Origin of the sequence: Pseudomonas sp. 2995-1, assembly GCF_002742505.1 — a bacterium.
Lineage (GTDB): Bacteria > Pseudomonadota > Gammaproteobacteria > Pseudomonadales > Pseudomonadaceae > Aquipseudomonas > Aquipseudomonas sivasensis.
The window spans coordinates 1-56491 of record NZ_LJSA01000490.1; the positions used below are offsets into that span (position 1 = coordinate 1).

Genomic DNA, 56491 nt, shown 5'->3' on the forward strand with positions numbered 1-56491 from the left:
AACACCATGGCCATCGGCGGCAACCCGGAAGCGGCGTTGCTGGCAGGGGTGAACGTTGACCGCACCAAGATCCTGATTTTCGCCGTGCACGGCCTGATCGGCGCGTTGGCCGGGGTGATCCTCGCCTCGCGCATGACCTCAGGCCAGCCGATGATCGGGCAGGGTTTTGAGCTGACGGTGATCTCGGCCTGCGTACTGGGTGGGGTGTCGTTGAGTGGTGGGATTGGCATGATCCGCCATGTGATCGCGGGGGTGTTGATCCTGGCGATCATCGAGAACGCGATGAACCTGAAGAACATCGACACGTTTTATCAATACGTAATCCGCGGCTCGATCCTGCTACTGGCGGTGGTCATTGACCGCATGAAACAGCGCTGATCCAGACCCTATGAAAGCCGAATGTGGGAGGGGGCTTGCTCCCGATAGCGGAGTGTCAGCCTGCACATTTGTCTCTGACACACCGCCATCGGGAGCAAGCCCCCTCCCACAGTTTTAATCGGTGGAAAATTTGAATACGGTGTTCTGGTTGTAAGTTTGTATTGGGTTCATCAATGCGTGATCTGCGGTTTGATCCTGCTACTGGCGGTGGTCATCGACCGCATGAAACAACGCTGATCCAAACTCTATAAAGGCCAAATGTGGGAGGGGGCTTGCCCCCGATAGCAGTGGGTCAGGTAATGAATATGTAGCTGACACTCCGCCATCGGGAGCAAGCCCCCTCCCACAGTTTTAATCGGCGGAGAATTTGAACACGGTGTTCTGGTTGTAAGTTTGTATTGGGTTCATCAATGCGTGATCTGCGGTTTGATCCTGCTACTGGCGGGGGGCATCGACCGCATGAAACAACGCTGATCCAAACCCTATGAAAGCCAAATGTGGGAGGGGGCTTGCTCCCGATAGCGGAGTGTCAGTTTGCACATTTGTCTCTGACACACCGCCATCGGGGGCAAGCCCCTCCCACCTATAGATCTCAACTGTATTGACGGGCGGTATTTGCCATAATGCCCGCGCTTTCATACTTATAGGCCCGATATGCAGGAAAACGCCCACACCCCCGTCAAAGACGCCGCCCCCACCGGCACCCAGACCCTGCTGCGTGGCTTGGGCGTGGTGCAGGCAGTGGCGGCCGGTGCGCGGGATCTGAAAGAGATCGCCAAGCGCATCGGCACCACCCGCAGCACCACCCACCGCCTGGCCAGTTGCCTGGTGGATGAGCGTTACCTGCGCGTAGTGCCGCAAGTCGGTTACCTGCTGGGGCCAAAGTTGATTGAACTGGGCTTCCAGGCACGGGAAGAGCTGCCATTGGTGACCCTGGCGGTGCCGTATCTGGACGAGTTGTCCGCGCTGACCGGTGACACCATCCACCTGGCGATTCGCGAATTTGACGACGTGCTGTACCTGCACAAGAACCCCGGCCGCAATGGCCCGGAAATGCGTTCACGGGTCGGCCATCGCATGCCGTTGGCGCGCACGGGCGTAGGCAAGGCAATGCTGCTGGATGACACGGTGCAAGAGTGGCAACGCTTGTACGAAACCAGCCTGCCGGCGGGAGGAAAGAACTTGCAGTGGCCGCAGCACCCGGAGCAATCCTGGGCACAGTTCGAGCAGCGTATGCATGAATATGTGGTGGGCGGTTATGCGTTCGATCTGGAAGACAACGAACCGTCGATCCGCTGCGTGGCGGCGCCGGTGCGCGATGCGAGCCGGCGAATCGTCGCCGGCATCAGCATCGCCAGTACCGTGCCTTATATGCCGCTGGAGAAAATGGCCGAGCTGATCCCTGTCATCAAACAAGTCGCAGCGCGGCTTTCAGCGGAGTTGGGCGCGAAGGTCTGATCAGACCTTCAGGGTCGCCATGTCGATGACAAAGCGGTACTTCACATCACCGGCGATCATGCGGGCATAGGCCTCGTTGATCTGGCGGATGTCGAGCATTTCGATGTCGCAGGTGATGCCATGCTCGGCGCAGAAATCCAGGACTTCCTGGGTTTCGGCAATGCCACCGATCAGCGAACCGGCCAGTACCTTACGGCCCAACACCAGTTTGGCTGCATTCACCGGCGGGTCCACTGGCTCGATCAAACCGACCAGGATGTGCACGCCGTCAAAGCGCAGCACGTCGAGGTAGGGGTTGAGGTCGTGCTGAACGGGGATGGTGTCCAGCAAGAAATCAAAGTGCCCGGCAGCAGCTTTCATCTGCTCGGCGTCGGTGGACACGATCACGTGGTCGGCGCCCTGGCGACGGCCTTCTTCAGCCTTGCTCGCGGAGCGGGTGAACAGCGTGACTTCCGCGCCCATGGCCTTGGCGAACTTGATGCCCATATGGCCCAGACCGCCCATGCCCAGGATCCCGACTTTATCGCCGGCCTTTACGCCGTAGTGCTTGAGCGGCGAGTAAGTGGTAATGCCGGCGCACAGGATCGGCGCGGCGCTGGCCAGGTCGAGCTTGGCCGGAATCTTCACCACAAAGTGCTCGCTGACCACGATGCTGTCGGAGTAGCCGCCCATGGTGTTGCTGCCATCCACACGATCCGGCGTGGCGTAGGTCATGGTCGGGCCTTCGAGGCAGTATTGCTCCAGGTCCGATTTGCACGCTTCACAGTGACGGCACGAATCGACCATGCAGCCTACGCCGACGAGGTCGCCGACTTTATGCGCGGTAACGCTGGCGCCGACGGCAGTGACCTTGCCGACAATTTCGTGACCGGGCATCAGCGGGTACACAGCGATGCCCCATTCGTTGCGCGCCTGGTGGATGTCGGAGTGGCAGACGCCGCAGTACATAATCTCGATCGCCACGTCATCGGCGCGCGGGCTGCGGCGTTCAAACGACATGGGGGCGAGGGGAGTGGTGGCCGACTGGGCGGCATAACCGATGGCGGTATACATGGTGAAACCTCGCAAAAAGCAGTGACAAGTGAGGCGGGCCATTCTCCCCATCGACCGTCGAGGCGACCATGGCGATTGCTCCGAGTCTCATGCCTATTCGTCCGGGAGTGCCCCTTGTTTGGATTTATGTGCCGCCAGACCTGCGATGATGCTCTCATCCCTTTTTCGCGAAGTTTTTTGCCATGTTGTTGACCCGCCATCTCGACGCCAACGCCACGTTGGTTTCCCTGATTGAGGGGCTCACGCCCTGTGACGGTTTTTCCCCTACCCATCTGCCCGGTGTGAAGGTGCTGCGCGCCAGTTGCGACGTGGCGCGCGGCCCGCAGATCTATGAGCCGAGCCTGATGTTCGTTGCCCAAGGCAGCAAACTCGCTTATCTGGGGCCGCGGACCCTGGAGTATGGCGCTGGGCATTACTTGATCCAGGCGATGCCCGTGCCGTTCGAGTGCGAGACATTCGCCATGGCGCCCGGAGCACCGCTGTTGGGTGTGTCGGTGGGTATCGACCGTGTGGTGTTGGGGGAGTTGGTGATGGCCATGGGCATGCAGGCTGGGCCGCCACCGACCCCGCAAACCCTTGAGTCGATGAGTTCGGTGGTGCTGGATGACGCCATGCGCGGTTGCGTCGAACGGCTGTTGCAGTGCCTGCACGATCCGCTGGAAAGCCGGATCATGGGTCCAGCGCGGGTGCGCGAATTGTTGTTCACCGCGCTGCGCGGGCCGCAGGCGGATGTGCTGCGTGCGTTGGTAGAGCAACAGGGGCAATTCTCGCGGATTGCCACGTCGTTGAGTCACCTGCATGCCCATTTCGCCGAGCCGCTCAATATCGAGACGTTAGCCGGGTATGCGCACATGAGTGCGTCGACCTTCCATGAGCACTTCAAGCGCTGCACCTTGCTGTCGCCGGTGCAGTACCTCAAGCGTCTGCGCCTGCTCAAGGCCCAGCAATTGCTGCTGGTGGAAGGCATGGGCGTGGCCCAGGCGGCGCACAACGTGGGTTACCAGAGCACGTCGCAGTTCAGTCGCGAATACAAGCGCTACTTCGAGCGCAACCCGGGGGAAGAGCGCGCGGCTTAGTAGTAACGTCGCGGGTCAGAATCGATCAGGCTGGCCAACTTGGTCAGGGCGAAGCGCAGCTCGTCCTGACTGGTGGGCGACATCAGTACCAGCCGTACACTGCGCGTCACCCCGGAACGTTCGGCCTGGAACTGAGTGCCACTGAGCACCAGCACCCCATTGGCCCGCGCCAGCATGGTGAATTCGTCGCTGGTCCAGGGCTCGGGCAGCGTCAGCCAGACATGGTAGGAGTACGGCTGGGTCTTGAGTTCGTAATTGGCGAAGATCTCCTGGGCAATCGCTTGGCGCCCGGCGGCTTCGTTGCGCTGGATACGAATCAGTTTTTTGTCCAGGCCTTCGGTGACGACATTGCTGGCCAGTTGCGCAGTCAGTGGCGACGGCATCCACACGCTGCTGCGGACCATCGACGTCAAGCGTGACAGTAGTTTTGGCGGGCTGTACAGGTAGCCGATGCGCAGCGCAGGCATCACCGACTTCGACAGGCTGGTCAGGTACACCGAACGGTCCGGGGCGAACGCCGACAGCGGTTTGATTGACGGGTCGGTGGCGAGAAAACCGTAGATGTCATCGTCGAGGATGATGAAGTCGAACTCTTCGGCCAGCGCCGCGATTTGCGCCCGACGCTTTTGCGACATGATCGCCGCCGTCGGGTTCTGGCAGGTTGCCACGCAGACCAGCATCGCCGGTTTTTCGCGCTGGCACAGTTCGCGCAGTGCCTCGGGGATGATGCCTTCGTCATCCATCGGCACGCCCCGCAGACGGCGCTCCAGGCCGTGGGCCAGGGAAATGATGCCGGGGTAGCAAAGCGCTTCGCAGAGCACCAGGTCGCCGGCGTTGGTCAGGGCGCTCATGGCCACCATCAAGCCATGCTGGGCCCCGGCGGTAATGATCACTTGCTGCCACTGCGCATCGGGCAACGAATGCCGCAACCACTGTGCACCCGCCTCGCGATGAGCCGGGTGGCCGCCATCGGGTGCGTAGTCCAGGGCGCGCGCGAAATCGGTGCTCTTGGCCATGCTCACCAATGCATCGCGCAGCCAGTATTCCAGGGTTTCGCTGTAGGGCTTGATGATCGACAGATCGAGCAGTTCGGACTGCCCAAGATTCAAGGGTACGGACGCGCTGTTACTCGCCGGCAGTTCCAGCTGCTTTTGATTGAGCACATACGTGCCGCGCCCCACTTCACCCTGCACCAGGCGACGCCGCTGGGCTTCGCTGTATGCGCGGCTGATGGTGCCCGGCGTGACATTCAGCGTCGTGGCCAGCTCCCGCAGGGTCGGCAGGCGATCGCCTTCGTTCAATACGCCGTTGCCGATATCGCGTGCCAACGCATCGGCAATCGACAAATACATCGGCTGGCCGAATTCGCTTAGCTGGGGAACCCACATGAATGATCACTGCCCATCGTAGAAATGATGAATATCCGAGCATATCACATGGAGGTTAGGCAACTAATAAATCGATACAATTGGCGAATTGATTCGATTGATCCCGTGATTGAATCGATATTGATCGCTAGGTTCAGATATTTTTTGGTTTTTTAATCGCCTTATAAATCAAATAATTAAATGCGTAACGGCGCAAAAACAGGCACGTATAGCAAAAAAACATCCCGTAACAACCTCGCCAGCTATTGAATCAACTCAATTTCTTCAAATACACTCATCTCGAATCGAAGCAATCGACTCAATCTTCCCCTGTTCACTGCCCGGCCCCGCCGCGCCAAGTCGAGACATCATGGACACACTCAGAAAGGATCTATCCCTGTCAGCCGTCATCGCGGGCTTTATTGCCGTGATCATTTCTTATGCCGGCCCTTTGATCATCGTGTTTCAGGCGGCCAAGGAAGCGCACCTGCCCAATGACGTGGTGTCTTCGTGGATCTGGGCGATTTCCATCGGCAGCGGCATCACTGGCCTGTTCCTCAGCTGGCGCCTACGGGTTCCGGTGATTACCGCGTGGTCCACACCTGGCGCGGCATTGCTCGTCTCGATGCTGCCGACGGTGACGCTGCCACAGGCCATCGGTGCCTATGTGGTCGCGTCGGTGATCATTGCCGTGGTGGGGTTGTCCGGCGCATTCGACAAGTTGATGAGTCGACTGCCCAAGGCCATCGCCGCTGCCATGCTTGCCGGCATTCTGTTCCGCTTCGGCGCCGAGCTGTTTACCTCGATCAAGCTGCAACCCGCGCTGGTACTGTCGATGATCGCGGCCTACCTGATCTTCAAACGCCTGTCGCCGCGCTACGCAATTCTTTCGGTGTTGATTATCGGCTGTGCAGTCGCCGCCTCGTTTGGAGAGTTGAACAGCACGGCAATTACCATCGCCGTGGCGCACCCGGTGTTTATCGCGCCGGAGTGGAGTTGGCACGCCATCATCAACATCGGCCTGCCGCTGGCGCTGGTGACGCTGACCGGGCAGTACGTGCCGGGCATGGCAGTGTTGCGCACTTCGGGCTACAACACCCCGGCGCGCTCGATCATTTCGGTGACGGCGATCGGTTCGGTGCTGATGGCACCGTTCGGTTCCCACGGCTTCAACCTCGCCGCGATCACCGCTGCCATTTGCACCGGCCGCGAAGCCCACGAGGACCGCGACAAACGCTACATCGCCGGGATCGCCTGCGGGGTGTTCTACATCCTGATGGGCACCTTCGGCGCGACCCTGGCTTCGGTGTTTTCCGCCTTGCCTAAAGAGTTGATTGCGTCTCTCGCCGGGTTGGCCCTGTTCGGTGCGATCAGCGCCGGGCTGACCGGTGCCATGGCCGACGAGAAGCAACGGGAAGCCGCGTTGATCACCTTCCTGGTCACCGCCTCGGGCATGAGTTTCCTCGGCTTGGCCGCGGCGTTCTGGGGCTTGATCTTTGGTCTCGTCGCCCACTTCGTGCTGACCTACACCCGAGAAAGCAAGGCCATCGCGATGGCTGAGGGCAGCCGTCCATGACCGCCCGTTACGATTTCATAGTGGTGGGCGGTGGCATCGCTGGCGTGTCGGCGGCGTATGAGCTGGCGGCCCACGGCAGCGTTTGCCTGCTGGAGCAGGAGCAGCAACTGGCCTATCACACCACTGGCCGTTCGGCGGCGATCTCCATGGAAAGCTACGGCAACCAGCAGATCCGCTCGCTGACCTGCGCTTCCCGAGGCTTTTTCGAGAACCCGCCCGAAGGCCTGGCCGAACACCCGCTGTGGTCGCCGCGCGGTGCCTTGATCGTGGCGCAAGCGCAGCGGGTGGACAAACTGGCTGCGCGGTTCACCGCGGTGCTCGGGCAAGTGCCCACGGCAAAGTTCCTCGACGACAAACAGGTGCTCGAACTGGTGCCCTACCTGGCCGAAGGCGCCTGGAGCGCAGGCATCTATGAGCCCAGCGCGTTCGACCTGGATGTGCACGGCATTCATGGCGCCTACCTCGGCGGCCTGCGGGGGCGCGGCGGTGTGGTCAAGCGCGAAGCCGAAGTGGTGCGCGGCGAACACCGCAACGATCACTGGACCTTGCACACCGCTGACGGCCAACGGTTGGAGGCGGCGATCGTGGTCAACGCCGCCGGTGCCTGGGCTGATGAGTTTGCCCAGCGTTGCGGGGTGCCCAAGGTTGGTGTGCGGCCGCTGCGCCGCACGGTGCTGGCGGTGGATCCGCAGTGCGACGTGCACCACACGCCGTACCTGGGCACGGTGGACGAAGACATTTTCATCAAGCCGGAAGCCGGGCGCCTGATCGTCTCGCCCTGCGATGAAAACCCGTCGCTGCCCTGTGACGCGCTGCCTGACGAGCTGGACCTGGCGATCACCATGGACCGTCTGCAAAGCACTACGCGCCTTCGTCCACGCTCGATCATCAACAAGTGGGCAGGCCTGCGTACCTTTGTTGCCGACCGGTCCCCGGTGCTCGGCCAGGATCCGCAACACGAGAGCTTTATCTGGCTAGCCGCCCTCGGTGGCTACGGCATTCAAGCCGCGCCAGCCATTGCCCGGCTGTGCAGTCACGCGGCGTTGGGCATCGCCATGCCGACCGATCTGGCGGCGCTGCAACTCAACTACCAGCATTTCTCCCCGGCGCGTTGCCGCGACGAGGCGTTTTCCAGCCTGGCCGTCAAACAGGTTGCCGATTTGCACTAACCCTCCACCCACTTCACAAGGAACGTCACCATGCAGACCAACGCTCAACACCAGTCCGTCGCCAAGCCTTTCCTGGGCGAAGAAAACGTGATCTTCACCGACAAGGCGCCGCTGCCCCTGGGCACGTATTCCCAAGGGATCAAGGTCAGTCACGGGCAAACCATCTACCTGTCGGCACAGACTCCCGTCTCGGCGCTGAACAACGAGGTGCTGGCCAAGGACTTCGAAGGCCAGTTGCGTCAGACCCTGGACAATCTGCAGCAAATGGCCGAGGCCGCAGGCGGCACTTTGGCGAACGTGGTCAAGGTCACGGCGTTCATCACGGACTTGAGCGAGTTCCCGACCCTCAACCGGGTGATGGAGGAGTACTTCACCCAGCCATACCCGGCGCGCACCACTGCCGGGGCCAGCGCCCTGGCGCGCAATACCCTGGTCGCCATCGACGCCATCATGGTGGTCTGAAGCCCACTCTCTGCGTGCAGTGCCCGTCGGTCCGGGGCAGTGGACCGACGTCGGCAGAAAAAGCACCCGCACCGCGTATTTTCAGGGGGTTGGTCATGAAACATTCGTACAGCGAGTATGTGTTGCAGTGCCTGGTCTGCGATCGCAGCTACCAGCCGCATGAGGTCAGCTACTACTGCCCTCATTGCAAAACCGACGGTGCCCTCGATGCGCTTTACGATTATTCGACGCTCAAGCGCCAATGGTCCAGGGACACCCTGGTCCATGATCACGCCCGAGGCATGTGGCGTTATGACCGGCTGATGCCATTGCGTTCGACGCAGTTCATCCCGCCGCTGCTGGTGGGGAACACGCCGCTGTATTCGCGCCCGGAACTGCTAGGTAGGGGCGCGCGGATCAAGGTCTATATCAAAGATGAATCGCGCCAGCCCACCGGCTCGCTGAAAGACCGCGCCAGCGCCCTGGCGGTGGCCCATGCCATGCAGTCCGGTGCACGCACTGTGGCGGTGGCCAGTACCGGCAACGCCGCCTCGGCCCTGGCCGGGATGAGTGCAAGCCTTGGCCTGCATAACGTGATTTACCTGCCCAAAAGTGCGCCCCGCGAGAAGCTCGCTCAGATGCAAGGCTATGGCGCCGAGATTGTACTGGTCGATGGCCAGTACGACGAAGCCTTCGAACAATGCCTCAACGCCTGTGAAACCCACGGTTGGTACAACCGCACCACCGGGATCAACTCGTACATGAGCGAAGGCAAGAAAACCGTGGCCTTCGAGATGTGCGAGCAGCTCAACTGGCAGGTGCCGGATCTGGTGTTCGTGCCGGTCGGTAATGGCTGCATTCTGGGCTCGGTCTACAAGGGGTTCTTCGACCTGCTGCAAATGGGCTGGATCGAGCGTATTCCACGGCTAATCGGCGTCCAGGCCGAGCACAGCAACTTTATGTACCGGGCCTGGCGCAGTGACCGGCCGATGCAGCAGATTGAACGCATTGCCCCCACCAGCCTGGCCAGCAGCATCAATGTGGCCTTGCCGCGCGACCGTCTCAAAGCCATGCGCGCCGTGACGGCCAGCGGCGGCGAGTTCATTTGCGTCAGCGATCCGAGCATTGTCGCGGCGGCTTCCCGCTTGGCCGCCAGCACCGGTGTGTTTCCCGAGGCCGGCGCGGCGAGTGCCTTCGCCGGGCTGCTCAAGTACGCCGAAGCACACCCCGACACCCCGCAGACCGCCGTGATCCTGATCACCGGCAGCGGTTTGAAAGACACCTCCATTTTTCTCTCCAACTCGACCAGGGGCCAGACACGGGTGCAATCCCAGCCCCTGGCCGACCTGCTGACCTAGGAATCCCACCATGAGCCTGCAAAATTTCGACCCCGCCATTGCCCGCCTGATCGACCGTGAACGCAATCGTCAGGAAACCCACCTGGAGCTGATCGCTTCAGAAAACTATGTGAGCGACGAAGTGCTCCAGGCCCAGGGCTCGGTGCTCACCAACAAGTACGCTGAAGGTTATCCGGGCAAGCGGTATTACGGTGGTTGCAAGGTCGTCGACGAGATCGAAAACCTGGCCATCGAACGCGCCCGCAAACTGTTCAATTGTGAATACGTCAACGTTCAGCCGCACTCCGGGTCGCAGGCCAATCAGGCGGTGTTTCTCGCGGTGCTGGAACCCGGCGATACCATTCTGGGGATGTCCCTGGCTCATGGTGGTCACCTGACCCATGGCGCATCGGTGAATTTCTCGGGCAAGTTCTACCAGGCGTTTTCCTACGGCCTGGACCCTGACACCGAGACCCTGGACTACGCCGAAATGGAAGCCCTGGCCCGGCAGCACAAACCGAAGATGATCATCGCCGGGGCCTCCGCCTATTCGCGCACCCTGGACTTCCAGCGCTTTCGCAAGATCTGCGATGAGGTAGGCGCCTACTTGATGGTGGACATGGCGCATTACGCCGGTTTGATCGCGGCGGGCGTGTACCCGTCGCCGGTCGGCATTGCCGACTTCATCACCTCGACCACTCATAAAACCCTGCGTGGCCCGCGCGGCGGCTTGATCCTGGCCAAGGCGCAATACGCGGCGTTGCTCGATAAGACGATTTTTCCGGTCTACCAGGGCGGCCCGCTCATGCATGTCATCGCAGCCAAGGCTGTGGCGTTCAACGAGGCGCTTAGTGATGGGTTCAAGCATTACCAGCAACGGGTGATCGACAACGCCCGCACCATGGCCGACGTCCTCACTCGCCGTGGTTTGCGTGTGGTGTCGGGAGGCACCGATTGCCATATGTTCCTGCTTGATCTGCGCGCGATGAACATCACTGGCAAGGATGCCGAAGCGTTGCTGGAGAGTGCGCACATCACCTTGAACAAGAATGCGATTCCCAACGACCCGCAAAAACCGGCGATCACCAGCGGCATTCGCATCGGTACGCCGGCGCTGACCACCCGGGGCTTTGGGGAGGCGGAGTGTGCTGAAGTGGCAAACCTGATCGCCGACCTGCTGGAGCAGCCGAACAACGCGACACTGCTGGAGAACACCCGGCGCCGGGTGATGCATCTGTGCGAGTGCTTTCCGGTTTATCTGCTGAGCTGACGCAAACAAAAAAGCCAACGCTTTTGGGCGTTGGCTTTTTGTGTTTCAGGCAATCGTCTTACATGTTCGGGTAAGTCGGTCCACCTGCGCCTTCCGGCGTGACCCACGTGATGTTCTGCGAAGGGTCCTTGATGTCACAGGTCTTGCAGTGCACGCAGTTCTGGGCGTTGATCTGGAAGCGCTTCTCGCCGTCTTCCTTGGTGATCACTTCATACACACCGGCCGGGCAGTAGCGCTGTGCCGGTTCATCGTAGAGCGGCAGGTTGGTGCCGATCGGGATGCTCGGGTCTTTCAACTTCAAGTGGCACGGCTGCTCTTCTTCATGGTTGGTACCAGAGATGAACACCGAACTCAGCTTATCGAAGCTCAGCTTGCCGTCTGGCTTAGGGTAGTCAATCTTCGTGCTGTCTTTGGCCAGCTTCAGGCAGGCGTAGTCCGGCTTGGTGTCGTGCAAGGTGAACGGCATCTTGCCGCCGAGGATGTTCTGGTCGAACCAGTTGAAGCCCGCACCGAGGATCGGGCCGAACTTGTGCATCGCCGGGCCGAAGTTGCGGGTGGCGAACAGTTCTTCGTAGAGCCAGCTGGCTTTGAAGCTGTCGACGTAATTGGTCAGTTCATCACCGCCTTCGGACTCTGCCAGCAGGCGCTCGGCCACGGCGTCGGCAGCGAGCATGCCGGACTTCATGGCGGTGTGGCTGCCTTTGATCTTGGCCACGTTCATGGTGCCCAGGTCGCAGCCGATCAGAGCGCCGCCCTTGAAGACCATTTTCGGCAACGAGTTGATGCCGCCCTTGGCCAGGGCGCGAGCGCCGTAGCTGATGCGCTTGCCGCCTTCCAGGTACTGTGCGAGCACCGGGTGATGCTTGAGGCGCTGGAACTCATCGAACGGCGACAGGAAAGCGTTGCTGTAGGACAGGTCGACGATCAGGCCCACGACCACCTGGTTGTTTTCCAGGTGATAAAGGAAGGAGCCGCCAGTGTTCTCGTTGCTCATGATGTCCAGCGGCCAACCGGCGGTGTGGACCACCAGGCCTGGCTGGTGCTTGGCCGGGTCGATTTCCCAGATTTCCTTGAGACCAATGCCGTAGTGCTGGGCGTCGGCGTCGCTGTCCAGGTTGAAGCGCTGGATCAACTGCTTGCCGATATGCCCGCGGCAGCCTTCGGCGAACAACGTGTACTTGCCACGCAGTTCCATGCCTGGGGTGTACACGCCTTCTTTAGGATTGCCTTCGCGGTCGACGCCGAGGTCACCGGTGATGATCCCGCGCACCACGCCGTTCTCGTCGAACAGTGCTTCCTGGGCGGCGAAACCTGGGTAGACTTCCACGCCCAGATTCTCGGCCTGCTGGGCGAGCCAGCGGCACAGGTTGCCGAGGGAGATGATGTAGTTGCCTTCGTTGTGCATGGTCTTGGGCACGAAGAAGTCAGGCACTTTGGTGGAAGCTTCGGGGCTGCGCAGTACATAGATGTCATCGCGCACCACGGGTGTGTTGAGCGGGGCGCCGAGTTCTTTCCAGTCCGGGAACAGTTCGTTCAGGGCCCGTGGTTCAAACACAGCACCGGAGAGGATGTGTGCGCCGACTTCGGAGCCTTTCTCGACCACGCAGACGCTGATTTCCTTACCGGCTTCGGCGGCCTTCTGCTTCAGTCGGCAGGCGGCGGACAGGCCAGCCGGGCCAGCGCCGACGATGACCACGTCGAATTCCATGTATTCGCGTTCCACAGGCTATCTCCTACTCAAGGCTCAACAGGCTTTTTTTCTAATGGGTGGAGGTTCGGTGTCGTCTTGCGGCAACGGCAAGACCCACCTTTCTCTCTAGGTGGCGCATTATATATAGACCACTGTCAGCGTCCAATACAAACGTTTGTTTGAATTGCCCGCAGGCTAGGAAAATCAAAGCAACGCGGCTTATGACTGGCCATTTTGCCGTATTGACCAGAATAGGCGTTCCGGTCAATATACGGTCGGTTTTGCGCTTACCGTAGGCAGACAGCAGGTTTCAAGAGCACGTCCAAAAGCGAAACAGGTGACGCACGCCTAAACACCGGCGCGCAGTTTACACGCCGCGATAAAGAATGACCTCTCAGTCACCACTGACGAACGGTCGTCATTTCCCGTGAGCAAGGTCATTTGCCCAGGTTTTTGGAGGTGCCCTTGTGTGCCGATGAGCATCAACCGCCAGGTTCGCCTAGGCGACTTTCTTTTCACCGGAGAGTAACGAGGAATCCATGAAGGTTCTTGTAGCTGTCAAACGCGTTGTCGATTACAACGTGAAAGTTCGCGTCAAGGCGGACAATTCCGGCGTCGATCTTGCTAACGTCAAGATGTCGATGAACCCTTTCTGTGAAATCGCTGTGGAAGAAGCCGTACGCCTGAAAGAGAAAGGCGTAGCGACTGAAATCGTCGTGGTTTCCATCGGTCCTACCACTGCTCAAGAGCAGCTGCGTACCGCCCTGGCACTGGGCGCTGACCGCGCTATCCTGGTCGAATCCGCTGAAGACCTGACCTCCCTGGCCGTTGCCAAGCTGCTCAAGGCTGTTGTCGACAAGGAACAGCCTCAGCTGGTGATCCTCGGCAAACAGGCCATCGACAGCGACAACAACCAGACTGGCCAGATGTTGGCTGCACTGACCGGTTACGGCCAGGGCACCTTCGCCTCGAAAGTCGAAGTAAGCGGCGACAGCGTTGCCGTGACCCGCGAAATCGACGGCGGCGCACAAACGGTTTCCCTGAAACTGCCGGCCATCGTCACCACCGACCTGCGTTTGAACGAGCCGCGCTACGCGTCCCTGCCAAACATCATGAAAGCCAAGAAGAAGCCTCTCGAAGTGCTGACTCCGGACGCTTTGGGCGTTTCCACCGCCTCCACCAACAAGACCGTCAAAGTCGAAGCGCCGGCTGCACGCAGCGCGGGCATCAAGGTCAAGTCGGTGGCTGAACTGGTCGAGAAACTGAAAAACGAAGCGAAGGTAATCTAACCATGACTATCTTGGTAATCGCAGAACACGACAACAAAGTGCTGGCCCCGGCCACGCTGAACACTGTTGCTGCTGCCGCCAAAATCGGTGGCGACATCCACGTGCTGGTAGCAGGCCAAGGCGCTGGCGCCGTGGCTGAAGCCGCTGCCAAAGTGGCTGGCGTGAGCAAAGTACTGCTGGCCGATAACGCCGCCTACGCTCACCAGCTGCCGGAAAACGTCGCTCCACTGGTTGCAGAGCTGGGCGCTGGCTACAGCCATATCCTGGCTGCCGCTACCTCCAACGGCAAAAACATCCTGCCACGCGTTGCCGCGCAGTTGGACGTTGACCAGATCTCCGAGATCATCTCGGTTGAAAGCGCCGATACCTTCAAGCGCCCGATCTACGCCGGTAACGCCATTGCCACCGTGCAATCGACTGCTGCCGTCAAAGTCATCACCGTGCGTGCCACCGGTTTCGATCCGGTTGCTGCTGATGGTGGTTCGGCTGCCGTTGAAGCCGTCTCCGCTGCCCACGACGCTGGCACTTCCAGCTTTGTTGGCGAAGAGCTGGCCAAGTCGGACCGTCCTGAGCTGACCGCTGCCAAGATCGTCGTATCCGGCGGTCGTGGCATGCAGAACGGTGACAACTTCAAGCACCTGTACGCCCTGGCCGACAAGCTGGGCGCTGCGGTTGGCGCTTCCCGCGCCGCCGTCGACGCAGGTTTCGTACCCAACGACATGCAGGTCGGCCAGACCGGCAAGATCGTGGCGCCACAGCTGTACATTGCCGTCGGTATCTCCGGCGCGATCCAGCACTTGGCCGGTATGAAAGACTCCAAAGTGATCGTTGCGATCAACAAGGACGAAGAAGCACCGATCTTCCAGGTGGCTGATTACGGCCTGGTGGCGGACTTGTTCGAAGCCGTACCTGAGTTGGAGAAGCTGGTCTAATCCAGCCGCTTCACTTATAAAGAGCCCGGTCTTGCGACCGGGCTTTTTTTTGTCCGGCCTTTTTGAATATCGGAGAAACCGCCATGGAACTGCGTCCCTGGGCACTATTGCTGGGCCTGTCGCTGCTGCCGAGCCTGACCTTGGCCGCTGGCAAATGTGAGCGCCTGGTGATCACCGGCAGCCCTGACGCACCGCCCTTGTTATGGCGCGACCCCCAAGACCCCACGCACCTGATCGGCGCCACCGCCGACGTGCTCCAGCAAGTGGCAAAGGACCTAGGGTTGAAGATCGACCTGCTTTACGGCGGCAAGCGTTCCCAGGCCTTGGATGAGGTGCGCAGCGGCCGTATGGATATATTCGCCGATACGCCGCTAAACCTCGGCGAGCTGGAAAATCTTGATTACATCCACCCGGCGTTGGTGCAGACCGATTATCTCGTCTGGACGCGCAAAGACTCGGCACTGGTCTACACCACAGCTGCCGACCTGCACGGGCACAAGGGTGCAGTATCGGAGCGTTCCCGTTTTAGTGCCGGATTCGAAACCTTCGCCGGTGAGCAACTGACCTTACAGCGCCTGCCGACGTTGACTCCGGCGTTCCAGAAACTGCTGCTGGGGGAGGTGGAGTACGTGCTGGCGGGACGTTATTCCGCAATGGCCATGGCTCAGACACTGGGCATGAGCAACGACCTGATCGCCCGCGATGTTCCGATCGATCAGCCGGGGCTGTACCTGGCGATTTCCCACAACTCGGCCTGCAATGATCCGTGGTTGCGCGGACAGCTCACCAAAAAGATGACAGAATTGCCCGGGTCTGGTGTGACGGAAGCCGCGCTGCAGCGCAATCTGGAGCGTTGGAAAGCGCAATTGCAACAACCCGTCGGCACCCCAACAAAGTAGGGATTTTCAGTGACTCTTCGACCTTTTTTCGCGGCCCTCGCCGTTGTCGCTCTGGCGGGATGTGCGGCCGATCCTGCGCCGAATGAACAAATTCGCCTCACCCAGCAAGCCCTGGAGCAAGCCAACGCGGTGGGCGCCAGCGCCGATGAATCCCCTGAACTGAAGCTGGCCGAAGACAAATTCGCCCAGGCCAAGGCCGAAATGGCCGACCAATCCTACAAAGACGCGCGCATGCAGGCCGAACAGGCCGAGTTGGACGCGCGCCTGGCCGAAGCCCAAGTGCTGACTCGCAAGAGCCAGGAACAACTGAACGTGCTTAACACCCGCATCACGCGCCTGCGCAAGCAATTGCAGTTAGGGGAAGCCCAATGAGTCGGATGATCCGTGGAGTGGGTTTTACCGTGCTGCTGGGCAGTGCGGTGCTGGGCGGTTGCGCCAGTCACCCGAATGGCGAGCAAGCCTTGCAACAGGCTGGCAGCGACTTCCAGAAGGTCAAGGAAGACGCCAACGTGCTGCGCATCGCGCCTAAAGACGTGATTCGCGCCGGTGAATCCTTGGCGCGGGCTGACCGCTTGTCCAGCTATTGGGGCAGCGGCGCCGACGTGGTGCATTACGCCTACCTGAGCCAGCGCTACAGTGCCATCGCCCGTGAACACACCGAGCAGGCACTCAACGAGGAACGTGCCGCCAAGCTCGAACTGGAACGCCAACGCCTGCAACTGGCCCTGCGTGAAAGCAAGCTGATCAGCGTGCAGCAACAGGGCAAATGGCTGGAAGAACAGATAGCCAGCCTGACCACCACCCAGACCGATCGTGGCCTGGTGATGACCTTGGGCGATGTGCTGTTCGATACCGGCGAAGCGGAGTTGAAGAACTCGGCCAACCGCACCGTGCTGAAAATCGTGCAGTTCCTGCAATTGAACCCCAAGCGCGTAGTGCGCATTGAGGGTTACGCCGACAACACCGGCGGCCAGCAGGAAAACCTCAAACTGTCCCGTGACCGCGCGCAATCGGTGGCCGATGTGTTGGTGGATCTGGGAATCGATGAAAAGCGTATCCAGGTCGAAGGCTATGGTGACCAATACCCGGTGGAAGCCAACGCCTCCGAACGAGGTCGCGCGCAGAACCGTCGGGTCGAGATTGTGTTTTCCGACGAGAAAGGCCAACTGGGCGCCGCTCGCTAAAGGCTTGCCCCGATCAAAACTGTGGGAGGGGACTTGCCCCGATGACGGAATATCAGTCACCGAAAAAGCTGACTGAACTACCGCTATCGGGAGCCAGACCCTCCCACAGTTTTTTCGTATAAACCTGAAAATTCTATCCGCCACCCTTACAGTTTTTACTGTCACTCCCGCGCGCGCTCGACTATTGTGGCAACTGTCCCCGTACACTTTCAAACTGTGCCGGTATGTTTCACACAAAAATAAAATACCCGTGAAATCGAGTGCTGCGTCATGACCAATCTGTTGCTTTACCAACGTATCGCCCAGCAACTGGCTGAGGACATCCGACGCGGTGTCTATCAACCGGGTGAGCGCGTGCCCTCGGTGCGCAAGATGAGCTCCCAGCTCAATGTGAGCCACGCCACGGTATTGCAGGCTTACGCCAACCTGGAAGACCAGGGGCTGATCCGGGCGCGGCCGCAGTCCGGCTACTACGTGCACCAGACGCCTGCGCTCACGGCGCCGACACCGGATATCGCACGGGTCGAGCGCCCGGGGTTGGTTACGCGCAGCAGCATCATTCAGCAGGTTTTGGGCGAATCGCGCCGCGAAGGCGTGTTCCCGCTGGGCGCCGCCGTGCCGAGTGTCGACTACTTGCCGGTGCGGGCGCTCCACCAGCAGTTGGCCAAGGTCACGCGGTTCCAGAGCCCGCGCGCGTTCAGTTATATGTTCAGCCCAGGTTTCGAGCCGCTGCGCCGCCAAGTGGCGATCCGCATGCGCGATGCGGGCGTTGTGGTGGATCCGTCCGAAGTAGTCATCACCCACGGTTGTGTCGATGCATTGCAGATGTCTTTGCGCGTGCTGACGCGTCCCGGCGACTTGATCGCGGCTGAATCACCGACGTATTACGGCTTGCTGCAACTGGCCGACTTGCTGGGCCTTAAAGTCATTGAGATCCCCAGTGATCCGTCCACCGGCATGAGCCTGGAGGCCTTGCAACTGGCGGCCAACCAATGGTCGATCAAGGCCCTGGTGCTGACCACGCGCCTGAGCAACCCCTTGGGCGGCACCATGCCCGAGGAGCGGCAGAAACAGTTGCTGCGCCTGGCCTCGGATTTCGATATCCAGATTGTCGAGGACGATATCTACGGCGAGTTGATGTTCGAAATCGGTCGCACCAAGGCCCTCAAGGCCTACGACCGCCTGGACCGGGTGATCTATTGCTCAAGCTTCTCCAAGACGTTGTCGCCGGGTGTGCGTATCGGCTGGATGATCGCCGGTAAGTACCAGCAGGAAATTCAGCGCCTGCAAATGTTCAGCACCCACTCGGCGTGCAGCGTCACTCAGATGGGCGTGGCGGCGTACCTGGAGAACGGCGGCTACGACCGGCATCTGCGCTACATCCGCCAGGAATACCGCAAGAATCTCAGCGCCTTCCAACTGGCAGTGCAGCAGTATTTTCCCGAAGGCACCCAGATGACCCGTCCGACCGGCGGTTTTATCCTGTGGGTCAGTTTGCCCGGACGCGTCAATACCCAGGAACTGCACGTGCGCGCCCTGCAACAGGGCATCAGCATCGCGCCGGGGTTGATCTTCAGTAACACCGAGCAGTTCAACCACTGTATTCGCCTTAACTGCGGCACCCCGTGGAACCGCGAGGCAGAGCGGGCGCTGATGACGTTGGGGATGCTGGCCAGCCAGTTGTGTCAGGAAACCGCGGCAGGATTTTGAGGCGCTGAAAGGGGACAACTCCGATAGCTGGCTAATCACCGCCCTTGTCATGGCGCGCACAACAAGCGAGCATATGGCCCTCTGCCGTTAATGCTGTAGGCGATATGACCTCGATTGTTCGTGCTGTTTTGGTGATTGGCCTGTTAAGCCTGTGCAACGTCAGCACAGTGCTGGCGGCGGCACCTGTGACTGAAAACAAGCCTGCTGCCACTACCGAGCAGAACGCTCCGGCAAAGAAGCCAAGCCCCGCCAAGCAAGCCTCCGTTACGAAGAAACAAGCCGCCACGGCGAAAAAGCGTGCAGCGAAGGCGAAAAAGTCCAAGTCAGCCCAGGAAGTGGCACAGACCAAGCTGCCACCGGCACAGTTGGATCTGTCGCTGCCGTCGGACATGGTCAGGCACCTGCAGCCCCTCGGCACCATGCCCAAGCCCCAGAGCGTGCCGTTGCTGCCGCCGATGTTTGGCGAAAAGCCCACCGACAACAGTGCCTTCCAGATCAATGGCCGTCTGCTCAGCAATGAGATGAAGCTACAACTGCGGAACGAAGAGCGCCGTGACGTGGAGGGTGCAGCGCTGGAATTCGAGTTCAAGCAATAAACGTTTCCCATCGACGTGACGCAGGCCAATGACCATCTGTCGCAGACTGGTCAGTCATGTTTTTTTTATGCGAAAAACCCCTGTTAGACCATTTTAAAACGGCTGTTTAAGGGCGTACTCTAGCCCGGCCATCCCTATTGAGTCGTCGAGGACCTGCTGGTCATGAATTGCCGTGAAGGCTGTGGCGCTTGCTGCATCGCTCCCTCCATCAGTTCGCCATTACCCGGAATGCCCCATGGCAAACCGGCGGGCGAACGCTGCCTGCACCTGTCGGTCGAACAGCTGTGCCAACTGTTCGGCCAACCGGAACGCCCGGCGGTGTGCAGTGATTTCAAGGCGGATATCGATGTCTGCGGCACCGACCAAGCTGACGCGATCCGGTTGATCGGCTGGTGGGAGCAAATGACGGCGGCTTGATGGGCTTTACTATCGGAACTTCAACAATAAGGAATACAACAATGGGTTCGCTGAAACGAATGGCTGTGCTGTGCGGGTTTACGGTGTTGTTCGCTGCCACTGCCCAGGCTGAGGATTGGCAAGTCGCCAAGGATGAGGACGGTATCAAGATTTCCCTGAGCGAAATCGCCGGCTCCAAGTACAAGGCGTATCGCGGTGTGACCGTGATCAAGGCCCCCGTGGCCAAGATCCAGGCCCTGCAGGAAGATGTGGCAGGCGCCTGTTCATGGATTCATGAGTGTAAATCCCAGAAGTTGGTGGACAGGAAAGGCGATGAGGCCTGGACCTACACCCAGTTCAAGGCGCCGTTCCCGGTGACCGATCGCGATTCGTATATCCATGTCACCACCACCAAGGACGCCGATGGCAGCGTGACCCGCAAGTTGCAGGGCGTGCCTACCTACAAGCCTGAAGAGAAAGGTTACGTGCGTGTTGCCCAGGTTGAGGGTTTCTGGAAGCTGGTGCCTAAAGGCGCCAATGAAACCGAAGTCACTTATCAGGTTCACACCGAGCCAGGCGGCAGCGTGCCTTCGTGGTTGGCGAACAAGTTTGTGGTGGACGCGCCGTTCAACACTTTGAAAGCCTTGAAAGAACACGCTGAAAAATAAGTGCAGTTGATCAGGTGTCTCCGGACTTGAGCGGAACGTTTTCCGAGCCCTCAAGGTCCAGATAGTTGTAAGCCCAAACACGGGTTTTATCGAGGAGGCACCGATGCAAAAGTGGCAGATTACCTTCGTTGATGATCACGGCGTCCAGTCCGTGGAGCAGTTCACCTGCGACCAAAAGCCCAGCCTCGAAGATGCGGCACACATGATTCGCAACAAGTTGGTCCCCGTCGCAGCCGAACTCGACCTCAATGACTTGGAGGGCCGCAAGCCCGAGCCTACGGTCAAGATCCTGAAAGACCAGAACAGTATCCAGATCCTCGATATCTCGCCCGCCGTCTGAACATTCCCGCTATGCCATCCATGCGCCTCTGGTGGAGGTGATAGCTTCGCGCTACTCTGCAAGTGAGATCAGCGAATGAATCGCTAAGGTCTGGTCTTGTCAGCTACATGCTTGTTTTCCTGCGGTGATGTTATTGCCGTGGTGCCCGCGCCAGCAGCGCGCGGGGCTTTGGGAAGCACGGAAAGTCTATCCATCAGTTTGAGGAGGACGTTTCATGAGCACAGCCTATCAAGAAGACATCAGCACCAACGTTCTGCGCCGCATGAAAGAGGGCGGCTTCGACTTTTCACGCTTCCACCCCATCGAGTTCTACGCCATTTTCCCGGATGAGGAACGGGCGCGCAGGGCTGCGGGTGAGTTTCGTGGAGAATCACTGAATGCCCAGGTCAGCGCGCGCGACGATGGCGCCTGGTACCTGGAACTGAGCAAAATCATGTTCGCCACCTACGACGGCATAGGAGACTTCGAGCAGGACTTTGAGGCGGTGGTCGAGCCGCTGGGCGGGATCATCGAAGGATGGGGCGTCAAGCAGGAGGTGCGTGGGTTACCCATGTAGCGCAATTGTATGAGTAACGCAGCGTATCGGCTGACCTTAGGGTCGGCCGATTTTGTATGGGTTGCGAGAAAATTCCTGGAACTTGCGCTGCCTTTTCGTGCACCAAAAAAAAAGCCATCCTAAAAGGATGGCTGAAAGGGAAGACCTTAGGAGTCAGTCAGTACACGAGCTGTCACGGTACCGAGTGTGCAAGGGGTAAAGCTGTAGGAAAGATCCTGTTCAGCTGATGGAGGCGATTATCCGCACCCTTCGTCGAGCAGTGAAATCAACTCTGGCTATGCTGTTGATAGTCAAAGCCTGCATTGCGATGAAGCGTGCAGCAATACGACGGGCGTTCTGCGCACCAGGACGGTGCGATCAGCGCTTCGCTTTTATTTAACTCACTGTTTTTTAAGTGTTTATGCCGCTGGCACGGGCCTTGCGATGGTTCTTGCGTCCGGGTGACAAGGAGTACGGCATGATCCGCACTTATTACGACGAAATGTACGATGGAGCGGGGCAGGTCCGCCCCCATTACCGCGAGTTCGCCCGCTGGTTGGCCGAGACCCCTGCAGAACTGCTGGCCCAGCGCCGGCGTGAAGCCGATTTGCTGTTTCATCGCGCCGGTATCACCTTCACACTTTATGGCGACGAGCAGGGCACCGAACGCCTCATTCCTTTCGACACCATCCCTCGCAGTATCCCCGCCAGTGAGTGGCGAATTGTGGAGCGCGGCTGTATCCAAAGGGTCAAGGCGCTGAACATGTTCCTTGCCGACCTGTACCACGAGCAACGCATCATCAAGGCTGGGATCATCCCCGCCGAACAGGTGTTGGCTAACGAGCAATACCAGTTGGCGATGCAGGGTTTGGACCTGCATCGCGACCTGTATTCCCACGTCTCCGGGGTCGACCTCGTACGCGATGGCGACGGCACTTACTATGTGCTTGAAGACAACCTGCGCACACCGAGCGGCGTGAGTTACATGCTCGAAGACCGCAAGATGATGATGCGCCTGTTCCCCGAACTGTTCGCCGCCCAGCGCATCGCGCCCATCGACCACTATCCCAACCTGTTGCTCGACACCCTTAAAAGCTCCAGTCCTTTGGATAACCCCAGCGTGGTGGTGCTGACGCCGGGGCGCTTCAACAGCGCGTTCTTTGAACATGCGTTCCTTGCCCGGGAAATGGGTGTGGAACTGGTGGAAGGCGCCGATCTGTTCGTACGTGATGACCGCGTCTTCATGCGCACCACCGACGGACCTAAGGCGGTGGACGTGATCTACCGCCGTCTCGATGACGCGTTCCTCGACCCGCTGGCCTTCAACCCGGATTCCATGCTCGGTGTGCCGGGTCTGCTGGCGGCCTATCGCTCCGGCAACGTGGTGCTGGCCAACGCCATCGGCACCGGGGTGGCGGATGACAAGTCGGTGTACCCCTTCGTTACCGAGATGATCCGTTTCTATCTGGATGAAGAACCGATCCTAAAGAACGTTCCTACCTTTCAATGCCGTAAGCCTGACGAATTGTCCCACGTACTGGCCAACCTGCCGGACCTGGTGGTCAAGGAAACCCAAGGCTCCGGCGGCTACGGGATGTTGGTGGGGCCGGCGTCCACGGCGGCTGAAATCGAAGCGTTCCGGGCGCGAATCAAAGCCAAGCCTCATGCCTATATCGCACAGCCGACCCTGTGTTTATCCACCTGCCCGACCTTTGTCGAAAACGGTATCGCCCCGCGCCACATCGACCTGCGCCCGTTTGTGCTGTCCGGCAAGGAAACCCGTGTGGTGCCGGGCGGCTTGACCCGCGTGGCGCTGCGCGAAGGTTCGCTGGTGGTCAACTCGTCCCAGGGCGGCGGCACCAAAGACACCTGGGTGGTTGAGGACTGAATGCCATGTTGAGTAGAACTGCCTCGGATTTGTATTGGATGTCGCGCTATCTGGAGCGTGCGGAAAACCTCGCGCGCATGCTCGATGTCAGTTATTCGCTGTCGCTGATGCCTCAGGATGGGCGCGGCGATGGCCTGCATGAATTAGCCATGCCGCTGCTGATCACCGGCACCCTGGATGATTACCGCGAGCGCCACGGTGAATTGCATGCCGAACGCCTGCTGCACTTCTTTGCCCTGGACGCGGCCAACCCGGCGAGCATCTACAGTTGCCTCGGCTCGGCGCGGGCCAGCGCCCATGCGGTGCGTGGGCGAATTACCGCCGACATGTGGGAAAACATCAACGCCACTTGGTTGGATATTCGCGATATCGCTCAGCAAGGTCTCAGCCGCTACGGTATGAGTCGCTTCTGTGAGTGGGTTAAGGAACGCTCCCATCTGTTTCGAGGGGCGACCTACGGCACCATCATGCGCAACGATGCATTCCGTTTCATTCGTTTGGGCACCTTTATCGAACGCGCTGACAACACCCTGCGTTTGCTTGATGCGCGCTATGAAATGGCCGGCGACCGTGCTGAAGCCGTCACCGATGGCACGGCACACGCCTACTATCAATGGAGTGCCTTGCTGCGGGCGTTGTCGTCGTTCGAGGCCTACACCGAGATCTATCGCGACGCCCCTGGCGCCCGGCAAGTCGCCGAATTATTGCTGTTACGCGCCGATGTGCCGCGCTCGCTGCGTGCCTGCAGTGAAGAAATCGACCAGATCCTTGCCAGCCTGCCCGGCCTCAACGGTCGACCGGCCCAGCGCTTGGCCGCCGAAATGGACGCGCGCCTGCGCTTTACCGCGATCGATGAAATCCTTGAGGAAGGCCTGCACGCCTGGCTGACCGACTTTATCCCCCTGGTCCGCCAATTGGGCGACGCCATCTACAGTTCCTACCTGGAGGCGGCATGAGACTCTCCATCAGCCACGAAACCACCTACCACTACGAGGACCAGGTTCGCGCCAGCATCCAATACCTGCGCCTGACGCCCCATGACAGCGAGCGTCAGCACGTGCTCAGTTGGCAACTGGACCTGCCGCGCCCGGTGCGCGCCCAAGTGGACCCTTTCGGCAATATCCTGCACGTGTTGACTCTTGACGAACCCCATGACGCCATCATCATCGGCGCCCGTGGCCAAGTGGATATCGACGAATTACGCGAAGCCGAGCATGAGAGCCAGTCGGCGTTTCCGTTCCTGCGTTGCACGCGCCTGACTGAACCGGATGACGCCTTGCGTGGCTTTGCCGCACAGCATTGTCGTCAGCGTCGCGATCGCACCGCGCTAATCGATCTGATGCACGCGCTCAACCAAGCGATGGTCTACACGCCAGGCGCTACTGAGGTCGACACCTGCGCCGCCGAGGCCTTCGCTGGGGCTGCGGGCGTGTGCCAGGACCACACCCACGCGTTCCTGGCCTGCGCACGCAGCCTGGGCATTCCTGCGCGGTATGTGTCGGGGTATTTGTACACCGAAGACAGTACGCATCTGGCCAGCCACGCCTGGGCCGAAGCCTGGTTGGATGACGCCTGGTACAGTTTTGACGTGACCAACCAATTGGCGCGCCCGGAGCGGCATCTCAAGCTGGCTGTGGGACTGGATTACCTGGATGCGTGCCCCGTACGCGGCATGCGTCGTGGCGGCGGGCATGAGCAAATGCACGCGAAGGTGTTTGTGGCGCCGACGCCGGTGGTTTCTGTGCAGCAGCAATAAATGATGAGTGGGTCGTGGCTTGTTGGGGGGAGAGAGCTTTCTGTGGTGAGCGGGCTTGCCCCGCGCTAGGAAGCGAAGCAGCCCCAAGACCATCCGCCGCGTAATGCCTGCCCGACAAAATTCTGCTGTATTGGGGCTGCTGCGCAGCCCAGCGCGGGGCAAGCCCGCTCACTACACGAAACTGTCTTTCGAAGGAGGCTGGCTCAGCGTTGATGCTTACGCCCCGCCATATGCTTTAAATACCCCACCAATAAATCCAGCTCGCTGTCAGGCAATACACTGGCAGCGAACGCCGGCATCTTCGCTTGGGGCCAATGCCTCAAACTCTGCGGATCACGGATATAGCGCTTTAGGAAATCCCCACCGAAATATTCGGTAGGGCTGTAGGGGATATTCAGATCCGGACCCACCTGCGCATCGCCTGCGCCATTGAGGCGATGGCAGGCCAGGCAGTTTTTCTGGAACAGTGCAAAGCCCTGGTTGATGGGATCATTCGCCGCCAGTTCCGGATCGGGTAGCAGCGCGGGGAAGCGCTCGGCTACGGTCTTCAATTGCTTGATTGTCGAGACTTGAAACGGCCACTGCTCGGGGCTGATGTGCCCTGCTTGCGGGTCGGTCCACACCAGATAAAACGGGCCGGCACTGTGTTTGCCATCGGCCAGGGCGGGCCACGGTTTGGCCGGATCTTCCACGGCCAACCACGCGCGCGCGCCGTGTTGTTCCAGCAGCGGTGCGGCGGTCAGTTCTGCAGCGAAGCCATCCAGGGCAACGGCTTGCACATGGCTCTGTGGCGTTAGGCCTGGTAAGAGCACCGCCAGCGGCACCGCGCGATAGGTCATATTGCGCTTGTAGGAAACGTCATCGACGATCTGCACCGTCTGCGCATCCGGATGCTTGAGCAGGTCGGCGGTCTGCCAGGTCTTGCGGGTGTGGTCCAGTTCGATAGTCAATTGCGCCGCGGCTGCGGGCAGAGCAAGCAACAAGGCTAAGAGTGCGAAGATCGGTTTCAAGACAGAGGCCCCGGGTTAAGTGGCGATGGGGCTCACAATACCGGAAAAACGCGCGTAAAAAGGCAGCCCCTGCAACGGGGTCGCTATGCACGAAGTCCCGGCAGGTGCTGCCAAAAAGCTGCAATCCTGATGCACAAAGCGCGGAGGATAGAGGGTCACCCAATGACCTTGGTCAAATTGGGCAGGATCAGAATCAGTGTGGTGGCGAACAGAATAAGTCCCGCCTGACGTACTTTCGAATGCTTGAACATGGCTGACTGCCTTTTGTTGTTATTCCTGAGCGTCAAATACGTGCCGTTTTATTTCAGTATGGCGCTATGACGTGTCACTTTTCTTACAGTTGCTCCAGCAAAACCCGGCAGCAACATCTTACTGATTGAACCTTAGAGCCCTCGTTCTTCGCGGCTTAGATCCATTTCATATCAGCTAATCAGGATTTCAGCTTAAAAAGGCATGAGGCAGAACGCCATCTTGGCGCCAATGCCTTGGCTAGACAGCTAAAACGATTAATCAGCCTATGCGCTTAGGGGCCTACCGTTCGTCCGAGCGTGGGGGTCAAAAGCAATGAGCGCATCCGTCATTGAAACCGTGTCAATCGGGCCTAAGGTAAGGGCACTACTGCGCAATGGTTCGAGGATGTCATGACCCAAGCTTTGATCTTTGATGCGATACGCACGCCCCGGGGCAAAGGCAAGGCAGACGGCGCCTTGCACAGCGTGAAACCGGTAAATCTGGTGGCAGGTCTGCTCACGGCGCTGGCGCAACGCAGCGACCTCGACACCCACCAAGTGGATGACATCGTGCTCGGCTGCGTCACCCCAGTGGGCGACCAAGGCGCCGACATCGCCAAGACCGCCGCCTTGGTAGCGAACTGGGCGATCAGCGTGGCTGGCGTACAGATCAACCGCTTCTGCGCCTCGGGCCTTGAAGCAGTGAACCTGGGGGCGATGAAAGTGCGCTCCGGCTTTGAAGACCTGGTGGTGGTTGGCGGAGTCGAGTCTATGTCCCGTGTGCCCATGGGCAGCGATGGCGGTGCCTGGGTGCTGGACCCGCAGACCAACCTGCACAGCCACTTCACACCCCAAGGCATCGGCGCGGATCTGATCGCCACCCTGGAGGGTTTCAGTCGCCAGGATGTCGATAGCTTTGCCCTGCAGTCCCAGCAGAAAGCGGCCAGGGCCAGTGCCGACGGTTCCTTCAGCAAGTCGTTGATCGCGGTGCAGGACCAGAACGGGGTTGTCCTGCTGGACCATGACGAATTTATCCGTGGCGAATCGACCCTTGAAGGCCTGGGCAATCTCAAACCGAGCTTCGAGATGATGGGGCAAATGGGCTTCGACGCTACGGCTCTGCGGGTCTACAGCCATGTGGAACGCATCAACCACGTACATACCCCGGGTAATAGCTCCGGCATTGTCGACGGCGCCGCACTGATGTTGATCGGCTCTGAAGCGAAGGGTCGCGAACTGGGCTTGCAACCGCGGGCGCGCATCGTCGCCACGGCGGTTACCAGCACTGATCCCACCATCATGCTCACGGGCCCCGCGCCAGCCACACGAAAAGCCTTGGCCAAGGCCGGTTTGCGCGTGGAAGACATCGATCTGTTCGAGGTCAACGAGGCCTTTGCCTCAGTGGTGCTCAAATTCATCAAGGACATGGGCATCGATGCCGCACGCGTCAACGTCAACGGCGGTTCCATCGCAATGGGCCACCCGTTGGGCGCCACTGGTTGCGCGATCCTTGGCACTCTGCTTGACGAGCTTGAAGTGCGCCGGCAGCGCTACGGCCTGGCCACCCTGTGTGTCGGCGGTGGCATGGGCATCGCCACTATTATCGAACGTCTCTGAGCCTAAGGAATTTCTAATGACCGATGCCATTCGTTACGAAAAAGGCCAGGACCAAATTGTGGTGCTGACTCTCGACATGCCCGGCCAGAGCGCCAACACCATGAACGGTGTTTACCGCGATGCCATGGCCGCTGCGGTTCTGCGCCTTGAGTCGGAAAAGGACCACATTGCCGGCGTGATTATCACTTCTGCAAAGAAGACTTTTTTCGCGGGCGGTGACCTCAATGAATTGATCAAGGTCGAGAAGTCCCACGCCAAGAACTTCTATGAGAGCGTGTTGGTGCTTAAAGCGCAGTTGCGTCGCTTGGAAACCCTCGGCAAGCCGGTGGTGGCCGCGATCAACGGCGCGGCCCTGGGCGGCGGCTGGGAGATTTGCCTGGCCTGTCATTACCGTGTCGCGCTGGATGACAAATCGGTGCAGCTTGGATTGCCGGAAGTCACCCTCGGCTTGCTGCCGGGCGGCGGTGGCGTGGTGCGTATGGTGCGCATGCTCGGCTTGGAAAAAGCCCTGCCGTATTTGCTGGAAGGTAAAAAAGTACGGCCGCAACAGGCGCTCCAGGCGGGGTTGATCAACGAACTGGCGGAGGACCGCGATGGGCTGCTGGCCAAGTCCCGCGCTTGGATTCTCGGCAATCCCGAGGCTAAACAACCCTGGGACAGCAAGGCGTACCAGATTCCCGGCGGCACTCCCTCGAACCCAAAAGTCGCGCAGATGCTGGCGATTGCACCGTCGATCCTGCGCAGCAAAACCAATGGCTGTTTTCCGGCTCCAGAGAAAATCCTCTGTGCTGCCGTTGAAGGCGCTCAGGTGGACTTCGACACCGCGCACCTGATCGAAACCCGTTACTTCACCGAGTTGGTCACCGGGCAAGTGGCGAAAAACATGATTGGCACCTTCTGGTTCCAACTCAATGAAATCAACGCCGGCAGCTCGCGACCCAAGGGTTTTTCACCTTACGTGACACGCAAAGTGGGTGTGCTTGGTGCCGGGATGATGGGGGCTGGAATTGCGTATGTCAGCGCCTGTGCGGGGATCGAGGTGGTGCTCAAGGACGTCACCCATGCCGCCGCCGAGAAGGGCAAGGCACATTCGGCCGCGCTGCTGGACAAGAAGGTCAGCCGTGGGCAATTGACCGCCGAGCAGCGGGAAGCCACCTTGGCGCGGATTTACCCTACTACCTCGGATGCTGATTTGGTCGGCTGCGATTTGATCATTGAGGCCGTTTTCGAAGACCGTGAACTTAAGGCCAAGGTTTCGGCCGCCGCGCAACATGTGGTCGGAGCCGACGCGGTGATCGCCTCCAATACCTCAACGTTGCCCATCACCGGCCTTGCTAGAGCTGTGGCGGATCAAGGCAAATTTATCGGCCTGCATTTTTTCAGCCCGGTGGACAAGATGCCTCTGGTTGAAATCATCAAGGGCGCCCAGACCTCGGACGAAACCCTGGCCCGAGGTTTCGATTTCGTCCTGCAAATCAAGAAAACTCCGATTGTGGTCAACGACAGCCGCGGCTTCTTCACCTCGCGGGTGTTCGGCACGTTCACCAATGAAGGCATCGCCATGCTCGGTGAAGGTGTGGCCGCGCCGATGATCGAGACCGAGGCGCGCAAAGCCGGTATGCCGGTGGGGCCGCTGGCGGTGTCCGATGAAGTGTCCCTCAGCCTGATGAGCCATATCCGACAGCAGACGGCCAAGGATTTGCAGGCCGAAGGTAAGACGGTGCCAGGGCATCCGGCAACGGCGGTCATCGATCTGTTGGTGAATGAATACAAACGCGCGGGCAAGGCGGCGGGTGGCGGTTTTTACGAGTATCCCGCTGGAGGGCAGAAGTACCTGTGGCCAGAGTTGAAAGCCCGCTTTGAACGGCCGGGCCAGCAGATTTCGCCACAGGATGTGCGCGACCGTTTGCTGTTTATCCAAGCCATCGAAACTGTGCGCTGTGTGGAGGAGGGCGTGTTGATGTCCACCGCTGATGCCAATGTGGGATCGATCTTCGGCATTGGTTTTGCGGCGTGGAGCGGTGGGGCGTTGCAGTTTATCAATCAGTACGGCTTGAACGACTTCATCGCCCGTGCGCGTTATCTGGCTGAGCAATATGGGGAGCGCTTTGCGCCGCCAGTGTTGTTGCTGGAGAAAGCGGCGAGGAGTGAAGTGTTTCGGTGATTAATGGAGGGGCTTGCCTTGAAGGGGTGTTTCAAGGCAGGCTCTGGGTGTTCAATATTCCCATCGCCGTGTCAGGTATTTTTTATGTCGCTACGCGTCTGCATCCTGGAAACCGATATCCTGCGTCCAGGCTTGATCGATCAGTACCAAGGTTACGGGCAGATGTTCAAGCGCCTGTTCTCCAAGCAGCCGATTGCTGCCGAGTTTGTGGTTTACAACGTGGTGCAGGGCGAATATCCGTCAGACGATGAAGTGTTTGATGCCTACCTCGTTACCGGCAGCAAGGCCGATTCCTTCGGTACCGACCCTTGGATCCAGACCCTCAAGACCTACTTGCTGCAGCGCTATGAGCGTGGCGACAAATTGCTCGGTATCTGCTTCGGTCACCAGTTGTTGGCATTGCTGCTCGGCGGCAAGACTGAGCGCGCCAGCAAAGGCTGGGGCATGGGCATTCATGACTACAAACTCGATGCCAAGGCTCCGTGGATGAGCCCTGAGGTGCCTGAGTTGACGCTGTTGATCAGTCACCAGGACCAAGTCACCAGCTTGCCGGACAATGCCACGGTCATCGCCTCCAGCGATTTTTGCCCGTTCGCGGCGTATCACATTGGCGACCAGGTGCTGTGCTTCCAAGGCCACCCGGAATTTATCCACGACTATTCGCGCGAGTTGCTGGAGATTCTTCAGACAACCCTCGGGGAAACGGTTTACACGAACGGTGTCGCCAGCCTGGAGCGCGACCACCACGGCGCCACCGTGGCGGAATGGATGATGCGGTTTGTGGCGCACAAAGCTTAAAGCCAGCCCGAGCGTTTGAAACTGGCCCACAGACTGGTGCATCCCACCGCAATAAACCCGAGCACCGCAAAATAGCCATAGTGCCATTGCAGCTCGGGCATGTTCTGGAAGTTCATCCCATAAATCCCTGCCACCGCGGTGGGGAATGCCAGGATCGCCGCCCACGCGGCAAACTTGCGCTGCACCACGCTCTGGCGTGACGCCTCCAGCAACACCCCGATTTCGATCGTCTGGCTGGCGATGTCGCGCAGGGTAGTGAGGTCCTCCATCTGCCGTGTCACGTGGATCTGCACATCACGAAAATAAGGGCGCATGTTCTTGTCGATAAACGGGAAGCTCAGCTTCTGCAACTCCTGGCTGATCTCCACCATCGGCGCAACATACCGCTTGAGCCGCAGCACATCGCGGCGCAGACCGTGGATCTTCTGAATATCGCGTTCGCTCAGTGAACTGCACAGTACGTTGCGCTCCAGTTCATCGATCTCGGCGTGGATCGCCTCGCTGACCGGCTGGTAGTTTTCGGTGACGAAATCCAGCAACGCATAGAGTACGAAATCTTCCCCATGCTCCAGCAACAGCGGGCGCGCCTCACAGCGTTGGCGCACAAAGCCGTAGGACGCTGAGTGACCGTTGCGGGCGGTGATGATATAGCCGGTGCCGGCAAAGATATGGGTTTCGATAAACTCCAGCTTGCCGTTCTCGCGCACCGGTGAATAGGTGACGATAAACAGCGCATCGCCGAAGGTTTCGAGCTTGGGGCGGCTGTGTTTTTCCAGGGCGTCTTCGATGGCCAGTTCATGCAGGTTGAACTGGCGCTGCAGGTTGGCCAGCTCCTGGGCATCGGGCTCTTCCAGGCCGATCCACACAAAATGCCCGGGCTTGGCGGCCCAGGCGGCGCCTTCATCAAGGGTGATATCAGAGACTTTCTTACCGGCGCTGTAGACGGCTGCCGCAACAACTCTACCCATGGTGCTGATCACTTCTTGTTTGGAGGACAGATGTTGGGCAGCTTAGCTTGAATGGCGTTCCGTTGTAGACGTCGTTGCGGCGAGCTTTGTGTGGTGAGCGAGGTTGCTCGCGATGGGGAAGGAGCGCCCAAATAACGTGTTCAGGCGGACTGCACTTCGCGGTCCAGTTCTGCAATGCATGCATCCATCTGCGCCTGACACGCCTGCATCAACGCAGGGACGTCATTCGCTGTCAGCCCGGCTGTAGGAACGGGTGGCAAAGAACGTATGAGCACATCACCACTGTTCCAGCGATTAAGCTTCATATGAACGACGTAATTGCTGACGCACACCTGCACGATAGGTACACCCGCCGCAATCGCCATATGAAACGCGCCTTTTTTGAACGGCAGCAGGCCCTTGCCCAGATTGCGCGTGCCTTCCGGGAACACCCAGATCGACGTGTCTTTGTGTTGCAGCGTATGGGTGGTGGTCAGCATCGCACGGCGCGCCTTGTGCGCATTGCCGCGGTCGATCAACACATTGCCTGCCAGCCAGAACAACTGGCCGAACAACGGCACCCATTTCAGGCTCTTTTTGGCAATACACACTGTGCGATGGGGCACTACAGTGCCCACCACGAACAGGTCATAGTTGGACTGGTGGTTGGCGATGACCACGCAGGTGCCGGGCTTGTTGCGCAGCGAGTCGACATCGGCCTTCACGTTCAGTCGCAAGACGCGCATCGCGGGCAGCGCATACAGGCGCGCGCACAGGCGGCTGTTGTCCGGGTTGAACGGCCGGCAGATACCTAGAAGAACCCCGAGCACACCTGCCACCATAAAGTGCAGGCCCATCAACAACATACGCAGCAGAAAAAGCATCGACACGGCCTATCGGGACAAAAGGTGGCGCAGTGTACGGATGTGCACTGACTTCGGCAATTACCCAGGTAGAGGTCGGAGATAGGCGATGTTTAAGCGTATGTTTCAACATGTGCCGACACTGGCTGGCTAGAGCGGCTAGGGGCGTTTCGGATTTAAGTGTAAGAAAAAGCCCGACACAAGGTCGGGCTCTGGCACAGCAGGTGTAGGGACTTAGCTCAGGTTGTGACCCTGATCCTGGATAATTGCATCGTCCAAGGCTTCCAAGAGCGCTTTACGCACCTTCAACTTGGTGTGCTTGTGGGCATTCATATTGATCTTCTTCAACTGGCGCGCCGCTTCCAGTGCCGCTGCGTGCAGTTCTTCAGGCGCCACCACCTTGTCGAGGAAACCGGCCTGCAACGCGCCCTGCGGGTCAAACATCTCGGCATTGATCACCGAGCGGTGGAACGCCGACTTGCGCAGACGATCCCGCGCCAGCTCGATCCCTGCGTGGTGCATGGTCATGCCGATTGCCACTTCATTCAGGCCGATGCTGAACGGGCCTTCCACCCCAATCCGATAATCGGCCGACAGCAACAGAAACGCGCCCTTGGCCACGGCATGCCCAGGGCACGCCACAATTACCGGGAATGGGTGCGACAACAGACGACGCGCCAACGTCGAGCCCGACGTGACCAGGCCGATGGCCTCTTTAGGGCCTGCCGTCATCACTTTCAAATCATAACCACCCGACAAAATCCCCGGCGTGCCGGTGATCACCACCACCGCCCGATCTTTCTCGGCTTGGTCCAGCGCTGTATTGAACGCACTGACAACATCTGGAGAAATGGCATTCACCTTGCCGTTGCTCAAGGTCAGGGTCGCGATACCGTCTTCGAGGTGGTAGGCAATCAACTCACTCATGACGCGGTTCCTTGTAGGACTTGTTATAGAAGAATGCAGCAGACGTTACCCACCACGCCCGTTCCGGTAAAGCGCAATGACTGACTGGCCAGTCAGCCTTTTCCCGTATCCCTGGTCGCAAATGGCCTGCAGCAGGGCACAGTGCCCAGCGAAGACCCTCTGAACCCTCCCCGAGATTGGCATAATCACCGTCCTCCCGCGGGCCCATTCCGGTATAACCGTCTAACCGCATGAAAATTCTGAAAAAAACCTTTGCCATCAGAAAGGCTTTCGACTACATTAGCGCGCCTCGACAGACTGAACTGGTTTGACGAGATACGGTGAAGTGTCCGAGTGGCTTAAGGAGCACGCCTGGAAAGTGTGTATACAAGAAATTGTATCGAGAGTTCGAATCTCTCCTTCACCGCCACATTCTACAAACACAAACCCCTGACTTTCCTAGAGAAAGTCGGGGGTTTGTGGTTTTTGGCATTCAAAAAAAGCCCCGTTAGCGGGTTTGCGACAGGGTTATCTCGTATGGGCGCTCACGAAGGTCCTACGTACGGTTCCCATCGCCCCAAAGAAACCCACCCGATCGATAGCTTGCTTTAAATATATGTGTATCCGTATATTCGGTTATTCACATGTAGCAAGTGGCCCACATGATTACGCCTCCAGAAGTGTTTAAGAGCCTTGCAGAGGAAACTCGCGCACGCGCTACTTTGCTGATTGCCTCCCAAGGAGAGCTCTGCGTCTGCGAACTGATGTGCGCTCTCGGCGACAGCCAATCGAAGATCAGCCGTCACCTCGCACAGTTACGCAGCAGTGGTCTCCTGAAGGATCGTCGCCAGGGACTCTGGGTTTACTACCGGTTAAATCCGGACCTTCCCACCTGGGTGCACGAGATCCTGCAAGTGACGTTACGAGCCAACGTTCACTGGCTGCAGGGCGACACTTCCCGTCTACAGAATATGGATGGACGCCCTGTCCGCGATGTTGCCTGCTGCTAATCCCAACTGTTAACCCTATCGAAGCTGGCGCTGCGCCTAAGTGTTTAATGCCCGCGAAGAGTGGAAGGAGTAATTAATGCGAGTCTTGTTCATGTGCACGGCCAACAGCTGCCGAAGCATTCTTTCAGAAGCCATGTTCAACCACCTGGCGCCGGAGGGTTTCAGAGCGGTGAGCTCCGGAAGCTTTCCCAAGGGGCAGGTGCTACCTCGCAGTTTGACGACTTTGACCCAGTCGGGCATTTCCATCGAAGGCTTGAGCAGCAAGGGCAACGAAGCCTTCGAAGATAACCCTCCGGATATCGTCATTACCGTATGCGACAAGGCAGCAGGCGAGTCTTGCCCGGTCTATTTCGGGCCAGCCGTGAAAGCTCATTGGGGCCTGGAAGATCCTTCCGATGTGATGGGGGACGAAGAAGAAGTTGATGCCGCTTTCCGAGCCACGCTCGCTTGCATCGAAAAACGCTGTAAAGCGTTCTTTGCGCTTCCCTTCAACAGCCTCAGCCGCGATGAACTCAAACGCGAGCTGGATCAAATCAGCAAACACTGAGAAGGAGGACATATGTCAGAGCAACTGCCCAACCTAGACTTCGCTCTGTTCGACCCCCTGCAGATTGCGTCTCGCCCGAAAGATCAAAAGCCTCGAATTCTCTTGCTGTATGGGTCGACCCGCGAGCGCTCTTTCAGCCGTCTGCTGGTCGAAGAAGCTGCGCGTTTACTGGAGCACTTTGGTGCGCAAACCCGTGTGTTCAATCCTAGTGGGCTGCCACTGCCCGACGACGCATCGGTGAATCATCCTAAGGTGCAGGAACTGCGGGATCTGATGTTGTGGTCGGAAGGTCAGGTCTGGTGTTCACCAGAACGGCATGGCGCGATGTCAGCGGTGTTCAAGGCGCAGATCGATTGGGTGCCTCTTGAACTCGGCGCTGTTCGCCCCACCCAAGGAAAGACCCTGGCCGTGATGCAGGTCTGCGGTGGTTCACAGTCCTTCAATGTGGTTAATCAGTTGAGGGTACTGGGTCGCTGGATGCGCATGTTCACGATACCCAATCAATCCTCTGTACCGAAAGCCTATATGGAGTTCGACGAGGCAGGCCGAATGAAGCCTTCTGCTTTTTACGATCGCGTGGTCGATGTGATGGAGGAACTGGTGAAGTTCACCCTGTTGCTGAGTGACCAAAAGGCGTTTTTGGTGGATCGTTACTCGGAGCGCAAGGAAAGCGCGGAACAGCTCATGGCGCGCGTGAACCAGCGTTCAATCTGAGTTCAACAATGTCCATTGAAATCAGAGCGGCACGGCTTGGAGATGCTGTTGCCATCCAGGCTATCTATGCCTCGGTAGTGACCGGCTCGGCTATTTCCTTTGAAGAGGTGCCGCCTAGTATTGAAGAGATACAGCAGCGCATTGAGCTAACGCTGCGGATCTATCCATATCTGGTGGCGGTTCGAGAAGGCAAGGTGGTCGGCATATGCTTATGCAAGTCAGCACCGAGCTTCTGGTTCGGCAGGGCTATCGTCCGGCCTATGCTGGCATTTCTCAGCCCGATTCAGGCAGCGTCAAGTTGCATGAGCGGTTTGGCTTCCAACACATCGGTACCTATCCTCAGTCGGTTATAAGCTCGGTCAGTGGCACGATGTGGGCTATTGGCACCTTGAGTTAGCGGATAAAAGCCAGCCGATCGGGCGTCTGTTGGTCTCAGAGCCATGCCCATCGCCCCTCAATGCCTGTGCCGATGATGCACATCCGGAAAATGCGCATGGCTGTGCCTCAGCGGACTGTGCACATGCACATGGCTATGGGGCTCAGCCGGATCCCACTCAAACCCATGCTCATGTTGGTGATGTTCATCATGCACATGCCGATGTCCGTGCTCCATGGCCTCATGCTGATGATCATGGGCATGCCGTTCCCTCAGGTGCAGCCAAACGCCCACGGCCATCAACGCCGATGCAATCCAGAAAGCCAATGTCATTGACTCACCCAACATCAGCACCGCAATCGCGGCACCCAGAAACGGCGCGGTGGAAAAATAGGCTCCCGTGCGTGCACTGCCCAGTCCGCGCAGCGCCAGCACGAACATCACCAGGCTGATGCCATAGCCCAGAAAACCAACCAGCAAGATAGGCGTCAGCTGCGCCATATCCGGGATTTGCGCTCCGAGATAGAGCGCCAACCCGCCATTCACCAGCCCCGCAATCAACCCCTTGGTCCCGGCGATAAACAGCGCGTCCGACGCAGACACTTTGCGCGTCAGGTTGTTATCAATCCCCCAGCACAGGCACGCCACGGCAACCGCCAGCGGCCCCGTCCAGTCATGGCTCGTGCCACCGCCGTCGGCCCATGACAACACCACGCCGCCCATCACGATGGCGATCATCCCCAGGATGATGCGACGGTCGGCGTTTTCCTTGAACACGACCCAGGCGATGACGGCGGTCAGCACTGATTCCAGGTTGAGCATCAGGGCGGCGGTTGCGCCGGCCGTGCGGGTCAGGCCGAACATCAGCGCGACAGGCCCGAGGATGCCGCCGAATGCGATGGCGCCGAGCAGCCAGGGCCATTCCGATGAGGTCAGTCCGCTGGGTTTCCAGCCACGATCACGGATCAGGCGCACGCCGGCGAGGCCGACGCCGCTGCCGAGGTAGAGCAGGCCGGCGAGCAGCACGGGCGAGAGGCCCAGGCCGAGATTTTTGGCGAGCGGGGTGCTGGCGCCGAACAGGGCGGCGGCGGCGAGTGCGTAGAGGATACTGAGGTTCATGGGTCATCCTCGAAAGGGTGGCCCATGATACGTCGCGGGCTCAGGTGAAAGCCCGAGCGGATTTACTGCGCGGTTTTCAGCTTGATCACATCACCGGAAATCTTGGTGGTGTAACCGCTGAGGACCCAGGCCCAGAACCAGTTTTCCTGCACTTGGGTGTTGATCAGCGCATCGCCGCCTTTTGCTTTGATGGCGGCATCCTGGGCGCGCACGAAACGGCTGTTCTGGCCGATCGGGATCACGCCGAACAGCATAATGCCGGTGGCGCTGGCTTCACTGTGGCCCAGGACGGTGTATTGGCTGCTGTCGTATTGCGGGGATTTGATGGCGGTGCCGGTGCAGCCTGCAAGCGTGAAACCGAGAACGGCTGCTGCAACCACTTTACTGATGTACTTCACTGGGAAACTCCATGGACTAAAGCCCGAGATTCAATTCTCGGGGGGCGTACTTTAATCGCCCCGGCAGGGGATTGAAATCAATCTTCCCGTCGTCAGATGTGCAACCACGCCAGGCTGCCTAACACCACCGCCACACCCGCCGCCGTATACGCCATGCGCTTCAACCACTCCTTCCTTGTGAGCAACGTAATTGCCGCCAGCGAAATCGCGATCTGAATCGCGGTCATCGCCTGGGCCCAGCGGTGGTGCTGGTGCAACGCCTGTTCTGATTTTTCATCCCATTCCCGCGAGGTGGCCTCAAGCTTTTCTGCCTGCTGGCGCACGTCTTCCTTCTGGCTTTTGTAGCGCTCGATCTCGCCCTTGTAATGCGCAGCGTCTACGCCGGGAATATGGGTGGCCAGCTCCGCCAGGTTTTGGCGGCTGGATTTGGCCTGGTAGTAGTTCCACTGGTTGGCGGCTTCGGTCTTGATGATGGCCGCGTTGTTTTTGTCCATCGCCGCTTCGCTTTCGGTGGAACCGGCCTGGTAGCTGAGCATGGCGCCGAGAGTGGCCATCAGCGCGGTCATGACGGCGATTCGGCTGGCGAAACTGTCTCCTCTTGCGTGGGCATGTTCGGTGGTGTGTTCGATGTGTTTTTCGTGGGGGCTGGGGACTTCGAAGGCTTCGGACATGGCGGCGGCTATGAAGGGACTGAGGGAGTCTGATTCTTCACCCGTGCGGCTGTCTCAAGGCTGTACGTAACGCCGAATCAGCCGCGTATACACCGCGATATTGATCACTAACACCAATGCACCCAGCGCCAGTTGAATCTGCGGAGTCAGGCCAGCCGGATAGATGAGCGTAAGAATGTAGTGTTCGATGAATCCGCCGCCGTAGCCGTCTTGACCGGCGAGATGGCGAAGCAAGTTTTCCCAGCGCGTGAGTGGGCACGGCAGGTGAAAGACCTCGACGGCCACGCCCCACGCGGCAGCGGGCAAGTGAAGCCAGATAACCGGCCGCCACTTAAGGGCCAGCAGCCCGCCGAATAATACGAACAGGATAAAACACAGGTGAAACAGCACGAGGCTGTCGGCAGCTAGACGGTAGAGCATTGTGCGCGCTTCAAAAAGGGGAGGGCGTAGTCTAAGGGTTGCCCGCAGGTAAGCGGGACCGTTATTGTGCTGAATCCTTTTAGTCCTTCCTCCCAAGGATCTGTTGTGATGAATTCGCCACGTACCGTTGCCCCGATCAAGGCTGTGATTTTCGATATGGACGGGTTGTTGCTCGATACAGAAGGCATCTACACCGAAGTCACGCAGATCATCGCCGAGCGCTACGGTCGTACTTATGATTGGGGGATCAAGCAGCATATTATTGGCCGTGGCGCCCAGGACCTGGCCGATTACGTGGTCAAGGCACTGGACTTGCCGATCACACCGGCGCAGTTTCTGGAAATTCGCGAACCGTTGATGAGCGAGCGCTTTCCAAAGGCCCTGGGCATGCCCGGTGCCGAGGCGCTGGTTCGGCACTTGAAGGCACACAACATTCCGATTGCCGTGGGCACCAGTTCGTCGCGCAATTCGTTTGGCCACAAAACCACGTTGCACCGCGAGTGGTTTAGCCTGTTCGGCACCATTGTCACCGCAGATGACCCCGAAGTCGGCGCCGCCAAACCTGCACCGGACATCTTCCTTACCGCCGCGCGCCGCCTGGGCGTTGCCCCTGAGGATTGCCTGGTGTTCGAGGATTCGCCCTTTGGTGTAACGGCTGCGAAGGCCGCCCATATGACCGCCATCGCCGTGCCCGACGAAGCCATGGCCGACGGCAAGTACCAGCATGCCGACCAGATCATCCGCAAGCTTGCGGACTTTGACCTGGCTGCCTATGGCTTGCCGCCAATCTCCTGACCTTACTCGGTAAAAAATGTGGGAGGGGGGTTTCCCCCGATGGCAGAGTGTCAGTCACCATTGAGCTGGCTGACACTCCGCCATCGGGGGCAAGCCCCCTCCCACATTTTTTTTGCTGGGATTCAGAAAATTTGGTTTTGCAGGGATTCAGAAAATCAGGCGCTGAACCCACCATCAATGGTCAGGCTGGCACCGGTGATATACCCCGCTTCCGGTCCGGCCAGATAGGCCACGAAACTGGCAATCTCTTCCACATGCCCATAACGTCCCACCGCCATTAACCCGATCAGGCTCTCGGCAAAATCACTGTTTGCCGGGTTCATATCGGTGTCCACCGGCCCAGGCTGCACATTATTGATGGTGATGCCCCTCGGTCCCAGATCCCGCGCCAACCCCTTGGTCAGGCCCACCAGCGCCGCTTTGCTCATCGCGTACGGGCCACCTCCGCCAAAGGGCATGCGTTCGGCATTGGTGCTGCCGATGTTGATCACCCGACCACCTTCACCCATATGCTTGGCGGCTTCCTGGGTAGCGATAAACACGCTGCGCACGTTGATCGCCAAGGTCTGGTCGAAGTCTTCCAGCTTGAAGTCTTCCAGCGGTGCGATGGCCAGCACGCCAGCGTTGTTCACCAGGATGTCCAGGCGGCCAAAGGCTTCCACGGTGGCATTGACCGCGTTGCGGATCGCAGTGGCATCGGCGCTGTCGGCGTGAATCGCCAGGGCTTTGCCGCCGGCGCTGATTACGCTGTTCTGCAACTCTTCTGCCTTGGCGGCCGAGCTGACATAGGTAAAGGCGACCGCTGCGCCTTGGGCGGCGAGGCGCTTGACGATGGCGGCGCCGATACCGCGGGAACCGCCTTGAATCAAGGCGACTTTGCCGCTGAGGTTGAGTGTGGTCATGTCGATCTCCTGGCTGTTCAAGGCAGGCTGCCTTGTTGTTGGAGCCGAGTATCGACTTCACCCAGCCCTACCGGTAGACCGTGATTGCTATAGTCTGTGTAAACCAAAAGTTTAGAGTGGGGCGTGATGGAAAGCTTTGGAAGTATCGAATGCTTCGTGCGCAGCGCCGAAGGTGGCAGCTTTGCCGAAGCGGCGCGGCACTTGAGCCTGACCCCGGCGGCGGTCGGTAAAAGCGTCGCCAAGCTGGAAGCGCGCCTCGGTGTGCGGCTCTTCCAGCGCAGCACCCGGCGCCTCACGCTGACTGAAGCCGGCAAGCTGTTTCTAGAAGAGGTCAGCGCCAGCCTTACCACTATCCAGAACGCCGTCGCCAACCTGGCCAGCGCCGAAGGGCGACCGGTGGGTACGCTCAAGGTCAGCATGGGCACGGTGTTCGGCAATCGCTATGTGGTCCCGCTGCTGGGAGAGTTTATGCGGCGTTTCCCGGATATCAGCCCGGACTGGCATTTTGATAACCGCCAGGTGGACCTGATCGGCCAAGGCTTTGATGCCGCGATTGGCGGCGGTTTTGAACTGCCCCAAGGCGTGGTGGCGCGCAAGTTGACGCCCGCGCACCGGGTGCTGGTGGCTTCACCGGGTTACCTGGCGCAACGCCCACCGGTGCGCGAGCCCGAAGACCTGTCGCGGTGCAAAGGTATCCTGATCCGCTCACCGCAAACCGGGCGTATCCGTTCCTGGCAGTTGACCAGTGTCGAACGTGAATGCCGCCCGCTGGTGCTCAAACCCGGCATGACTATGAGCGACTCCGAAGCCGCCTGCCGCGCCAGCGCTCAAGGCTTGGGAATTGCGCTGGTGAGCATGCCCATGGCCGTGCCGTTCCTCGACAGCGGCGAGGTGGTAAGGGTATTGCCCGACTGGTACGTCGACGACGGCAATATTTCCATCTACTACGCCGAGCACAAACTGCTGCCCGGCAAGACCCGGGCGTTTGTGGACTTCATCATTGAGCAGTTTGCCGAAAAAAAACTGGGGCAAAGGTTCAGCGCAATCTAAAACCAGACGCAGCTCGAAATGTGGGAGGTGGCTTGCTCCCACATTTGATTTTCAGCGGCCGAACCGGGTCGGCCAGCCAATGACCTTCTTCGGCCGAGGCGTCGCGTAAGTCCGGATCTTCGACGTCGACAACCCCAGCCGCACCAAGGATTCGGCGATGGTCACCGCCGCCGTCACGCCATCCACCACTGGCACCCCGGTGCGCTGACGAATCTGCTCATCCAGCCCGGCCATGCCGCCGCAACCCAGGCAGATCACTTCGGCCTTGTCCTCGCGGATGGCCAGTTCCGCTTGGCGCACGATGGCTTCCATCGCGGCCAACGGGTCTTCTTCCAGCTCCAAAACCGCCATGCCACTGGCCCGAACTGAAGCGCAGCGCTGGTACAGACCGGCAAGTTTCAGGCGGTCTTCGATCAGCGGCACGGTGCGGTCCAGGGTGGTCACCACCGAATAGGCATGGCCCAGGAACATCGCCGTGCTGGCCGCCGCTTCGGTGATATCCACCACCGGCACATTCAATAACTCCTGCAAACCTTCCCGGCCGTGTTCGCCGTAGCCGGCCTGGATCACCGCATCGAACGGTTGGTCGTAAGCCATTACCCGGTCCATCACGGCGATGGCGGCCAGGTAGCTCTCAAAATTGCCTTCAACCGATTCCGCGCCGAAGTACGGGGTAAGTCCGACAATCTCAGTGCCCGGCGAGGCCACGGCCCGCGCTTGCTGGGCGATGGTTTCAGTGATGAATTCGGTGGTGTTGACGTTGACCACGAGGATACGCATGGAAGGTCCTTACTCAGTGACTGACGTTATCGACGGCAATGCTTTCGCCGCTGACATCGGCGTAGAACGGCTGGCGCTTGGCGATCAGCATGTACAGCAACCCTGCAATACCGGCGCCAAACAACCAGGAAAACGGTGAGACGCTGGCAAATCCTGGCAACAGCGCCAGCAGGATGGCGATGATGGCCGCAGGAATAAACGCCGCCACTGCACGCATATTCACCCCACGGCTGTAGTAATAAACGCCATTCGGGTTTTCGCTATACAGCTGCGGTACGTCCACCTGGCTTTTACGGATCAGCCAGTAGTCGACCATGATCACCCCGTACAACGGCCCTAGCAGTGCGCCGAGGCCAGAGAGGAAATACACGATCACCAGCGGGCTGTTGTAGAGGTTCCACGGCAGAATCAATACAGCCACGGTGGCGCTGATCAGACCCGCACGGCGGAAGTTCAAGTACTTGGGCGCCAGGTTGCTCAGCACAAAGGCAGGCGCAACGAAGTTGGCCATGATGTTCACCGCTACGGTGACGATCAAAAACGCCAGGCAGCCCAGCACGAGAAAGAAGGTATTGGGGATGGCCGCGATGATTTCAGTCGGGCTTTCGATCACACGGCCATTGAGTTGGAATTGTCCGCCGCAGAGCAGCACGGTGATTGCGGCAAACACCAGGATATTCACCGGCAAGCCCCAGAAGTTGCCGACCAGGATGGTCTTGCGGCACGGCGAAGAGCGTGCAAAGTCGCAGAAGTTGAGGATCAGCGTGCCGTAGATCGCCAGCCATAGCGCGCCGCCGGCAAAGATATTGCGCCACATCTCGCCACCGCTCAGCGGTTCGCGGATCGACCAGGCAATGTTGCCGCCTGCCTGGAAGTACATCCAACCGGCCAGCGACGCCACAGTCAGCAAAATCACCGGCCCGGCGAAGCCTTCATAGCGCCGTACCATCTCCATGCCGTAGGCCAGGATCACCAGTTGTACGAACCATATCGCCACAAAACACGCCCAGCCTAGGGATGACAGGCCGAGGATTGAGTTGTGGTCATAGTCGGCAAACCCTGGATGAATTGCCGTCAGCAGCACGCGGAAAACCACTGAGGCCAGGTAGGTCTGGATACCAAACCAGGCAATCGCAATGACCGCACGGATCAACGCGGGAATCTGTGCGCCGTGAATGCCGAAACTGATACGGCTGATGACCGGGAACGGTACGCCGGTCTTTTGCCCCATATACCCCGACAAGTTCATGAAGAAGTACACCAGCGCCGCACCGATCCCCAGGGATAACAGGATCTGCCAGCCGCCGAGGCCCAGTGCATATAAGCCAATGGCGAACGAATAGTTGGCGATGTTGTGCACGTCATTGGTCCACAACGCAAAGATGCTGTAGCGGCCCCATCGACGGCCTTCGATCTTGGTCGGCGCCAGGTCTTTATTGTGCAGGCGTGGGCTGAGCACTAACGGGCCGGGGCATGCGGCGTCCGGGTTCAGGGCGGAGGAGGGCAGATCCAGTGCGATATTGTTCGAGAGGCTTGTACGCATTCCGGCAGGCTCCAGCATATCTGCCGGGAAGAGGCAGATGGCAAAGTGTATGTAGGTTTTGTATTTATTGTATACAAAGCGCAATTCACCTTAAGCCACATGCGTGCCAGTTTTGGATCTATGAAAGTCCTGGGTAATTTCGTTTTTATAGGTTGGTTAAATAAATAGCTGAATTTAAAGAGATATAAATTGACCGACTGAACAGTTATTTATTTTTGGGTTGTCAGTATGCGATTCGCCAGGCCAATCGAGGGGAGGGGAGAGGTGTTACGTTATGGTGCGGCCGAATAAGAATTGCACACATAAATGGCACCGATCGTTACATGTATGTGTACATCTCCAACACTCAACACAAGACAAATGTGGGAGGGGGCTTGCCCCCGATAGCGGTTTTCCAGTCAAACATAGGTTGACTGACAGGCCGCTATCGGGGGCAAGCCCCCTCCCACATTTTCTAACCGCGTCAGCCCTTAGGCCTTGCTGATGATGTTCCCGGCATGCAGCCCGCATTCTTTCTGCGTGGCTTCTTCCCACCACCAACGACCCTCTCGCTCATGCTGGTTCGGCAGCACAGGCCGGGTGCACGGCTCACACCCGATGCTGATAAAACCGCGCTCATGCAAGCTGTTGTACGGCAGCTCCAGCATGCGGATATAGCCCCAGATCTCTTCGCTGCTCATCTGCGCCAGCGGGTTGAATTTGTATAGGGTGCGTTCCGGGGTAGAGAAGGCGGTGTCGATCTCCAGCGCCGCCACTTGGCTGCGGGTGCCAGGGCTCTGGTCACGGCGTTGGCCGGTGGCCCAGGCACTCACGCCCGACAGCTTGCGGCGCAGCGGCTCGATCTTGCGCACGCCGCAGCATTCGCCATGACCATCCTTATAGAAGCTGAACAGACCTTTCTCCTTGACGAAGGGCTCCAGCTTGCTCTGGTCCGGCGAAATCAGTTCGATGTCGATCTTGTAGAAGTCGCGCACCTGCTCGATAAACCGGTAGGTCTCCGGGTGCAGACGGCCTGTGTCGAGGCTGAACACCTTGACGTTCTTGTTCAGCTTCCAGGCCATGTCCACCAGCACCACGTCCTCGGCGCCGCTGAAGGAGATCCACAGGTCATCGCCGAACTGGCTGAACGCCAGCTTGAGAATGTCCTGGGCGGATTTGTTGGCGTAAGTCGCGGCGAGTTCAGCGACGTCGAAGGCTTGGTTCATCAGGACGGTTCCTACAGGTCAGTGGCGCTGAGCGCTCTATAGGGGAGCGATGGTATCAAAATCCGCTCCGCGTTGCGGCGGCGAGCTTGAATCGCTAGAGTTCGGCAGTCCTTTTGCTCGCTCAACTAACAACATCCAATAGGAGTGTCTTGTGGAAATTGCCTGTCTTGACCTGGAAGGGGTACTGGTACCGGAAATCTGGATCGCTTTCGCCGAAAAAACCGGTATTGAATCGCTACGGGCCACCACCCGGGACATTCCTGACTACGACGTGCTGATGCAGCAGCGCCTGCGTATTCTCGACGAGCACGGGCTCAAGCTCGCCGATATCCAGGCAGTGATCGCCACGCTCAAGCCTTTGGACGGCGCCATCGAGTTCGTCAACTGGCTGCGCGAGCGTTTTCAGGTGGTGATCCTGTCCGACACCTTCTACGAATTTTCCCAGCCGCTTATGCGCCAACTGGGTTTCCCGACTCTGCTGTGCCACCGCCTCATCACCGATGAATCCGACAGGGTGGTGAGCTACCAACTGCGCCAGAAAGACCCCAAGCGCCAGTCGGTATTGGCGTTCAAGACTCTTTACTACCGCGTGATCGCCGCTGGCGACTCCTACAACGACACCACCATGTTGGGCGAGGCCGACCGTGGGATTCTGTTCCATGCGCCGGAGAATGTGATTCGCGAGTTCCCGCAATTCCCGGCGGTGCATACGTTTGAGGATTTGAAGAAAGAGTTCATCAAGGCGTCGAATCGGTCGCTGAGCCTCTAAAGCGGATTGTGGCGAGCGGGCTTGCCCCCGGAATGGGACTGCTGCGCAGTCCAACGCGAGCAAGCTCCCTCGCCACAAGAGGTCTACCTGCTACAACCCTTCCAGCGTTTGCAGCAAAACCCGCACCTTCGTCAGCGACTCCTGATACTCGGCCTCCCACTGCGAATCCGCGACAATCCCGCCGCCGCCCCAGCAGCACACTTGGCCATCCTTGACCAATAAGCTGCGAATGGCGATGGAGCTGTCCATCTCGCCGCGTATGTCCAGGTACACCAGCGAACCGCAGTACAAGCCGCGTCGGGTGGGTTCCAGTTCGTCGATGATCTGCATGGCGCGAATCTTCGGCGCGCCGGTGATGGACCCACCAGGGAAGCTGCCGGCGATCAGGTCGAGGGCGTCTTTGTCGTCGGCCAGTGTGCCGGTGACGCTGCTCACCAGGTGGTGCACGTTGGGGTAGCTTTCCAGGCTGAACAACTCCGGCACGCTCACCGAGCCGGTGCGGCAACTGCGCCCCAGGTCGTTGCGCAGCAGGTCGACGATCATCAGGTTTTCGGCGCGATCCTTGGGGCTGGCCAGCAGTTCCGTGGCGTGGGCGGCGTCTTCTTCAGGCGTGACACCGCGTGGGCGAGTGCCTTTGATCGGGCGGGTTTCGACCTGGCGCTCGCTGACGCGCACGAAACGCTCCGGTGACAGGCTCAATACCGCGCCGTCATTGGGCAGGCTCTGGAATCCGGAGAAGGGCGTCGGGCAGGCTTCGCGCAAGGCGCAATAGGCGACCCAAGGATCACCGCTGCACGGCGCACGAAAACGTTGGGCGAAGTTGACCTGGTAGCAGTCGCCGGCCTGGATGTAATCCTGGATGCGCTCAATGGCCTGCTGGTAAGCCTCGACGCTGAGATCCGGCGCCATGGGGCCCTGCAATTTGAAGGTTGCAGGGGCGGTGGCGGCGTCACCGCTGAACAGCGTGATCAGTCGCTGCCGTTCGCTACCGGCCAGCGCCGGGTGAAATACCAGTTGGCTGGTCTGTGCCAAGTGGTCGCTGATCAGCGCCCAGGCATACAGTCCAAAACGCGCATCCGGCAGGTGCAAATCATCCACCGCCAAGTGCGGCAGCTGTTCCAAATGCCGGCCAAAGTCGTAGCTCAGGTAGCCGATCAAGCCACCGGCAAACGGCAACTCATAGCCGTCGGGCAATTTCGCTTCACCCAACTGTGAAAGGTTTTTCCGTAATCGCCGCAGGAAGTTGCTGCCGCTTTCGTCAGGATCCACTGCAAGAGTCGCCTCGGGCCAGGCGCTGAGCAGGTCATAACGACCGCGTTCGGCAGCAGGTCGGCCGCTGTCGAGCAGGACCGCGCCGGGTGCATGGCGAATCGCCGCAAAATACTCGGCGGGGTTGGCCCGATAGGGCAGCGGGTGTACTGAACAGGTCGACATGCGAGGGTGGATCAGCCAAGGCGCGGGGGAGGGGATTGTAGTCCCCTGTAGGATTTGCTCCTAGAGGGGATGTCGGCGATAGACAGTTCGAAGACCGGATCAGCCTTCTACGGGGGGAATATGCCCAAACATTTCCTGCACAAACTTCACCCGCTCTTCCGGGGTTTCCGTCACGCCGGCGGCTTTGAGTGCTTCCAGTCGTGCTTCTACCGCGTGGGTGCGCAAGGTCAGGCCGCAATCGTTGGCGATCTGGATGTTCAGCCCTGGCCGCGCATTGAGCTCCAGGATCAGCGGGCCTTTTTCCTGGTCCAGCACCATGTCCACACCGATGTAGCCCAGCCCGCATAGCTCATAGCAGCCGGCGGCCAGCTTCATGAAACCGTCCCAGTTGGGCAGTTGCACGCCATCCACCGCGTTAGTGGTGTCGGGGTGTTTGGTGATGATGTTGTTCAGCCAGGTACCGCGCAGGGTCAGGCCGGTGGCAAGGTCCACACCGACGCCAATGGCGCCCTGGTGCAGGTTGGCCTTGCCGCCGGACTGGCGGGTCGGCAACCGCAGCATGGCCATCACCGGGTAGCCCATCAGCACGATGATGCGGATATCCGGCACGCCTTCGTAGCTGATGCTCTTGAAGATCTGGTCGGGCACCACGCGGTACTCGATCAGCGCGCGGTCACGGTGGCCGCCCAGGGAATACAGGCCGGTGAGGATGCTGGAAATCTGATGCTCGATCTCTTCATGGCTGATGATCTTGCCGGACACCGTGCGGTAGCGCCCTTCAAAACGGTCGGCCACCACGAGAATGCCGTCACCGCCGGCGCCCTGGGCCGGCTTGATCACGAAGTCGCTGCGCCCACCGATAATTTCATCGAGCTTGTCGATTTCCTTCTCGGTGGAGATCACTCCATACATTTCCGGCACGTGGATACCCGCCGCGATCGCCCGTTCCTTGGTGATGATCTTGTCATCCACGATCGGGTACAGGCTGCGCTTGTTGTACTTGAGCACGTAATCGGCGTTACGCCGGTTGATACCCATGATTCCCCGCGCTTCCAGGGCTTTCCAGGTCTTCCAGAAACCGAACATTACTTATCAGCCTTCAAGAACGCCTTGAAACGCACCAACTCGGTCAGGCGGTAGCCGCGATAACGACCCATGGCCAGCATGAAGCCCACCAGGATCAGGAGGATCGCAGGGAAGGTGAACACGAAGTACACCAACTCCGGCACGCTCATAATCAAGTGCGCCAGGGACGCAGCGAACAACGTACCAATCGCCACTTTCAACGCATGGTTGGCACCGCGTTCTTCCCAGGTGATCGACAGGCGTTCGATGGTCATGGTCAGGATCACCATCGGGAACAGTGCCACCGACAGCCCGCGCTCCAGCCCCAGTTTATGGCTGAACAGACTGATGGCCGCGATCAGCACCACCACGAAGGTCAGCACCACCGACAGCCTCGGCAGCATTTGCAGCTTCAAGTGTTCCAGGTACGACCTGAGTGACAGCCCCAGTGCCGTAATAATGGTGAAAAGCACGATTCCGAAGCCCAATTGCGTCTCGCGGAACGCGAGTGCAATCAGCACTGGCGTGAACGTGCCCAGGGTCTGCAGGCCGATCAGGTTGCGCAGGATCAGAATCACCAGCACGCCAATCGGGATCATCACCATGATCATGAACGTCTGCTGGGTTTGCAGCGGCAGGCCGTACAGCGAGTATTCGAGGAAGTTGGCGTCGGTGTTTTCATCCGTCAGCTTGGCCAGGCGAATCGCGTTCATTTCGCTGTTGTTCAGGCTGAACGTCACCATGGCTTTCTTGCCGCCGTCGACCGTGATCAGGTTTTCATCGCCGGTCCACCACAGCAGGCGGTCGCTGGGCAGGCCCTGTTCGCCGGTTTCCGGGTTGAAGTAGAGCCAGTCATTGCCATTAAAGCTGCGCAGCCAGAGTTCGGGCGTTTGCGGCTGGTCGGCGACCAGGCGGATGGTGTGGACCTTTTCCACCGGCACGTGGGCGATGGACAGCAGCAACTCGACGATCTTGGCCTTGTGCGGCGTGGACGGGTCGCCGGCGAGCAACAGCTTCACATTGTCGTCGTTGAGGTTGTTGGTGCGCTTGATGGCTTCGGTAATGAAGGTTTCGACGTCGGCCGAATGCTGGCGGATCGGCGCCAGCAGGGCTTCGGCGGCGATTTTTTCCGGGCCTTCCACCGCGATGCTGTCGCGGAACGTTGGGCCTTTGATCTTGGTTTTTTCACCGCTGTAACGCTTGGTCAGCACCAGGCGGTAATACAGGGTCTGGTTGCCGTTGGCGCGGCGTGCCGACCAGGTGACCTTACGGTTACCGTCAATACGATTGACGCTCACCCCATAGTTGTTCGAGATAAAGCTCTCATTAAGGCTGACGAAGTCGCGGCTCAGGGGCGGCACGAACATCTGGATCTTCACCGGGTCCTTCGGATTGGCGACGAACTCGACCTTGGCGTCGATGTTCCACAAATCGTCGGTCGCGTCCTCAGTGACAGGAATGCCCAGCACGAAGATCTGGTAGGCGGTGACCGAAATACCCAGCACCACCAGGATGGCGATCAGGATTTTCAGGTGCAGGGTAAGAGAGCGCATTCGGTTTACTCGGCGGTATGAGCGTCGGCGGCGCAGGCGGGTTTGCCTGCTGCGTATTTAAGACTGGGGTCGACCAGCGCATCAAAGCGTTTCAACGCTTCGGAGCCGATCAGCAGCGGATATTGGAATGCGCTGCGGTCAGTCAAGTTCACTTCGATGCTGCGTAAAGCGGTGCCCATGCAGATATCCAGGGCTATCACTGGACGGGCGGTGTAGTTCTTGTCCTCATCGGGGTCGTAGTCACCGGCGCGGCGCTTGATCTTGCTGACGCGGGCCAGGGGCCGTTCGATGGGGTGGGAATGGGCGGTGTCGATGGCCAGGTAGAAGCGCACCCAGGATTCGCCGTTGCGCTTGAAGCGCTTGATATCACGGGCGCTGAGGGAGGCGGTCTTGGCGCCGGTGTCCAGCTTGGCGGCCACTTCAAGGTCGATGCCAGCCAATTGGGCATATTCATTGAGGCCATACACGGTCTTCTCGGCGGCAACGCCAAGGCCGGGGATGAACAGTAGGCAAAACAGGGGGAAGGGCTTGAGTCTCATAGATCCTGAGGCGGTGCAGTGCGATGTTCAATTCAAGGCGACTGGCATTGCTGCGCAAACTCCCTCGTGCGCCGTTTCATCAAGCGATGTCAGGCAAATGCGGCGGCATTCTAACATGATGCTTTTTTGGCGCCACCGCTGGCAGGCGGCCATGCTCCGAGCGCGTGCAACAAGGGTTATTAGACGATTGTCGACAATGTGTATTTATTCTTTGACTATCGAGGTCTGATTGGCTAGTTTTTGCGGCATTGCTTTTCAAGGTGTCGACAATATGCTGGTTCAGCCTGAAGCTCCGATAGTCGTGTCGGACGAATCCCAAACGATGTCGGAGAACGTTTTCCGGCGCATCCAGGCCGCCATCGTCAAAGGCGAGATCGCCCCCGGCAGCAAGATCTCCGAACCGGAACTGGCCCGCACCTACGGCATCAGCCGTGGCCCGTTGCGTGAGGCGATCCACCGCCTGGAAGGCCAGCGCCTGCTGGTGCGCGTGCCCCATGTGGGCGCGCGGGTCGTGTCCCTGAGCCACGCCGAGCTGATCGAACTCTATGAAATCCGCGAATCTCTGGAAGGCATGGCCTGCCGCCTGGCCGCCGAGCGCATGACCGACGCCGAAATCGAAGAGCTGCGCCAAGTGCTGCACACCCACGAACGGGATGCTGCGTTCCAGGCCGGCGTCGGCTACTACCAGCAAGAAGGCGACTTCGACTTTCATTACCGGATAATTCAAGGTGCCGGTAACCGCACCCTGACCCAAATGCTCTGCGGCGAGCTGTACCAGTTGGTGCGCATGTACCGCATCCAGTTCTCCACCACCCCCAATCGTCCACGCCAGGCTTTTGCCGAGCATCACCGCATTCTTGACGCGATTGCCGATCGCGACGGTGAACTGGCCGAACTGCTGATGCGCCGTCATATCGGCGCGTCCAAACGCAACATTGCCCGTCACTTCCCGGACGGCGCCCCTGATAGAGGTGAGTCATGAGTTCGAACAATAAAAGCACACCCGGCCAACGTTTCCGTGACGCAGTCGCCAGTGAACAGCCGTTGCAGGTAGTCGGCGCAATCAACGCCAACCACGCGCTGCTGGCCAAGCGCGCTGGCTTCAAGGCGATCTACCTGTCAGGCGGGGGCGTGGCGGCCGGTTCCCTGGGCGTGCCCGACCTGGGCATCACTGGCCTGGATGACGTGCTCACCGACGTGCGCCGTATCACCGACGTCTGCGACCTGCCGCTGTTGGTGGACGTGGACACCGGTTTTGGCTCCTCGGCGTTCAACGTCGCGCGCACCGTCAAATCGATGATCAAGTTCGGCGCCGCCGCGATTCATATCGAAGACCAGGTCGGCGCCAAGCGCTGCGGCCATCGTCCGAATAAAGAAATCGTGTCCCAGCAGGAAATGGTCGACCGCATCAAGGCCGCCGTGGATGCGCGCACCGATGACAGCTTCGTGATCATGGCGCGTACCGATGCCTTGGCCGTCGAAGGGTTGGAGTCCGCCCTGGAACGCGCCGCCGCCTGCATCGAAGCCGGCGCCGACATGGTGTTCCCGGAAGCCATCACTGAACTGGAGATGTACAAGCTGTTCGCCGCCCGTGTGAAAGCGCCGATCCTGGCCAACATCACCGAATTTGGCGCGACTCCGCTGTACACCACCGAACAGTTGAAATCTGCTGATGTTTCCATCGTGCTGTATCCGCTCTCGGCCTTTCGCGCCATGAACAAGGCCGCCGAGAACGTTTACACCGCGATCCGTCGCGACGGCACCCAACAGAACGTGATCGACACCATGCAAACCCGCATGGAGCTTTACGATCGCATCGACTACCACACCTTCGAGCAGAAGCTCGACGCGCTGTTCGCCGCGAAGAAGTGACGAACACGTCTCCCTGAATAACGACAAAATTGGAGAAAAACCATGGCTGAAGCAAAAGTACTGAGTGGCGCCGGCCTGCGTGGCCAGGTCGCCGGGCAAACTGCACTGTCCACCGTGGGCCAGGCCGGTGCCGGCCTGACCTATCGCGGCTACGATGTTCGCGAACTTGCTGCCGATGCGCAGTTTGAGGAAGTCGCCTACCTGCTGCTGTACGGCGAATTGCCGACCAAAGCCGAACTGGCTGCGTACAGCCAGAAGCTGAGCAAGCTGCGCGACCTGCCGCAAGCGCTCAAGGAAGTGCTGGAACGCATCCCCGCCGACGCCCATCCGATGGACGTGATGCGCACCGGTTGTTCGTTCCTGGGCAACATCGAGCCGGAAAAAGACTTCAGCGTGCAGCGCGATGTCACCGACCGCTTGCTCGCCGCCTTCCCGGCAATCATGTGTTACTGGTACCGCTTCAGCCACGACGGTAAGCGCATCGACTGCGTGACCGACGAGCCGAGTATCGGTGGTCATTTCCTGCACCTGCTGCACGGCGAGAAACCGAGCGAGCTGCATGAGAAGGTCATGAACGTCTCGCTGATCCTCTACGCCGAGCACGAATTCAACGCGTCGACCTTCACCGCTCGCGTGTGTGCCTCGACCCTGTCCGATCTCTACTCCTGCGTCACTGCCGCCATTGGCTCCCTGCGCGGTCCGCTGCATGGCGGCGCCAACGAAGCGGCGATGGAAATGATCGAGCGTTTCGGTTCGGCAGAGGAGGCTGTCGAAGGCACCCTCGGCATGCTGGCGCGCAAAGACAAGATCATGGGCTTCGGCCACGCGATCTACAAAGACAACGACCCGCGTAATGAAGTGATCAAGGGCTGGTCGAAAAAACTCGCTGACGAAGTGGGCGACACCGTGCTGTTCCCAGTCTCCGAAGCCATCGACAAGACCATGTGGGAACAGAAAAAACTCTTCCCTAATGCCGACTTCTACCATGCCTCGGCGTATCACTTCATGGGTATTCCGACCAAGCTGTTCACGCCGATTTTCGTCTGCTCGCGCCTTACCGGCTGGGCAGCCCACGTATTCGAGCAACGCGCCAACAACCGCATCATCCGTCCAAGCGCCGAGTACACCGGCGTCGAACAGCGCAAGTTCGTGCCAATCGAACGTCGCTGAAGACTGACGATCCCAGGATTGGAATGAGGTCAAAGTGTGGGAGGGGGCTTGCTCCCGATGGCGGTATGTCATTCAACACCTATGGCAACTGATAAACCGCTATCGGGGGCAAGTCGAAACGTCGCACCGCCCCTCCCACATTTGAATCGCATTTCAATTCTGGATCGGCCCAGGTCTTCCTTTTGTAATCACCGTGACCGAGTCCTGACGATGAACACAGAATTTCGCAAACCGCTCCCCGGCAGCCGCCTGGATTTCTTCGACGCCCGTGCGGCAGTCGAAGCAATCACCCCTGGCGCCTACGCCACCTTGCCCTACACCTCCCGCGTACTGGCAGAAAACCTGGTGCGCCGCTGCGCCCCGGCCACTCTCAATGCTTCCCTGAGCCAGTTGATCGAACGCAAGCGTGATCTCGACTTCCCCTGGTTCCCGGCGCGTGTGGTGTGCCACGACATTCTTGGCCAGACCGCGTTGGTCGACCTCGCCGGCCTGCGCGATGCCATCGCCCTGCAAGGCGGTGACCCGGCCCAGGTCAACCCGGTGGTGCCGACCCAATTGATCGTTGACCACTCCCTGGCCGTCGAAGCCGGGGGTTTTGACCCCGATGCGTTCGAGAAAAACCGCGCCATTGAAGACCGTCGCAACGAAGACCGTTTCCACTTTATCGAGTGGACCAAAAAGGCCTTCAAGAACGTCGACGTGATCCCGCCGGGTAACGGCATCATGCACCAGATCAACCTGGAGAAAATGTCCCCGGTGATCCAGGTGCGTGACGGCGTGGCGTTTCCGGATACCTGCGTCGGCACCGACAGCCACACGCCCCACGTGGATGCTCTGGGCGTGATCGCCATTGGCGTCGGCGGCCTGGAAGCGGAGAGCGTGATGCTCGGTCGCGCCTCGTGGATGCGCCTGCCGGAAAGCGTCGGTGTCGAGCTGACGGGCAAGCTGCTGCCGGGCATCACCGCCACCGATATGGTGCTGGCGCTGACCGAGTTCCTGCGCCAACAGAAAGTCGTCGGCGCATGGCTGGAGTTCTTTGGCGAAGGCGCATCAAACCTGACCTTGGGCGACCGCACGACCATCTCCAACATGGCCCCGGAATACGGCGCCACGGCAGCGATGTTCTATATCGACCAACAAACCATCGCCTACCTGAAACTCACCGGTCGTGAAGATGAACAGGTCGCACTGGTCGAGCAATATGCGCGTCACACCGGTCTGTGGGCGGATGATTTGAAAGGCGCGCAGTACGAGCGCGGCCTGACCTTCGACCTGTCCAGCGTCGTGCGCAACATGGCCGGCCCGAGCAATCCCCACGCCCGCGTCGCCACCCGCGACCTGGCGGCCAAAGGTATCTCCGGACAGTGGGATGAAGTGCCGGGGCAAATGCCTGATGGCGCGGTGATCATCGCCGCCATCACCAGTTGCACCAACACCAGCAACCCGCGCAACGTGATCGCCGCCGGGCTGTTGGCGCGCAATGCCAACAAGCTGGGGCTCAAGCGCAAGCCGTGGGTCAAATCCTCCTTGGCACCCGGTTCGAAAACCGTGGCCATGTACCTGGAAGAAGCCGGCCTCGGTCACGAACTGGATAAGCTCGGTTTCGGTGTGGTGGCGTTTGCCTGCACCACCTGCAACGGCATGTCCGGCGCGCTCGACCCGGTGATCCAGCAAGAGATCATCGACCGCGACCTGTATGCCACCGCCGTACTGTCGGGTAATCGAAACTTCGACGGGCGCATTCACCCTTACGCCAAGCAAGCCTTCCTCGCGTCGCCGCCGTTGGTGGTGGCGTATGCGATTGCCGGCACCATCCGTTTCGACATCGAGAAGGACGTGCTCGGCCTCGACGCCGACGGCAAGGAAATCCGCCTGCAGGACATCTGGCCGAGCGACGAAGAAATCGATGCGGTGGTCAAGGCCTCGGTCAAGCCGGAGCAGTTCCGCGCGGTGTATATCCCGATGTTTGCGATCCACGAAGACACCGGCCCCAAAGTCGCGCCGCTGTACGACTGGCGTCCGCAGAGCACGTATATCCGCCGTCCGCCGTATTGGGAAGGTGCGCTGGCCGGAGCGCGTCCGCTGAAGGGCATGCGCCCGCTGGCGGTGCTGCCGGACAACATCACCACCGATCACCTGTCGCCGTCCAACGCGATCATGCTCGACAGCGCTGCCGGTGAATACCTGGCGAAAATGGGCCTGCCGGAAGTCGACTTCAACTCCTACGCAACCCACCGCGGCGACCATTTGACCGCGCAGCGCGCAACGTTCGCCAACCCGAAACTGTTCAACGAAATGGTGGTGGAAAACGGCAAGGTCAAACAGGGTTCCCTGGCGCGCATCGAGCCGGAAGGCCAGGTTACGCGGATGTGGGAAGCCATCGAAAACTACATGGAACGCAAGCAGCCGCTGATCATCATCGCCGGTGCCGATTACGGCCAGGGCTCGTCCCGCGACTGGGCGGCCAAGGGCGTGCGCCTTGCTGGTGTGGAGGCGATTGCGGCCGAAGGTTTCGAGCGCATCCACCGCACCAACCTGGTGGGCATGGGCGTGTTGCCCCTGGAGTTTTTGCCGGGAACCGATCGTCACACCCTGCACATCGACGGCAGTGAAACCTATGACGTGGTCGGCGAGCGCACCCCGCGTGCGCAGTTGACCCTGGTGATCAATCGCAAGAATGGCGAACGTGTCGAAGTGCCGGTGACCTGCCGCCTCGACACCGCCGAAGAAGTGTCGATCTACGAGGCGGGCGGCGTGTTGCAACGTTTTGCCCAGGACTTCCTGGAATCGGCGGCGACCGCTTAAGAGGACAACCATGGCACACGTACCGCAAATCAAGATCCCCGCCACCTATATGCGTGGCGGCACGAGCAAGGGCGTATTTTTCAGCCTCCAGGACCTGCCCGCCTCGGCGCAGGTACCGGGCGCTGCCCGCGATGCCTTGTTGTTGCGGGTGATCGGCAGCCCCGATCCCTACGACAAACAAATCGACGGCATGGGCGGCGCCACATCGAGC

At 59.5% G+C, this 56491-nt stretch carries 54 protein-coding genes, 1 tRNA gene and 2 pseudogenes (1 of these 57 cut by a window edge); 38 read left to right on the top strand and 19 right to left on the bottom strand.

Features of this window, described 5'->3' with window-relative positions:
- Together AOA61_RS24630 and AOA61_RS24635 are read left to right on the top strand one after the other, a co-directional pair.
- A pseudogene (locus tag AOA61_RS24630) lies at positions 1-378 on the top strand (L-arabinose ABC transporter permease AraH); the annotation flags it as partial.
- 654 nt (positions 379-1032) lie between these two features.
- On the top strand, positions 1033-1836 hold the full coding sequence (locus AOA61_RS24635) for an IclR family transcriptional regulator (protein ID WP_032887414.1): 804 nt from the start codon (positions 1033-1035) through the stop codon (positions 1834-1836).
- Here the strand turns inward: AOA61_RS24635 and AOA61_RS24640 are convergent, their stop codons facing one another.
- On the bottom strand, positions 1837-2889 hold the full coding sequence (locus AOA61_RS24640) for an NAD(P)-dependent alcohol dehydrogenase (RefSeq protein WP_032887416.1): 1053 nt from the start codon (positions 2887-2889) through the stop codon (positions 1837-1839).
- A 182-nt stretch (positions 2890-3071) separates the two neighbouring features.
- On the opposite strand from AOA61_RS24640, the gene AOA61_RS24645 reads away from it, so the two are divergent.
- Positions 3072-3965: an AraC family transcriptional regulator gene (locus AOA61_RS24645; protein ID WP_032887418.1), complete on the top strand. Its 894-nt coding sequence runs from the start codon at positions 3072-3074 to the stop codon at positions 3963-3965.
- On the opposite strand, the gene AOA61_RS24650 is transcribed toward AOA61_RS24645, so the two are convergent.
- The gene (locus tag AOA61_RS24650; RefSeq protein ID WP_095185323.1) at positions 3962-5353 is read right to left on the bottom strand and encodes a PLP-dependent aminotransferase family protein; all 1392 of its coding nucleotides are present in this window, start codon (positions 5351-5353) and stop codon (positions 3962-3964) included. The two genes, AOA61_RS24645 and AOA61_RS24650, sit on opposite strands and share 4 nt — an antisense overlap.
- 349 nt (positions 5354-5702) lie before the next feature.
- Here AOA61_RS24650 and AOA61_RS24655 point away from each other — a divergent pair, with 349 nt between their 5' ends.
- The 5 genes from AOA61_RS24655 to glyA all read left to right on the top strand — a co-directional run bounded on the left by AOA61_RS24655 (position 5703) and on the right by glyA (position 11125).
- A complete protein-coding gene (locus AOA61_RS24655) occupies positions 5703-6908 on the top strand; it encodes a benzoate/H(+) symporter BenE family transporter (RefSeq protein ID WP_032887422.1) in 1206 nt (401 codons plus the stop codon).
- A complete protein-coding gene (locus tag AOA61_RS24660) occupies positions 6905-8077 on the top strand; it encodes an FAD-binding oxidoreductase (RefSeq protein ID WP_095185324.1) in 1173 nt (390 codons plus the stop codon). The genes AOA61_RS24655 and AOA61_RS24660 overlap by 4 nt, the downstream gene beginning before the upstream one ends.
- Before the next feature lie 30 nt (positions 8078-8107).
- Complete coding sequence (locus tag AOA61_RS24665; RefSeq protein ID WP_050442841.1) at positions 8108-8539, top strand: Rid family detoxifying hydrolase; 432 nt, start codon at positions 8108-8110, stop codon at positions 8537-8539.
- A gap of 95 nt (positions 8540-8634) precedes the next feature.
- On the top strand, positions 8635-9876 hold the full coding sequence (thrC, locus tag AOA61_RS24670) for a threonine synthase (protein WP_099602919.1): 1242 nt from the start codon (positions 8635-8637) through the stop codon (positions 9874-9876).
- 10 nt (positions 9877-9886) lie between these two features.
- A complete protein-coding gene (gene glyA, locus AOA61_RS24675) occupies positions 9887-11125 on the top strand; it encodes a serine hydroxymethyltransferase (RefSeq protein WP_032887426.1) in 1239 nt (412 codons plus the stop codon).
- A gap of 58 nt (positions 11126-11183) precedes the next feature.
- On the opposite strand, the gene AOA61_RS24680 is transcribed toward glyA, so the two are convergent.
- The gene (locus AOA61_RS24680) at positions 11184-12848 is read right to left on the bottom strand and encodes an electron transfer flavoprotein-ubiquinone oxidoreductase (protein ID WP_032887428.1); all 1665 of its coding nucleotides are present in this window, start codon (positions 12846-12848) and stop codon (positions 11184-11186) included.
- Positions 12849-13354: 506 nt separating this feature from the next.
- Here AOA61_RS24680 and AOA61_RS24685 point away from each other — a divergent pair.
- From AOA61_RS24685 to AOA61_RS24750, 14 genes are all read left to right on the top strand, one after another.
- A complete protein-coding gene (locus AOA61_RS24685; protein WP_032887429.1) occupies positions 13355-14104 on the top strand; it encodes an electron transfer flavoprotein subunit beta/FixA family protein in 750 nt (249 codons plus the stop codon).
- A gap of 2 nt (positions 14105-14106) precedes the next feature.
- Positions 14107-15036, top strand: coding sequence for an electron transfer flavoprotein subunit alpha/FixB family protein (locus tag AOA61_RS24690; RefSeq protein WP_099602920.1), 930 nt, complete (start codon positions 14107-14109; stop codon positions 15034-15036).
- Between the two features lie 83 nt (positions 15037-15119).
- The gene (locus AOA61_RS24695; protein WP_032887431.1) at positions 15120-15935 is read left to right on the top strand and encodes an ABC transporter substrate-binding protein; all 816 of its coding nucleotides are present in this window, start codon (positions 15120-15122) and stop codon (positions 15933-15935) included.
- 9 nt (positions 15936-15944) lie between these two features.
- Positions 15945-16307, top strand: coding sequence for a DUF4398 domain-containing protein (locus AOA61_RS24700; RefSeq protein ID WP_095185327.1), 363 nt, complete (start codon positions 15945-15947; stop codon positions 16305-16307).
- Positions 16304-17119: an OmpA family protein gene (locus tag AOA61_RS24705; protein WP_032887435.1), complete on the top strand. Its 816-nt coding sequence runs from the start codon at positions 16304-16306 to the stop codon at positions 17117-17119. The genes AOA61_RS24700 and AOA61_RS24705 overlap by 4 nt, the downstream gene beginning before the upstream one ends.
- Positions 17120-17389: 270 nt before the next feature.
- Positions 17390-18829 carry a PLP-dependent aminotransferase family protein gene (locus AOA61_RS24710; protein WP_032887437.1) on the top strand — a complete coding sequence of 480 codons (1440 nt, stop codon included), beginning with the start codon at positions 17390-17392 and terminating at the stop codon, positions 18827-18829.
- Between the two features lie 104 nt (positions 18830-18933).
- Positions 18934-19425 carry a translation initiation factor 2 gene (locus AOA61_RS24715; protein WP_099602921.1) on the top strand — a complete coding sequence of 164 codons (492 nt, stop codon included), beginning with the start codon at positions 18934-18936 and terminating at the stop codon, positions 19423-19425.
- Positions 19426-19587: 162 nt separating this feature from the next.
- The gene (locus AOA61_RS24720) at positions 19588-19842 is read left to right on the top strand and encodes a YkgJ family cysteine cluster protein (RefSeq protein WP_032887441.1); all 255 of its coding nucleotides are present in this window, start codon (positions 19588-19590) and stop codon (positions 19840-19842) included.
- Positions 19843-19883: 41 nt separating this feature from the next.
- Complete coding sequence (locus tag AOA61_RS24725) at positions 19884-20489, top strand: START domain-containing protein (RefSeq protein WP_099602922.1); 606 nt, start codon at positions 19884-19886, stop codon at positions 20487-20489.
- 103 nt (positions 20490-20592) lie between these two features.
- Positions 20593-20829: a hypothetical protein gene (locus AOA61_RS24730; protein ID WP_032887444.1), complete on the top strand. Its 237-nt coding sequence runs from the start codon at positions 20593-20595 to the stop codon at positions 20827-20829.
- A 214-nt stretch (positions 20830-21043) separates the two neighbouring features.
- A complete protein-coding gene (locus tag AOA61_RS24735; RefSeq protein ID WP_015885395.1) occupies positions 21044-21385 on the top strand; it encodes a ribonuclease E inhibitor RraB in 342 nt (113 codons plus the stop codon).
- A 457-nt stretch (positions 21386-21842) separates the two neighbouring features.
- Positions 21843-23252 (top strand): circularly permuted type 2 ATP-grasp protein, encoded by a 1410-nt coding sequence (locus tag AOA61_RS24740; protein ID WP_032887446.1) that lies wholly within the window; start codon positions 21843-21845, stop codon positions 23250-23252.
- A 5-nt stretch (positions 23253-23257) separates the two neighbouring features.
- Entirely contained in the window at positions 23258-24208 is a 951-nt protein-coding gene (locus AOA61_RS24745) for an alpha-E domain-containing protein (RefSeq protein WP_032887448.1), read from the top strand.
- Positions 24205-25008, top strand: coding sequence for a transglutaminase family protein (locus AOA61_RS24750; protein ID WP_099602923.1), 804 nt, complete (start codon positions 24205-24207; stop codon positions 25006-25008). Before AOA61_RS24745 ends, AOA61_RS24750 begins: the two co-directional genes overlap by 4 nt.
- Before the next feature lie 203 nt (positions 25009-25211).
- Here the strand turns inward: AOA61_RS24750 and AOA61_RS24755 are convergent, their stop codons facing one another.
- Positions 25212-26018, bottom strand: a complete 807-nt coding sequence (locus AOA61_RS24755) for a cytochrome c (protein WP_099602924.1) — start codon at positions 26016-26018, stop codon at positions 25212-25214.
- A 641-nt stretch (positions 26019-26659) separates the two neighbouring features.
- Here AOA61_RS24755 and AOA61_RS24760 point away from each other — a divergent pair.
- The 3 genes from AOA61_RS24760 to AOA61_RS24770 all read left to right on the top strand — a co-directional run bounded on the left by AOA61_RS24760 (position 26660) and on the right by AOA61_RS24770 (position 30827).
- A complete protein-coding gene (locus AOA61_RS24760; RefSeq protein WP_099602925.1) occupies positions 26660-27865 on the top strand; it encodes an acetyl-CoA C-acetyltransferase in 1206 nt (401 codons plus the stop codon).
- Between the two features lie 16 nt (positions 27866-27881).
- Positions 27882-30029, top strand: coding sequence for a 3-hydroxyacyl-CoA dehydrogenase NAD-binding domain-containing protein (locus AOA61_RS24765; protein ID WP_099602926.1), 2148 nt, complete (start codon positions 27882-27884; stop codon positions 30027-30029).
- An 84-nt stretch (positions 30030-30113) separates the two neighbouring features.
- On the top strand, positions 30114-30827 hold the full coding sequence (locus tag AOA61_RS24770; protein ID WP_032887456.1) for an amidotransferase: 714 nt from the start codon (positions 30114-30116) through the stop codon (positions 30825-30827).
- Here the strand turns inward: AOA61_RS24770 and AOA61_RS24775 are convergent.
- The 3 genes from AOA61_RS24775 to AOA61_RS24785 all read right to left on the bottom strand — a co-directional run bounded on the left by AOA61_RS24775 (position 30824) and on the right by AOA61_RS24785 (position 33564).
- On the bottom strand, positions 30824-31795 hold the full coding sequence (locus tag AOA61_RS24775) for a magnesium and cobalt transport protein CorA (RefSeq protein ID WP_032887457.1): 972 nt from the start codon (positions 31793-31795) through the stop codon (positions 30824-30826). The two genes, AOA61_RS24770 and AOA61_RS24775, sit on opposite strands and share 4 nt — an antisense overlap.
- Positions 31796-31935: 140 nt before the next feature.
- Complete coding sequence (locus tag AOA61_RS24780) at positions 31936-32658, bottom strand: 1-acyl-sn-glycerol-3-phosphate acyltransferase (protein ID WP_099602927.1); 723 nt, start codon at positions 32656-32658, stop codon at positions 31936-31938.
- Positions 32659-32871: 213 nt separating this feature from the next.
- Entirely contained in the window at positions 32872-33564 is a 693-nt protein-coding gene (locus AOA61_RS24785) for a crotonase/enoyl-CoA hydratase family protein (protein WP_032887461.1), read from the bottom strand.
- A gap of 319 nt (positions 33565-33883) precedes the next feature.
- Here AOA61_RS24785 and AOA61_RS24790 point away from each other — a divergent pair.
- The 5 genes and pseudogenes from AOA61_RS24790 to AOA61_RS24810 all read left to right on the top strand — a co-directional run.
- Positions 33884-33973, top strand: a tRNA-Ser gene (locus tag AOA61_RS24790).
- 232 nt (positions 33974-34205) lie between these two features.
- Positions 34206-34553 carry a metalloregulator ArsR/SmtB family transcription factor gene (locus AOA61_RS24795; RefSeq protein WP_099602928.1) on the top strand — a complete coding sequence of 116 codons (348 nt, stop codon included), beginning with the start codon at positions 34206-34208 and terminating at the stop codon, positions 34551-34553.
- A 76-nt stretch (positions 34554-34629) separates the two neighbouring features.
- Positions 34630-35100, top strand: coding sequence for an arsenate reductase ArsC (locus AOA61_RS24800; protein ID WP_099602929.1), 471 nt, complete (start codon positions 34630-34632; stop codon positions 35098-35100).
- A 12-nt stretch (positions 35101-35112) separates the two neighbouring features.
- Positions 35113-35814 carry an arsenical resistance protein ArsH gene (gene arsH, locus AOA61_RS24805; RefSeq protein WP_099602930.1) on the top strand — a complete coding sequence of 234 codons (702 nt, stop codon included), beginning with the start codon at positions 35113-35115 and terminating at the stop codon, positions 35812-35814.
- Positions 35815-35822: 8 nt separating this feature from the next.
- Positions 35823-36210, top strand: a pseudogene (locus tag AOA61_RS24810) (N-acetyltransferase family protein); the annotation flags it as partial.
- Positions 36211-36268: 58 nt separating this feature from the next.
- Here the strand turns inward: AOA61_RS24810 and AOA61_RS24815 are convergent.
- The 4 genes from AOA61_RS24815 to AOA61_RS24830 form a co-directional block, all read right to left on the bottom strand.
- Complete coding sequence (locus tag AOA61_RS24815) at positions 36269-37309, bottom strand: DMT family transporter (RefSeq protein WP_099602931.1); 1041 nt, start codon at positions 37307-37309, stop codon at positions 36269-36271.
- Between the two features lie 62 nt (positions 37310-37371).
- Entirely contained in the window at positions 37372-37707 is a 336-nt protein-coding gene (locus tag AOA61_RS24820; protein WP_032887540.1) for a hypothetical protein, read from the bottom strand.
- Between the two features lie 92 nt (positions 37708-37799).
- The gene (locus AOA61_RS24825; protein ID WP_032887542.1) at positions 37800-38378 is read right to left on the bottom strand and encodes a DUF4337 domain-containing protein; all 579 of its coding nucleotides are present in this window, start codon (positions 38376-38378) and stop codon (positions 37800-37802) included.
- Positions 38379-38432: 54 nt separating this feature from the next.
- Positions 38433-38798: a DUF2784 domain-containing protein gene (locus AOA61_RS24830; protein ID WP_032887544.1), complete on the bottom strand. Its 366-nt coding sequence runs from the start codon at positions 38796-38798 to the stop codon at positions 38433-38435.
- Between the two features lie 108 nt (positions 38799-38906).
- Between AOA61_RS24830 and AOA61_RS24835 the strand changes: the two genes are divergently transcribed.
- Positions 38907-39593, top strand: coding sequence for an HAD-IA family hydrolase (locus tag AOA61_RS24835; protein ID WP_099602932.1), 687 nt, complete (start codon positions 38907-38909; stop codon positions 39591-39593).
- 155 nt (positions 39594-39748) lie between these two features.
- Here AOA61_RS24835 and AOA61_RS24840 read toward each other — a convergent pair whose 3' ends face one another.
- Entirely contained in the window at positions 39749-40495 is a 747-nt protein-coding gene (locus tag AOA61_RS24840) for a 3-oxoacyl-ACP reductase family protein (protein ID WP_099602933.1), read from the bottom strand.
- Positions 40496-40621: 126 nt separating this feature from the next.
- Between AOA61_RS24840 and AOA61_RS24845 the strand changes: the two genes are divergently transcribed.
- Entirely contained in the window at positions 40622-41545 is a 924-nt protein-coding gene (locus AOA61_RS24845; protein ID WP_099602934.1) for a LysR family transcriptional regulator, read from the top strand.
- Positions 41546-41596: 51 nt separating this feature from the next.
- Here the strand turns inward: AOA61_RS24845 and AOA61_RS24850 are convergent, their stop codons facing one another.
- The 3 genes from AOA61_RS24850 to AOA61_RS24860 all read right to left on the bottom strand — a co-directional run bounded on the left by AOA61_RS24850 (position 41597) and on the right by AOA61_RS24860 (position 45073).
- On the bottom strand, positions 41597-42325 hold the full coding sequence (locus AOA61_RS24850) for an aspartate/glutamate racemase family protein (protein ID WP_099602935.1): 729 nt from the start codon (positions 42323-42325) through the stop codon (positions 41597-41599).
- Between the two features lie 13 nt (positions 42326-42338).
- Positions 42339-43868: an NCS1 family nucleobase:cation symporter-1 gene (locus tag AOA61_RS24855; RefSeq protein ID WP_099602936.1), complete on the bottom strand. Its 1530-nt coding sequence runs from the start codon at positions 43866-43868 to the stop codon at positions 42339-42341.
- A gap of 470 nt (positions 43869-44338) precedes the next feature.
- Positions 44339-45073: a phosphoadenylyl-sulfate reductase gene (locus AOA61_RS24860; RefSeq protein WP_032887556.1), complete on the bottom strand. Its 735-nt coding sequence runs from the start codon at positions 45071-45073 to the stop codon at positions 44339-44341.
- Between the two features lie 151 nt (positions 45074-45224).
- Here AOA61_RS24860 and thrH point away from each other — a divergent pair, with 151 nt between their 5' ends.
- Positions 45225-45842 (top strand): bifunctional phosphoserine phosphatase/homoserine phosphotransferase ThrH, encoded by a 618-nt coding sequence (gene thrH, locus AOA61_RS24865; protein ID WP_032887558.1) that lies wholly within the window; start codon positions 45225-45227, stop codon positions 45840-45842.
- 90 nt (positions 45843-45932) lie between these two features.
- On the opposite strand, the gene pabB is transcribed toward thrH, so the two are convergent.
- The 4 genes from pabB to AOA61_RS24885 form a co-directional block, all read right to left on the bottom strand.
- Positions 45933-47276: an aminodeoxychorismate synthase component I gene (gene pabB, locus AOA61_RS24870; RefSeq protein ID WP_099602937.1), complete on the bottom strand. Its 1344-nt coding sequence runs from the start codon at positions 47274-47276 to the stop codon at positions 45933-45935.
- A 99-nt stretch (positions 47277-47375) separates the two neighbouring features.
- The gene (locus tag AOA61_RS24875; RefSeq protein WP_032887562.1) at positions 47376-48362 is read right to left on the bottom strand and encodes an alpha-L-glutamate ligase-like protein; all 987 of its coding nucleotides are present in this window, start codon (positions 48360-48362) and stop codon (positions 47376-47378) included.
- A complete protein-coding gene (locus tag AOA61_RS24880; RefSeq protein WP_032887564.1) occupies positions 48362-49894 on the bottom strand; it encodes an inactive transglutaminase family protein in 1533 nt (510 codons plus the stop codon). Before AOA61_RS24880 ends, AOA61_RS24875 begins: the two co-directional genes overlap by 1 nt.
- 5 nt (positions 49895-49899) lie before the next feature.
- Positions 49900-50433, bottom strand: coding sequence for an ATP-dependent zinc protease (locus tag AOA61_RS24885; protein ID WP_032887566.1), 534 nt, complete (start codon positions 50431-50433; stop codon positions 49900-49902).
- Between the two features lie 271 nt (positions 50434-50704).
- Between AOA61_RS24885 and AOA61_RS24890 the strand changes: the two genes are divergently transcribed.
- The 5 genes from AOA61_RS24890 to prpF form a co-directional block, all read left to right on the top strand.
- Complete coding sequence (locus tag AOA61_RS24890) at positions 50705-51415, top strand: GntR family transcriptional regulator (RefSeq protein ID WP_032887568.1); 711 nt, start codon at positions 50705-50707, stop codon at positions 51413-51415.
- Entirely contained in the window at positions 51412-52305 is an 894-nt protein-coding gene (gene prpB / locus AOA61_RS24895) for a methylisocitrate lyase (RefSeq protein ID WP_015885362.1), read from the top strand. Before AOA61_RS24890 ends, prpB begins: the two co-directional genes overlap by 4 nt.
- Positions 52306-52347: 42 nt before the next feature.
- A complete protein-coding gene (gene prpC / locus AOA61_RS24900; protein WP_032887571.1) occupies positions 52348-53475 on the top strand; it encodes a 2-methylcitrate synthase in 1128 nt (375 codons plus the stop codon).
- 210 nt (positions 53476-53685) lie between these two features.
- Positions 53686-56280: a Fe/S-dependent 2-methylisocitrate dehydratase AcnD gene (gene acnD / locus AOA61_RS24905; RefSeq protein WP_099602938.1), complete on the top strand. Its 2595-nt coding sequence runs from the start codon at positions 53686-53688 to the stop codon at positions 56278-56280.
- Between the two features lie 10 nt (positions 56281-56290).
- A protein-coding gene (gene prpF / locus AOA61_RS24910; protein ID WP_099602939.1) for a 2-methylaconitate cis-trans isomerase PrpF crosses the window boundary here: on the top strand, positions 56291-56491 show its 5' portion. 990 nt of this gene lie beyond the right edge of the window; the window shows 201 of its 1191 coding nt (coding positions 1-201); its start codon is at positions 56291-56293; its stop codon lies off the right edge, out of view.

Excerpts from the sequence above, each read along its gene's own strand:
- AOA61_RS24635 (WP_032887414.1), top strand. The coding sequence starts at position 1,033 with ATGCAGGAAAACGCCCACACCCCCGTCAAAGACGCCGCCCCCACCGGC.
- AOA61_RS24640 (WP_032887416.1), bottom strand. The coding sequence starts at position 2,889 with ATGTATACCGCCATCGGTTATGCCGCCCAGTCGGCCACCACTCCCCTC.
- AOA61_RS24645 (WP_032887418.1), top strand. The coding sequence starts at position 3,072 with ATGTTGTTGACCCGCCATCTCGACGCCAACGCCACGTTGGTTTCCCTG.
- AOA61_RS24650 (WP_095185323.1), bottom strand. The coding sequence starts at position 5,353 with ATGTGGGTTCCCCAGCTAAGCGAATTCGGCCAGCCGATGTATTTGTCG.
- AOA61_RS24655 (WP_032887422.1), top strand. The coding sequence starts at position 5,703 with ATGGACACACTCAGAAAGGATCTATCCCTGTCAGCCGTCATCGCGGGC.
- AOA61_RS24660 (WP_095185324.1), top strand. The coding sequence starts at position 6,905 with ATGACCGCCCGTTACGATTTCATAGTGGTGGGCGGTGGCATCGCTGGC.
- AOA61_RS24665 (WP_050442841.1), top strand. The coding sequence starts at position 8,108 with ATGCAGACCAACGCTCAACACCAGTCCGTCGCCAAGCCTTTCCTGGGC.
- thrC (WP_099602919.1), top strand. The coding sequence starts at position 8,635 with ATGAAACATTCGTACAGCGAGTATGTGTTGCAGTGCCTGGTCTGCGAT.
- glyA (WP_032887426.1), top strand. The coding sequence starts at position 9,887 with ATGAGCCTGCAAAATTTCGACCCCGCCATTGCCCGCCTGATCGACCGT.
- AOA61_RS24685 (WP_032887429.1), top strand. The coding sequence starts at position 13,355 with ATGAAGGTTCTTGTAGCTGTCAAACGCGTTGTCGATTACAACGTGAAA.
- AOA61_RS24690 (WP_099602920.1), top strand. The coding sequence starts at position 14,107 with ATGACTATCTTGGTAATCGCAGAACACGACAACAAAGTGCTGGCCCCG.
- AOA61_RS24695 (WP_032887431.1), top strand. The coding sequence starts at position 15,120 with ATGGAACTGCGTCCCTGGGCACTATTGCTGGGCCTGTCGCTGCTGCCG.
- AOA61_RS24705 (WP_032887435.1), top strand. The coding sequence starts at position 16,304 with ATGAGTCGGATGATCCGTGGAGTGGGTTTTACCGTGCTGCTGGGCAGT.
- AOA61_RS24710 (WP_032887437.1), top strand. The coding sequence starts at position 17,390 with ATGACCAATCTGTTGCTTTACCAACGTATCGCCCAGCAACTGGCTGAG.
- AOA61_RS24715 (WP_099602921.1), top strand. The coding sequence starts at position 18,934 with ATGACCTCGATTGTTCGTGCTGTTTTGGTGATTGGCCTGTTAAGCCTG.
- AOA61_RS24720 (WP_032887441.1), top strand. The coding sequence starts at position 19,588 with ATGAATTGCCGTGAAGGCTGTGGCGCTTGCTGCATCGCTCCCTCCATC.
- AOA61_RS24725 (WP_099602922.1), top strand. The coding sequence starts at position 19,884 with ATGGGTTCGCTGAAACGAATGGCTGTGCTGTGCGGGTTTACGGTGTTG.
- AOA61_RS24730 (WP_032887444.1), top strand. The coding sequence starts at position 20,593 with ATGCAAAAGTGGCAGATTACCTTCGTTGATGATCACGGCGTCCAGTCC.
- AOA61_RS24735 (WP_015885395.1), top strand. The coding sequence starts at position 21,044 with ATGAGCACAGCCTATCAAGAAGACATCAGCACCAACGTTCTGCGCCGC.
- AOA61_RS24740 (WP_032887446.1), top strand. The coding sequence starts at position 21,843 with ATGATCCGCACTTATTACGACGAAATGTACGATGGAGCGGGGCAGGTC.
- AOA61_RS24745 (WP_032887448.1), top strand. The coding sequence starts at position 23,258 with ATGTTGAGTAGAACTGCCTCGGATTTGTATTGGATGTCGCGCTATCTG.
- AOA61_RS24750 (WP_099602923.1), top strand. The coding sequence starts at position 24,205 with ATGAGACTCTCCATCAGCCACGAAACCACCTACCACTACGAGGACCAG.
- AOA61_RS24760 (WP_099602925.1), top strand. The coding sequence starts at position 26,660 with ATGACCCAAGCTTTGATCTTTGATGCGATACGCACGCCCCGGGGCAAA.
- AOA61_RS24765 (WP_099602926.1), top strand. The coding sequence starts at position 27,882 with ATGACCGATGCCATTCGTTACGAAAAAGGCCAGGACCAAATTGTGGTG.
- AOA61_RS24770 (WP_032887456.1), top strand. The coding sequence starts at position 30,114 with ATGTCGCTACGCGTCTGCATCCTGGAAACCGATATCCTGCGTCCAGGC.
- AOA61_RS24775 (WP_032887457.1), bottom strand. The coding sequence starts at position 31,795 with ATGGGTAGAGTTGTTGCGGCAGCCGTCTACAGCGCCGGTAAGAAAGTC.
- AOA61_RS24780 (WP_099602927.1), bottom strand. The coding sequence starts at position 32,658 with ATGCTTTTTCTGCTGCGTATGTTGTTGATGGGCCTGCACTTTATGGTG.
- AOA61_RS24785 (WP_032887461.1), bottom strand. The coding sequence starts at position 33,564 with ATGAGTGAGTTGATTGCCTACCACCTCGAAGACGGTATCGCGACCCTG.
- AOA61_RS24795 (WP_099602928.1), top strand. The coding sequence starts at position 34,206 with ATGATTACGCCTCCAGAAGTGTTTAAGAGCCTTGCAGAGGAAACTCGC.
- AOA61_RS24800 (WP_099602929.1), top strand. The coding sequence starts at position 34,630 with ATGCGAGTCTTGTTCATGTGCACGGCCAACAGCTGCCGAAGCATTCTT.
- arsH (WP_099602930.1), top strand. The coding sequence starts at position 35,113 with ATGTCAGAGCAACTGCCCAACCTAGACTTCGCTCTGTTCGACCCCCTG.
- AOA61_RS24815 (WP_099602931.1), bottom strand. The coding sequence starts at position 37,309 with ATGAACCTCAGTATCCTCTACGCACTCGCCGCCGCCGCCCTGTTCGGC.
- AOA61_RS24825 (WP_032887542.1), bottom strand. The coding sequence starts at position 38,378 with ATGTCCGAAGCCTTCGAAGTCCCCAGCCCCCACGAAAAACACATCGAA.
- AOA61_RS24830 (WP_032887544.1), bottom strand. The coding sequence starts at position 38,798 with ATGCTCTACCGTCTAGCTGCCGACAGCCTCGTGCTGTTTCACCTGTGT.
- AOA61_RS24835 (WP_099602932.1), top strand. The coding sequence starts at position 38,907 with ATGAATTCGCCACGTACCGTTGCCCCGATCAAGGCTGTGATTTTCGAT.
- AOA61_RS24840 (WP_099602933.1), bottom strand. The coding sequence starts at position 40,495 with ATGACCACACTCAACCTCAGCGGCAAAGTCGCCTTGATTCAAGGCGGT.
- AOA61_RS24845 (WP_099602934.1), top strand. The coding sequence starts at position 40,622 with ATGGAAAGCTTTGGAAGTATCGAATGCTTCGTGCGCAGCGCCGAAGGT.
- AOA61_RS24850 (WP_099602935.1), bottom strand. The coding sequence starts at position 42,325 with ATGCGTATCCTCGTGGTCAACGTCAACACCACCGAATTCATCACTGAA.
- AOA61_RS24855 (WP_099602936.1), bottom strand. The coding sequence starts at position 43,868 with ATGCGTACAAGCCTCTCGAACAATATCGCACTGGATCTGCCCTCCTCC.
- AOA61_RS24860 (WP_032887556.1), bottom strand. The coding sequence starts at position 45,073 with ATGAACCAAGCCTTCGACGTCGCTGAACTCGCCGCGACTTACGCCAAC.
- pabB (WP_099602937.1), bottom strand. The coding sequence starts at position 47,276 with ATGTCGACCTGTTCAGTACACCCGCTGCCCTATCGGGCCAACCCCGCC.
- AOA61_RS24875 (WP_032887562.1), bottom strand. The coding sequence starts at position 48,362 with ATGTTCGGTTTCTGGAAGACCTGGAAAGCCCTGGAAGCGCGGGGAATC.
- AOA61_RS24880 (WP_032887564.1), bottom strand. The coding sequence starts at position 49,894 with ATGCGCTCTCTTACCCTGCACCTGAAAATCCTGATCGCCATCCTGGTG.
- AOA61_RS24885 (WP_032887566.1), bottom strand. The coding sequence starts at position 50,433 with ATGAGACTCAAGCCCTTCCCCCTGTTTTGCCTACTGTTCATCCCCGGC.
- AOA61_RS24890 (WP_032887568.1), top strand. The coding sequence starts at position 50,705 with ATGCTGGTTCAGCCTGAAGCTCCGATAGTCGTGTCGGACGAATCCCAA.
- prpB (WP_015885362.1), top strand. The coding sequence starts at position 51,412 with ATGAGTTCGAACAATAAAAGCACACCCGGCCAACGTTTCCGTGACGCA.
- prpC (WP_032887571.1), top strand. The coding sequence starts at position 52,348 with ATGGCTGAAGCAAAAGTACTGAGTGGCGCCGGCCTGCGTGGCCAGGTC.
- acnD (WP_099602938.1), top strand. The coding sequence starts at position 53,686 with ATGAACACAGAATTTCGCAAACCGCTCCCCGGCAGCCGCCTGGATTTC.